The organism is Pokkaliibacter plantistimulans, assembly GCF_003194385.1.
In the GTDB taxonomy this organism is placed as follows: domain Bacteria; phylum Pseudomonadota; class Gammaproteobacteria; order Pseudomonadales; family Balneatricaceae; genus Pokkaliibacter; species Pokkaliibacter plantistimulans.
The window spans coordinates 1-57,671 of sequence record NZ_LAPT01000074.1; the positions used below are offsets into that span (position 1 = coordinate 1).

Here is a 57,671-nt window from a genome sequence, read left to right on the forward strand (position 1 = left end):
TCAGGCCATCCTGCCAGAGGGTTTATTGTTGCTGGAGTAGTCCGGTAGCGATGCGTTTTAACAGGTCGTTGAAAATCTATCTGCGTTGCCGAATACCGCGTCAAAAACAGGCTCACAGCCAAAGGCTGAACGTGCTTTAGCACGGCCCCGAAGGGGCGAGCGGAGCGAGTCAAATGCTCATTTAGTTCACTAAACTCCGCTTTTTCGCCTGTTTTTTCCTTGTCTCGGCGGCCTCGATGACGTTTTTCAACAGCCTGTTAGGTAAGTGATAGGTTAACCGTGATTTAAATCATTTGAATTTAATTAATCAATCGGCAGGTGCAGACTCGATTCACATAAGGCCATGAGATGGCTGACTAACAACCTCGCTTATTTACGCGCCATAGTTCGCACAGGTGATGACGATGACTGATTACAACCGCTTGCCTACTCAGGAAGAACTGGAAGCTCACTGGATGCCTTACACCGGCAACCGTCAGTTCAAGAAAGATCCTCGCATCATCGTTGGCGCCAAAGGTGCCTATTTCACCGACGCCAAAGGTCGTCAGATTTTTGATGGTCTGTCAGGCCTGTGGACCTGTGGCGCGGGCCATTGCCGCCCTGAAATCGCTGAGGCGGTCAGCAAGCAGATGCTGGAGCTGGACTATTCACCGGCGTTCCAGTTCGGTCACCCCAAATCATTCCAGCTGGCCAAGCGCATCCTCGACTTCATGCCTGACAACATGAAGCAGGTGTTCTTCACCGGTTCGGGTTCGGAGTCTGTCGATACCGCGCTGAAAATGGCCCGTGCCTACTGGCGCAAGAAAGGCATGGCCACCAAGACCAAGCTGATTGGCCGCGTGCGTGGTTACCACGGGGTGAACTACGGCGGTATCAGCGTCGGTGGTATCGGTGCCAACCGTGCCCTGTTCGGCCAGGTGCTGGATGCTGATCATCTGACCCACACTGCCATCCCTGAGAATCTGTTCAGCAAGGGTATGCCCGAGCATGGTGCGCATCTGGCCAACCAGCTGGAAGAGCTGGTCAGCCTGCATGACGCTTCCAACATTGCGGCGGTGATTGTCGAGCCGCTGGCCGGTTCTACGGGCGTGCTGCCTCCTCCTGTGGGCTATCTGCAGCGTCTGCGTGAAATCTGTGACAAGCACAACATCCTGCTGATTTTTGATGAAGTCATCACTGCGTTCGGCCGTATGGGTGCCAAAACCGGTTCTGAAGCGTTCGGCGTCAAGCCAGACATGATCACCTTCGCCAAGCAGGTCACCAACGGTGCCGTGCCCATGGGCGGTGTGGTGGTGAAAGGCGATATCTACCAGACCTTTATGGATAACGGTGGCCCCGAATACATGCTGGAACTGCCACACGGTTATACCTATTCCGCTCACCCTGTTGCCTGTGCTGCCGGTCTGGCCGCACTGGATCTGCTGGACAATGACAACCTGATCGCCCGTGCCAAAGAAATGGCGCCCATCTTCGAGAACGCCATTCACAGCCTGAAAGGCAGCAAGTACGTTGCCGACATCCGCAACTACGGTCTGGCCGCCGGTCTGACCATTGAGGCCGCCCCCGGTGAGCCTGCGCTGCGTCCTTATCAGATCGCCATGAAGCTGTGGGACAAGGGCTTCTACGTGCGCTACGGCGGCGACACCATTCAGCTGGGTCTGCCGTTTATCGTTGAGCGCGATGAGATCGATCGTCTGATCAATGCCATGGGCGAAACCATCTCCGAACAGGCCTGATTGATCGGAGCCGGAGGGTGCGACCACCCGGCTCCGTTTAACCCGAATTCGAGTAAAGAAATGCTGACGGCAGTGGAGCGCTGCCGAACGAGGAATACCATGACCAAGATTCACGGACACTACATCAACGGCGCGTTTGTTCAGGACGAAGGCCGCACTCAGGCCGTTTACAATCCCGCGCTGGGCGAAGTGTCATCTCAGCTGGCGCTGGCCTCCAAAGAAACCGTTGAAGAAGCCATCGCTGCAGCCAAGGCGGCTTTCCCGGCCTGGCGCAACACTCCGCCGCTGAAGCGTGCTCAGGTGATGTTCCGCTTCAAGATGCTGCTGGAAGAGCACGCTGATGAAATCTGTGCGCTGATCACGGCCGAGCATGGCAAGGTGCTGGATGACGCCAGAGGCGAATTGCAGCGCGGCATCGAAGTGGTGGAGTACGCCTGTGGTATTCCTGAACTGCTGAAAGGCGAGCACAGCAAGAATGCTGGCCCGGCCATTGATTCCTGGAGCGAGTTCCAGCCGCTGGGTGTGGTGGCGGGTATCACTCCGTTCAACTTCCCGGCAATGGTGCCTATGTGGATGTACCCCATGGCCATTGCCTGCGGTAACACCTTTGTACTGAAGCCCTCAGAGCGTTGCCCCAGCGCGCCACTGTTTATCGCCAAGCTGCTGGAGCAGGCCGGTCTGCCGAAGGGAGTCTTCAACGTTGTTAACGGTGACAAGCTGGCAGTCGATACCCTGCTGACCGACAAGCGTGTTCAGGCTGTCAGCTTTGTGGGCTCAACGCCGATTGCTGAATACATCTACGCAACCGGTACTGCCAACGGCAAACGTGTGCAGGCGCTGGGTGGTGCTAAAAACCACGCCATCATCATGCCGGATGCCGATATCGACAACGCCGTCAACGCACTGATGGGCGCGGCTTATGGCTCCTGTGGCGAGCGCTGCATGGCCATTTCTGTCGCGGTCTGCGTGGGTGACGAGGTGGCTGATGCGGTGGTAGGCAAGCTGAAAACCCATCTGTCCACCATGCGTGTTGGCCCCGGTACTGACGTCAGTAACGCTATGGGCCCGATCATTACCGCCCAGCAGCTGGAAAAAGTGCGTGGCTACGTTGCTTCTGGTGTCGAGCAGGGCGCGACACTGGTAGTGGATGGCCGTGACATCAAGGTGCCAGGCCATGAGACTGGTTTCTTTATCGGCGGCTGCCTGTTCGACAACGTCACCACCGACATGACCATTTATCAGGAAGAGATTTTTGGCCCGGTACTGTGCGTGGTGCGCGTCAAATCCATGCAGGAAGCCATGAACCTGATTGATGAGCATGAATACGGTAACGGCACCTGCCTGTTTACCCGTGATGGTGAAGCAGCCCGTTACTTCACCGACAACATCAATGTCGGCATGGTCGGCGTCAACGTGCCGCTGCCTGTGCCCGTGGCTTACCACAGCTTCGGTGGCTGGAAACGTTCACTGTTCGGTGATCTTTCTGCCTACGGCCCCGATTCTATCCGCTTCTACACCCGTCGTAAGACAGTGACTCAGCGCTGGCCTTCCAGCGGTGTGCGTGAGGGAATGCAGTTCTCCTTCCCAAGCTAAGATTTAAAAAAGGCCTTTCCATTTGGAAAGGCCTTTTGCGTATGCTGGCCGCCATTGCGGCTTTTGCTTTTGATCGACCCGATGAGCAGCCATAGAGCTGAATGCGATTACTACAACATGCCCGCTTGAACTAATCCGTGAGCGGCTGGGATAGCCAACTGAATCCTGGCTCGCAGCTTGCAAATACCCCTGAAAAGCAGGGGAATCAGAGGGAATTTGTCATGAATCAGCAGGTTAAGATCGACTCCATCAGCAGTATCACCATCAACGGCGAGCGTCTCTGGCAGTCGCTGATGGATCTGGCCCAGATCGGCGCCACCGCCAAGGGTGGTGTCAAGCGTCTGGCGCTGACCGAGCTGGATAAGCAGGCCCGTGATCTGTTCGTGCAGTGGTGCACCGAAGCGGGCTGTTCCATCACCGTGGATCAGGTCGGCAATATCTTTGCCCGTCGCCCCGGCAACAATCCTGAACTTCCCCCCATCATGACCGGCAGCCATATCGATACCCAGCCCACCGGCGGTAAGTTCGACGGGTGTTTCGGGGTCATGGCCGGGCTGGAAGTGATTCGCACGCTGAATGACTACAACATCCAGACTGACGCGCCGGTTGAGGTGGTGGTGTGGACCAATGAAGAAGGCTCACGCTATGCCCCCTGTATGATGGGCTCGGGCGTCTACATGGGTAAATTCACTCTGGAAGACACCCTGGCCAAAGTAGATATCGAGGGCCTGAGCGTTGGCGATGAATTGAAGAAAATCGGTTATGCCGGTACGGCTGCGGTCGGTCAGCCACAGGTGGGCGCCTATTTTGAGGCGCACATCGAACAGGGGCCGATTCTTGAGGCCGAAGAGAAAACCATCGGTGTGGTCATCGGTGCGCTGGGGCAGAAGTGGTTTGATCTGACCATCACCGGTGTTGAAGCCCATGCGGGCCCCACGCCGATGAACCTGCGCAAGGACGCTCTGCTGGGCGCGGCGGAAGTGACTCAGGCTGTCAATCGCATCGCCAATCAGTTTGCTCCTCATGGTCGCGGTACTGTGGGCTGCCTGCGGGTTCACCCAGGCTCACGCAACGTGATCCCCGGTGCGGTAGAAATGACCATCGATTTCCGTCATCTCGACGATGCCGATCTGAATGCCATGGTGTCTGCGCTGAAGGGTGTGCTGTCGAAACTGGAAGGGGATGGCCTGACCGTCGAGCTGACGCCCACCGCTGATTTCCCGGTATGTAACTTCAATAAAGACTGTATCGAAGCCGTTCGTATCGGTGCTGAAGCGATCAAGATGCCCTATATGGAAATCGTCAGTGGTGCTGGCCATGACGCTATTTTCCTGGCGGAAGTCGCGCCCGCCGGGATGATCTTCGTACCCTGCGAAAATGGTATCAGCCATAACGAAATCGAGAATGCCAAGATGGAAGATCTGGCGGCCGGTGGCACGGTGTTGTTCCATGCCATGCTGGATCGTGCCAAGGTGGTATGACGCTTTTAAATGTGATTTGAAGTCGTAGTTATTTTTTATCGAAGGGCCTGTCTGGCCCTTCGTTGCATTTCGAGTTTTCCCGCCTGTTCTGCCTGCCTTTTCCCCTTCATGTTGTCCCTTTGATCTCAAGGGGTCGTACTCCGCTACGGCAGATTTGCCGATTTTTCTGAGTCGGGTACCCGGTTTTTGTTCTGGATACGCACTCTGGTTGCCGTGAACCGACGCATTTTCCCTTACAGTAGGAATTAATACTTGAATTTTATAGTTAGATCACTAAATATAGTTTTCTAATTAATTCCGGACGGAAGAAGCTGGCTGGTTAATCTGCCACCGTGCTCTCGCCCGGAATTTTTTGTTCTGGCCCCGCCTGGCTGCCATCAGCAGGCTGTTGAAAAGTGTTGTCTAAGCCGTCGAAGCCATTAGCCGTTGAAGCAAAGGCATGCCTCAAGGCGCAAGAGACGGGTAACAAGCGGCGTGTAGTGCGCTAAGCGAGCAGGGATTCGGTCTGTTAACTCCTTTCCAGAGTGATCAGGCGGCTACTCTGAGCCGGTGTCTGACGCCGTATTGCAAAACGCTGATCGATGTTCATCAGCCTGCCAGGGCAACACCGCGCGGTGGTGAAGTTTTATCCTGCAAGGAAAGGTGATTTATGAGCTTGAGGCTTCCCGCCAACAGCAAAATCAATCCGCCGGTATTCTTTGGTTCGGCGTTCCTGATCTTAGTGTTGGTGGCCTATGCTGCCGCGTTCCCTGAGGCAGCGCAGTCGCTGTTCAAGGGCGTTCAGGCATCCATTATCGATAACGCAGGCTGGTTCTATGTACTGGCTGTGGCGATCTTCCTGATTTTTGTGACCTATCTCGGTCTGTCACGTCATGGTGACATCAAGCTGGGGCCGGACCATTCCGAGCCGGATTACAGCTATACCTCCTGGTTTGCCATGCTGTTTTCCGCAGGCATGGGGATCGGTCTGATGTTCTTCGGTGTGGCTGAACCGGTCATGCATTTTCTCGCGCCACCGGTGGGTGAGGGCGGTACGGTGGAAGCTGCGCAGGAGGCCATGCGCCTGACGTTTTTCCACTGGGGCCTGCACGCCTGGGCGATCTATGCCGTCGTGGCGCTGATTCTGGCGTATTTCAGCTTCCGTCACCGTCTGCCGCTGACCCTGCGCTCGGCGCTGTATCCTATTATTGGTGACCGGATTTATGGCCCTATCGGCCATGCGGTGGATATTTTTGCCATTCTGGGAACCGTGCTGGGTGTGGCCACATCGCTGGGCTACGGCGTACTGCAGGTGAACTCCGGCCTGCACCATGTCTTTGGTCTGCCGGAAAGTACGCCGGTGCAGATCGTCCTGATTGTCTGCATTACCGCACTGGCGACGCTGTCGGTGGTGTCCGGGCTGGATACCGGTATCCGCCGTCTGTCCGAGCTGAATCTCGGGCTGGCGGTACTGCTGTTGCTCTTTATTCTGATCCTCGGCCCGACGGCGCTGTTGCTGAAAACCTTTGTGCAGAACACCGGCAGCTATCTGTCGGATATCGTCGATAAGACCTTCAACCTTTACGCCTACAAACCCAACGACTGGATTGGTGGCTGGACCCTGTTCTACTGGGGCTGGTGGATTGCCTGGTCACCCTTTGTCGGGATGTTTATAGCCCGGATTTCCCGTGGTCGTACCATTCGTCAGTTTGTCCTGGGCGTACTGTTTGTACCGGCAGGTTTCACCCTGATGTGGATGACGGTGTTCGGCAATACGGCTATCCATATGATCCTTGATCAGGGGCTTAACAGCCTCGGTGAAACCGTCAACAACAACACCGCACTGGCTCTGTTTGCCTTCCTTGAGCAGTTTCCGTTTTCCGGCTTCCTGTCGGTGCTGGCGACCATCATGGTGGTGGTGTTCTTCGTGACCTCGTCTGATTCAGGCTCGATGGTGGTGGATATGCTGGCATCAGGCGGTGATGACAATACGCCGATCTGGCAGCGGGTGTTCTGGGCCAGCACCGAAGGCATTGTGGCGATTGCGCTGTTGCTGGCCGGTGGCCTGAGTGCTTTGCAAACCGCGACCATCGTCAGTGCGCTGCCCTTTGCCGCAATTCTGCTGGTGGCCTGTTATGGCCTGCACAAGGCGCTGATTCTGGACAGCACCAAACGTGCTGCCGTGCAGACCTCGCTGAGTGCGCCTGCACCGCTGGGCGGTATTCCGGCCAGTAAAGCCCTGACCTGGAAGCAGCGTATCAAGACTATTTCCAGCTTCCCCAACCGCGATGAAGTGCGGGGTTTCCTCAAGCAGGACGTTGAACCTGTGCTGCGGGAAATGGCGGAGGAATATCAGGCGCAGGGCTACGAGGTCGAGGTGAAGGTAAAGGATGACCGTATTGCTCTGGCAGTGCAGCACGGTGAAGAAATGGACTTTATCTACGGTGTGCGTGCTCGTCCTTATGTGCCGCCGTCATTCCTGCTGACTGAAACGCGCGAGCAGGAAGAGAAGCGCCGCTACTTCCGTGCCGAGGTGTTCCTCAGCGAAGGCGGGCAGAACTACGATGTGTATGGCTACACCCGTGACCATATCATCAGTGATGTGCTCGACAAGTATGAGAAGCACATGCACTTCCTGCAGCTGGTGCGGTAGTTAAAAGGCGGGCTGGTTCACGTCCCGTAAAAGCACAACAGGCGACCCTTGGGTCGCCTGTTGTGCTGATAGCCGGTGGCCGGTGGCAGCAATTGGCACTGCCACCCTGCTGATTACAGCCGCTCTTTGGCCGTCACGTAACGCCACTGCTCGCTCGGCAGCTTGCCCATGGACGTACCGCCAAGGCGGATGCGTTTGATACTGAGCACCTGCAAGCCCACGCTTTCACACATAAAACGCAGCTGACCGGGTTCGGGCGCCTTGATGGCAAAACGCAGACGGTTCTCGCTCTGCCAGCTGATCTTGGCTCTGGGCAGGGCTTTACCACGCATATTCATACCGTGATTCAGCTTACGCAGCACAAAGGCATTGACGTCATCTTCGCCGGGATCGATGCGGGAGCGGTCGTCACTGACTTCTATCACATATTCCTGCTCGATCTTGCCCGCATCTTCAGTGGCCTTGCGCACGGTGCGCCAGTCCTGACTGAACAGCGCCAGACCACTGGCGCCTTCCTGCAAGGGCAGCAGATATGTCTGTTTGGTGAAGTGTTTGCGCAGGGCGAAGACGCCTGAATTGTCTTCTGCCCACTGGTTTTCCAGAATCAGCAGCGACATGGCAAGACCGCCAGTGGGCGAGCTGCTCAGCTCGGCGGGCAGGTTCATGATCAGGGTGGCAGGCTCGATGGGTGTCAGGTTGGCATCGGGGTGCAGCTCAACCTGCTGATCTTCAATCTTGAAGTAGGGCTCATCGATGACCTTGCCGTTCACCAGTACCCAGCCACCTTCAATATACTGTTCGGCCTCGCGCCGGGAGCAGGGCACCAGCGCCATGACCACTTTGGACAGGCGGGTAGGGGCGTTGTTTTCAGTATCGGCAGACATGGCAGGGCTCACGCAGTAGTCGGAAAGTCAGCCATTGTACTCCGAGTTGCGGCAGGTACCGATCAAAAAAGGCAGGAGGGCTCGCCCGGGCGCAGCGAACGTGTTCACGATCTGAGTGTTACAGGTTTTTTCACTCGACTGTCGTGACCTGGCTGGTATCATGCGCGGTCTGAAATTTGACCATCTGGTTGGTCAGGTTTTTGCCTGTCCGCCTGAGCCCACTCTGGAGTTGTGAAAAACGATGCTGGAAAAGCTGTTTCAACTGAAAGCCCACAATACGCGGGTCAGTACCGAAATTCTCGCCGGGATCACCACCTTCCTGACCATGGCCTACATCCTGTTCGTCAACCCCAGCATTCTGGGCGCGACCGGCATGGACAAGGGCGCGGTCTTCGTTGCCACCTGTCTGGCCGCCGCCTTTGGCTCGGCAGTGATGGGCCTGATCGCCAACTATCCTATCGCGCTGGCGCCAGGGATGGGTCTCAATGCCTTCTTTACCTACACCGTCGTACTGCACATGGGCTACACCTGGCAGGTCGCACTGGGCGCGGTATTCCTGTCAGCCACCATGTTCTTTGTGTTGTCTCTGTTCCGTGTGCGTGAGTGGATCATCAACAGCATACCGCTGGCACTGCGCTCTGCCATTGCTGCCGGTATTGGCCTGTTCCTGGCGCTGATTGCCCTGCAGAACGCCAAACTGGTGGTTGATAACCCCGCCACGCTGGTAGGCATGGGTGACCTGACTCAGCCTGAACCCATTCTGGCGGCACTGGGCTTTATCCTGATCGTGGCGCTGGAAGCACGTAAAGTGACCGGTGCGGTGATGATCGGCATTCTGGTGGTGACCTTTGCCGCCATCGCCATGGGCGTATCGCAGTTTGGTGGCGTGGTATCCATGCCTCCCAGTCTGGCGCCAACCTTCCTCCAGCTGGATATCGCCGGTGCCATGAATATTGGCTTGTTCAGTGTGGTATTCGCCTTTCTGTTTGTGGATCTGTTCGACAACTCAGGCACTCTGATTGGTGTGGCCAAACGTGCCGGTCTGATGGGTAAGGACGGTCATCTGCCCAAGATGGGCCGTGCTCTGATCGCTGACAGTACTGCGGCCATGAGCGGTTCGCTGCTGGGTACTTCTACCACCACCAGCTATATCGAGTCGGCGGCTGGGGTCAGTGCCGGTGGTCGTACCGGTCTGACCGCCGTGGTTGTAGCACTGCTGTTCCTGCTGGCACTGTTTTTCGCGCCTCTGGCTGGCAGCGTGCCTGCCTTTGCCACCGCACCGGCGCTGCTGTATGTGGCGGTCCTGATGACGTCAGGTCTGGCCGAAATCGAGTGGGATGACATCACCGTGGCCGCCCCGGTAGTGGTGACGGCGCTGGCCATGCCGTTTACATATTCCATCGCCAACGGTATTGCCTTCGGCTTTATCGCCTGGACCGCGATGAAAGCGTTGTCTGGCCGCTGGCGTGAACTGAACCCGGCGCTGGTGATCCTGTCTGTGCTGTTTGTGATCAAACTGGGCTGGTTTAACGCCTGATCCGCGCGTTTGTTTTATCCCGATAACAAAGGGCTCAGCGATGAGCCCTTTGTTGTTTTTGTTTCTGACGAACCCCTTCACTGATCCTGCATAAATTTCTTCCGGGCAACGTTGCTTAGCGTCATTTGAATGGCCAGGGCAGGTGCACCAGACTTTGCAGCAACCCGGCCGGAAAGTCGCGATTGAGCAGGCTGGCCATCGTCAGAATAAAGCCAATGCCAGCGGCAGACAGCAGCAGATTGGTGGTGATTTTCAGCCCTGCACGGCAGTGGAAGAAGGCTAGGAAGAACAGTGTCTGCGCAATGATGAAGCCGAGCAGCATGGTCAGCCCCAGCAGTCCGGCAAACCATGCCAGTGTCTGCCACAGGCCATGGGGCAGGAGCTGATCGCCGGTCACCGCTTCGCCATCGGCAAACAGGGCGTCACTGCTACTGGCCTGACGCATGCGCAGCAGCAGATAGCTGCAGGCGATGACCGTAACCACTGACATCAGCGCAGGCAGTACCTTGTCAGTGATGCGCTCGATCATCATGGCATCAATGAACGATACCAGTGCATACAGCAACAGCAGCAGGGTAAACAGCATAGGTGCCCGTTTGCTGCCGACCGGCACCTGACCTTCGGAACGGATCATCCGTGCCTGACGCAGGCCCAGCACCACGGAGATAACGGTGATGGCCAGAATCACCAGCACAATGGGCGAAAAGATATAGCCCATTCCTTCAGTGAAACCATGTTTGAAGCGCAGGCTGGCAATCTGAAAGGCCTGGTTCAGATAGATTTCAATCTGATCAGACAGCACGAAACCAATCAGAAAAGCCGGGCGGGACCATTCAAAACGGCGCAGCAGGATGCCGAGCAGACCAAAGCCAAACAGGGTGATCAGGTCGTCGAGATCCTGAGCAGACTGAAAAGCGGCAAAGGCGATCAGCATAAACAGGAAGGGCGCCAGAATAGCGAAGGGGATGGTGGTCAGCCGCGCGATCCAGCCCGACAAGGCGATGCACAGACCGGCGCCGAGGACGTTGGCCAGCGCCAGTGACCATACCATGGTGTAGGTCACATCCAGCTCATTGGTGATCATCCGCGGGCCGGCTTCATAACCAAGCATGGCCATGCCACCGATAAAGATGGCCATGGACCCCGAGCCGGGAATGCCGAACATCAAGGTCGGGATCAGGCCACCACCTTCCTTGGCGTTGTTGGAGCTTTCCGGACCGATCACACCGCGGATGTCGCCTGAGCCAAAGTTGTCCTTGTCTTTGCTGGTCTGCACCGTATGGCCGTAGGCGATCCAGTCCACTACCGAGCCACCGAGGCCGGGAATAACACCGATGATCACACCGATGGTTGAGCAGCGTAACGACAGCCAGCGATGATGCCACCAGTCGCGAATCCCCTGATGCCATCCGGCGCCGAGCCTGGCCTCTTCGGAAATAGCCGAACCCTGACGCAGCAGGGTGATAATTTCCGGTATGGCAAAAATACCGAGGCCGACAATGACCAGCTTGAATCCATCGTACAGGTAGGGCAGTTCATAGGAGCTCATGCGCGCCGAGCCACCGGCACCTGCCGCACCCACGGTGCCAACCAGAATACCCAGTGCCGCGGAGACCACACCTTTCATGGGGACACGTCCCGCCAGTATGGCGACCATCGATAACCCCAGCAGCGTCACCATCAGCATTTCTGGCAGACCGAAGGCCAGTACGATGGGTCTGGCCAGCAGGATAAAGCCGGTCAGAACGACGGCACCGAACAGCCCACCGAACAACGATGAAATAAAGGCGGCAGACAGTGCTCGGGCCGCTTCACCTTTGCGCGCGAGGGGGAAACCATCCAGTACCGTTGCCTGCGAGGCCGAGGAGCCGGGAATCCCCATCAGCACGCTGGAAAATGTATCGGAAGTGGGAATGACAGCCACCAGACCCACCATCAGTGCCAGACCGGATATGGGGTCCATGCCGTAGATGAAGGGCAGCACCAGACTGAGCCCGGCGATCCCCCCCAGACCGGGGAATATCCCGACCGAGAGGCCGAGCAGCACACCTGCGATCAGGTGCAGCAGCTGTACCGGCTGAAATATAAGAGACAAAGCGGTCTCCAGCGAGACCAGCGCGTGCATGGCCTGTTCCATATATGAGCCTTTTCTGATGAAGATGGAGGCGTACCCTCCACCTCAGATACGGAGATAACCCGGCATCAGGCCTGCACGCTGCAGGCCGGTGGCGGGGCTATTAAAGAGAGATGTCGTAGTCGCTCTTCAGCCAGTCGCGCACATAGCTGCGGGCGTCATCCGGGACGTTGACCGCCTGCGCAAAGGCGCGCTGGGAAGAGGTACCAGTCATCTGTTCATAGATACCCAGCTGGGATTCGGCCTTGCTGAGGAAGGCCGGGTCCCTGACGATTCTGTTCAGGGCGTTGGTGTAGGTTTCGATGGTGTCAGGGTTGGCATCAGGCGTGCATCCCCCCTGCCTTTGACGCCGAAGACGGGCTCCACATTAAGGCCGAGCAGCTTCCAGGCCAGCAGCGGAATCAGATCAAGGGAGGTCGCGCCGGGGCAGCCGTAGATGAAATTGACGTCCTTGAGGGAGTTGGGATCCTGCTGAAATATTTCCCCCAGTTCTTTGGGCAGATACGCGACGCCGCCAGTGGCAGAAGCCAGCAGCACCGTCCATTCCTTGTACTCGTAGCGAACCCGGGGATCGCCCAGCAGATAGGGCAGCTGGGTGGAGGCGGAGGAGCCAAACAGGGTCAGCCCGTCATCGCGTTGTTTCTGGAACCAGTTGGCCCCCTTGGTCGATGCTGCACCGGGCATGTACTTGACCACCACATCAGGATGGCCAGGCAGGGCCTCACTGAGCAGAGGGGCATAGAATTGTGCCCACATGGCCACGCCACCCGTTTCAGCAAAGGGTATGACGAAGTTGACGGTCTTGCCTGAAAGGTCCAGTTCTTTGGCGCTGAGCGCACCGATATTCATGGCCAGAGCCAGCGAGGCCAGCATCAGTCCGCGTTTGGCGATACGTTGTACAGTCATCATCCACTTTCCTCTTTTTTATAATTGTCTTATTGGTGTATGTGTATTCTGAATATCTTCAGCAGTGAGATGGAATTCATCTCCTGCTCGGGCGATTCTAAAGTGGATGGTCAGTCATAACCTTGCAGGAAGCTTTCAGACCGGAAAATATATGCGCGTTTTAATTGTAGAAGATCAGTCAAGTCTTGCTGAAGGGCTGCAACTCTGTCTGTCTGATGAGGGCTATAAAGCCGAGGTGCTGGATAATGCGCCCATGGCTATTGCCTTTCTTCAGCGGGAGGTCATTGATTTGTTAATTCTTGATATCAATCTCAAGTATTCGTCAGGATTTGATGTGCTCAACGACCTGCGTTGCCGTGATAGTGAGACGCCGGTACTGATTCTGAGTGCAAGAAATACAACCGAAGACCGGGTCCACGGGCTTGATCTCGGTGCTGATGACTACCTTGCCAAACCCTTTGATATGACAGAGCTGATGGCCCGGGTCAGGGCGTTATTGCGGCGGCGATTAAAACCTGCCGTGAATAAGGAAAATATGGGTGATTTAAGTTTTGATCGAAAAGCAAAGGAATTGGTCAATGACAGAAAAGGAGAAAGTATTTTACTGCCAAAGAAGGAAATGCGTATTTTTGAATTATTCAGTGCCCGAATAGGCACTCTTATTACCAAGGCCGAGCTTACTGATTATGCCTATGGCAAAAATAGCGAAACGGATGAGGCCGTGGTTGAGGTCTATATTTCCCGTTTGCGCAAACGCCTTGAGGGCAGTGGAGTAGAAATTAAAACTGTGCGCGGGCTGGGTTACCTTATGCGTGTCAGTGATATATGAAATCCCTGCGTTCCCGCCTGATGATTTCCATTTTATTGCCGGTCTTTCTTGCTGCAGCGATCCTGCTGTGGATTCGTTATCAGCTGGAAATGGAAAGTGCCAGTGAGCAATTTGATAAAACACTGATTGCACTAACGATGGCGGTGTCACGTGATCTCACCAACAGCGAAGACGGTGAGGCGCTGTCACTGGCAACCTCGACACTGCTGCGCGAGGCGCTGGGGGGCAATGTGTTCTACCACCTGACGGCGGTGGGAGGATATTACCGTGCGGGCTATGCCTATCCGCCTGCCGTGCCGAAGGAGCTGGTGGGGCAGAATGATCGCCTGCTCCTGTTTAACGGTACACACCATGGCGCTGAGGTCAGGGTGGCGCGCCTGAGTGAACGGCGAACCATTGCAGCGCCCGATGATGACAGCCATACCATCACAGGAGATGTGGTGACGACCGTGTGGCAGCCCATCGCCCGCAGGGACTCCTATGTCTGGGGGGCGATGAAACAATCGCTGGTGGCGATGGCGCTGCTGATTCTGACCATGAGTCTGGCCCTGGGTATTGCTGTCAAGATTGCCCTGCGTCCGCTTACCCGTCTGCAAAAAGCCATAGCCAGCCGTTCAGCAGAAGACCTGAGCCCCTTCGAGCACAATGTGCCGCACGAGGTCGATGAGCTGGTGACGCGGCTGAATACCTTGTTTGGTCAGTTGTCAGAGTCGATGGAAAGCCGGGACCGATTTATTTCCAACGCGGCCCATCAGCTGAAAAACCCGATTGCCGGGGTGCTGGCGCTGGCGGAAGCCACAGTGAATAGTCGCAGTGATCATGAGAGGCTGATACGGTCAGAGCGGCTGCTTACGGCGGGTAAGGAGCTGGCTCATCTGAGTAACCAGCTGTTGTCACTGGAGCGGGCCAGAGGATTCGATCAGCGCCTGACCTTTGCGCCGCTGGAGCTGAATGAGCTGGCAGAGCAGGTCTGCCAGAAGATGGCGGAGCGGGTGCTGACGGCAGGCGTCGATTTTGAGTTTGCTCCGGGGGCTGATCTTCTGCCGGTTCTGGGAGATGGATTGCTGCTGGGGGAGTCGCTGGTCAATCTGATCAATAACGCGCTAATCCACGGCGGCGAGTCGAACCGGCTGATTCGTGTCGCCACCCGGCGGGCGTATCACTGTGCCGAGATTACCGTCACAGACGGTGGTAGCGGCTTCGCCGGGGCGTATCTACAAGCAGAGGCCGCCCGGACTGAGCAGCGCTTTGTGGTATTCGATGCCGAGAAAGGGAGCGGTCTCGGCCTGTCCATCGTGCGGGAAATCATGCGTCGGCACGGTGGCGAGATGCACCTCGATCCTGTCCCTGAGGGAGCGCAGGTCAGGTTGCTACTGCCGCTTATTGATGCTCAGACGCTGATGGCTACAGAGGCCTGAACTGTCAGATGAAGAGGAAAACGAGCGTCTACTCCTCCCATTCCTCACCGACCGGGTCATTGGCATCCGCCGCCTGCATTTCACTGATCAGCCATTCCTTGAAGGCTTTCATCCCTGCCGTCAGCGGGCGGTGCTTGCGGTACACCAGATAAAAAGCCTTATGGGTATCGAGCATGATGTCGAACGGCACCAGCAGGTGGCCGGAGCTGATTTCTCTTGAGGTCAGGGTGCTGTCGGCGAGGGCAACGCCCAGACCTTCCTGTGCGGCGGCGGTGGCCAGCTGGCTGCTGGACAGCTGCAAGCTGCCTTTCGGGGTAATAAAGGCGACCCCGGCCTGCTCCAGCCAGTTCTCCCACTCGTATTTGCGCTTGTTGACGTAAATAAGTGTGTGGTGGCGCAAGTCTTCCGGCTTGTTCAGCGGAAAGCGGCCCTTCATCAGGCGTGGGCTGCACACGGGCACCAGCATGACGTTACGCAGGAAGTGCACTTCGATGTCTTCCCACTCGCCGTTGCCGAAATACACCGCCATATCGGTGTTGGAGCGGTTGAAGTCGATCAGACCCATGGAGGCATTGATCTGCAGCTCGATGTCCGGGTATTTCTCCTGAAAGCGTGCCATGCGCGGCATCAGCCAGCGAGTCAGGAAGTTGGGGGCCACGCTGATGGTGACTACGTTGGTTTCCAGATTGGCCGTCAGGCGTTGTGTTGCGACCTCGATTTCATCCAGTGCATGTTTGATCGAGGTCAGGTATTGCTCGCCAGCAGGCGTCAGCTCTACCTTTCGCTTGTTTCGGCTGAATAGGGAAACTCCCAAATATTCCTCAAGCGTTTTGATCTGGTGGCTGACAGCGGAGGCTGTTACAAAAAGTTCCTCCGCGGCAGCTGCAAAGCTACAGTTGCGGGCGGATGACTCGAAAACACGCAAGGCATTGAGCGGTGGCAGGCGGCGCATGATGTTACCTTGAATGGTGAAATAAACTCAGCATTCTGCTTAGAAAGGTTCGCTTTTTCAATAGTCACTTAGACATTAGTATAGGCTGCGTAGAAAGTGATCAAACACCTTTCCCAACGGAGTGAATATGATGTCTACCTATGAACTGAAACTGGATGCCAAAGGCAACATCGATACTCAGTACTACCTGTCTCAGTCAGGTGTGAAACTGAATAGCAACGGCAACGTTGACACTGAATACTACGTTGAACTGTCCAAGCAGCTGCGTTACGAGTACATGGCTGAGCTGGGTGCTGCACTGAAAGCCAAGATCAAGTCCCTGTTCCGCGTTGAACTGCCCAAGCTGTCCAGCAGCCACTAAGCGCGACGGACGTCACCTGCGGGTGATGTGGCAAGCTCAACGACTGCAACAGTCAACCAACTCCTTTATGTAAGAACAATTTATCTAAAGGATGTGAGCAGGCCAGCCGTATGGCGCACTATTTTTGGGGCCTTCAGTGGCCCCGAGAATTTTCCCTCCTGATCTACCCCTCTTTGTTTTTCTGATCTCATCCGTCGTGCAGCGCTAATGCAGTAGCCGCCTTGCTGGTTTTTCTGTCCTTTTATCTTTGACCGTTCCGGCTGTTATTCGTCTTGCTGATATCAACCTGACGTCATGACCTGATTCTGACGCTGTTGAGCGCGCTGTCTGGTATTTAGATTGTGCCTGTGTGACACCGTATAACAGCGGCAAATACTGATGCTGACTGGCTTTTGGCGAGCACGGTTGAGCTGCCTTAAAAGCCTGAAACAATTCGCGTTATATCCTCGTTGCTACTTTACAAAGCGCTCTGGATACTGCCGGCATCAAAAATGTTTCTGTGCTGACCCTACTCTGAGATTTAGCTATCCATGCAAAAGAAAGCCCGCCGCTATGTGTTAAGTCTGGCGTTGTTGTTGCTGATCGCAGCGGCTGGCGTCTGGTTCTTTCGTGACTGGTTCGCGCCGAAGCCACCCGTATTCGTCACGGTGCCGGTAGAAAAGCGTGATATTCAGGAGACCGTTTCTTCCACGGGTGTGCTCAATGCCTACAAGCAGGTTGATGTTGGCGCGCAGGTGTCAGGTCAGTTGCAGTCTCTGAAGGTCTCGCTGGGTGATGCCGTCAAAAAAGGTCAGCTGCTGGCAGTGATCGACCCGTCTGTGAAAGAAAACGATCTCAAGGATGCCGAAGCCGAGCTGGATAATGTGCAGGCACAGAAGCGTTCGAAACAGGCGGTGCTGAAACAGTATGAGCTGGAATACAAGCGGCAGCAGAAAATGAGCCGTAGCGACGCCGCTGCCCAGTCCGATCTGGAGAGCGCCAGGGCCAGTCTGGACAGCACCAAAGCGGATATTGAAGCGCTGGATGCACAGATCACTCAGGCCAAGATTTCGGTCGATACGGCCAAAACAAACCTGAGTTATACCCAGATTCTGGCACCGATGGACGGCGTGGTGGTGGCCGTTGAAGCGGATGAAGGGCAGACGCTGGTCTCTACCCAGTCTGCGCCGACCATTCTGATTCTGGCCAATCTCGACACCATGACGGTCAAGGCGGAAATCTCCGAGGCCGATGTGATCAAGGTCAAGCCGCAGATGCCGGTCTACTTCAGCGTGCTGGGTGATCCGGACACCCGTTACACCGCCAAACTGCGTTCTGTAGACCCGGCGCCGGAATCCATTACAGATGATGATACCTCGGCGACCACCATCAGCTCTTCAGCCACCTATTACAACGGCCAGTTTGATGTGCCCAATCCGGAGCACAAGCTGCGTATCTTCATGACGGCACAGGTGTCTATTGTGCTGGGAGAGGCCAAAGAGGCGCTGGCTATACCACTGTCGGTACTGGGTGACAGCAAGGGACAGGGCAGGTATGAGGTGCGGGTGCTGGACCATGGCCATCCTGAAGACCGGGTGATCAAAACGGGCCTGAAGGACAACATCTATGTTCAGGTGCTGGATGGCCTTGAGCAGGGCGATCAGGTGGTGGTGGGTGACTCCCTGACGGCGGCCAAAGCAACCGCCTCTGAGGACAGTCACGGTGGGTTCGGTGGCCCCCCCCCGGGTGGCGGCGGCCCACGGGGATAAGCCATGAGCAGAGCATTACTTGAAGTCACCGATCTGGAGCGCAGTTTTCAGTCGGGCGAAGAACAGGTGCGCATTCTCAAACAGCTGAATCTGAAGATTTATGCGGGTGAGATGGTCGCCATCATGGGCGCCTCGGGGTCGGGCAAGTCAACCCTGATGAACATTCTCGGTTGTCTTGATCGTCCGACCTCGGGCAGTTACAGGGTCGACGGCAAGGAAACCGGCAGCCTCAGCAGTGATGAGCTGGCGGCACTGCGCCGGGATTATTTCGGCTTTATCTTCCAGCGCTATCACCTGCTGTCCCATCTGGATGCCACCGGTAATGTGGAGATGCCTGCGGTGTATTCCGGCAATGACCGGCAGCAGCGTATTGCCCGCGCCGAGTCGCTGCTGGAACGGCTGGGGCTGGCGGATCGTACCCATCACCGTCCCAGCCAGTTATCGGGCGGGCAGCAGCAGCGTGTCAGTATTGCCCGTGCCCTGATGAACGGCGGCGAGGTGATTCTGGCCGATGAGCCCACCGGCGCGCTGGACAGTAAAAGCGGCCATGAGGTGATGGCTATCCTGCGTGAGCTGCATGCTCAGGGGCATACCATCATTCTGGTGACCCACGATGCCGATGTCGCTCGTCAGGCTCAGCGCATCATCCGTATTCAGGACGGTGAAATTCTGGCGGATGAGCCTAACCCCGAGGCGCCTGAGCCGGTGGCTGCGGCGCCTCGTGCAGTGCGTCAGCAGTCTAATTTCAGCCGCTGGAAAACGCAGCTCGGGCTGTTCATGGAAGCCTTCAAGATGGCCCTGATTGCCATGGCCACCAACCGGCTACGTACCATCCTGACCATGCTGGGGATCATTATCGGCATCATGGCGGTGGTCAGCGTGGTGGCGGTGGGGCAGGGGGCCAAACAGAAGGTCATCAACGACATCAACTCCATCGGTACCAACACTATTGATATCTATCCTGGCATCGGCTGGGGGGATATCCGCTCCAGTAAGGTGGAAACCCTGGTTCCGGCCGACCTTGCTGCCCTGCAGGCACAGGTGTATGTCGACAGCCTGACGCCGAACATCTCCGACAACCAGCAGCTGCGCTACCACGACATCGTGGTCAGTGCTGCCATCAAGGGCGTGGGGGAGGCCTATTTCCGTGTGAAAGACATGACCATGGCAAGTGGCCGGGCGCTGACGGAGTTCGACATCAAGAATCTGGCGCAGGTCGCGGTGATCGATCAGAACACCAGCAAGAAACTCTTTCCTCATGGTGGCAACCCGGTAGGGCAGACCATTCTCGCTGGCAGTGTGCCGGTCACCATTGTTGGGGTCGCGGCGGAGAAGGATTCGGCCTTCACCGATGAAAATCTCAATGTGTGGATGCCCTATACCTCGGTGATGAACCGGATATCCGGTCAGCAGTACTTCAGCTCCATCACCGTGCGCGTGACGGATGGCATGTCCAATGCCATTGCTCAGGCTGGCATCGAGCGGCTGCTGACCACTCGCCACGGCACCAAGGATGTCTTTACCCGTAGTTCTGACAGTATTCTCAAGACCGTGGAGAAAACCACCTCAACCATGACGCTGCTGATCTCGGCCATTGCTGTGATTTCGCTGATCGTCGGCGGTATTGGCGTGATGAATATCATGCTGGTCTCGGTGACCGAACGAACCCGTGAGATCGGTATCCGTATGGCGGTCGGTGCACGGCAGATCGACATCATGCAGCAGTTCCTGATCGAAGCGGTGCTGGTCTGCCTGATTGGGGGCAGCTGCGGCATTCTGCTGTCATTCGGCGTCGGGGCGGTGTTCTCCTATTTTGTCAGCGCCATGTCCATGCAGTTCTCGGCGCTATCCATAATTTCGGCCTTTGTCTGCTCGACCCTGATTGGTGTGCTGTTCGGCTTTCTGCCCGCACGCAATGCAGCGCGACTGGACCCTATCGAGGCACTTGCTCGTGAATAACCCCATCAACAACGCATCATCTGTCACATACCCCCTGCGTCTGCTCGGCATCGCCCTGCTGGCGTTGGGATTAAGTGGCTGCGCCGGGCTGGTTCGTACTGACTATCAACGGCCGCAGGTGGAACTACCCACCCAGTGGACTGTTCAGCCAGACAGCGGAGACAAGGTACTGGCTGCCGGTCAGTGGTGGCAGGTGTTCAATGATCCGCTGCTGAATGAGCTGATCGAAAAGGCACTGCAGACCAACAATGATCTGGCGGCGGCGACGATCAAGGTCCGTAAGGCACGACTGCAGGCCGGGCTGGAGGCGACCAACCTGACACCGGACGTGACGGTCAGCGCCAGCAGCAGCAAAGAGCGGGATCTGAACTCAGGTACTGACGCACGCAGCAGCAGTACGTCCACCAGCCTGAGCTATGAGCTGGACCTGTGGGGCAAGCTGGCAGCCAGCCGCGACTCCGCCGAGTGGGAGGCCAGCGCCACGGAGCAGGACCGGGCAGATACCGCACTGACGCTGATCGGCACCACGGCGGATCTGTACTGGCAGATTGCCTATCTCAATCAGGCTATCCGCTCCAGCGAGCAGAGTATTGCCTACACCCAGCGCAGTCTGGAGGTAGTGCGGGTGAAATACAGCGCCGGTGCCGTGACGAACCTCGACCTGCTGCAGGCAGAGCAGAATGTGGAAAGTCAGAAGGCGGATCTGGCCGACTTACAGCAGCAGCTGACGGAGGCCCAGAACGCGCTGGCGATTCTGTTCAATCAGGCTCCTGAACATGTGATGGCCACTCCGCAGCAGCTCAGCAGTCTGCCCATGCCGACCCTGCAGGCCAGTGTACCTGCAGCTGTGCTGGCGAATCGCCCCGATCTGCGTGCGGCAGAAATGCGCTTGCGGGAGTCGCTGGCGGATGCGGACAGCACCCGCGCCAGCTACTACCCGAGCTTCAGCCTGACGGCTGCGCTCGGTACCAGCAGTACGCAGTTGTTGAATCTGTTGCAGAATCCGGTCGCGACACTGGGAGCGGGGCTCAGTTTGCCCTTTGTTGAGTGGAATCAGGCCAGGCTGAACACCCAGATTGCCGATGCGACCTATCAGCAGGCCGTAGTGGCGTTCCGGCAGTCGCTGTATAGCGCCATGCAGGATGTGGAAAATGCCCTGTCAGCACGGAAGCACTATCAGCAGCAGGAGGCCGCACTGCAGCGCTCCTATGATCTGGCCAGACAGGCAGAGCAGGTGGCCGAAACCCGCTACCGGGCAGGTGCCACCGGCGTACAGGACTGGCTGGACCAGCAGGAGACGCGACGCACGGCCGAACTGGCGCTGGTCAAGAATCGCTACAACCAGCTGAGCAACATGATGACGTTGTATCAGGCACTGGGCGGCGCACCACAGGATCTGACCAGCAACGGCCAGTGAGTCTGATCTGAAAGTCAGTCTGGAAATACGGCCAGCACATTGCTGGCCGTCAGACTGCTGACAAAGTCCTCGCCCTCGGGCGGGGACTTTTTATAATGGGGCCATGCTAAAAGACAGAGCCCCCACCCAGTCCGAACTGGAGTTTGTCTGTATCGACGAACTCGTCCCCGCCGATCACCTGTTGCGCAAGATCGACAAGACCATCGATTTCAGCTTCATCCATGAGCTGGTCAAAGACCTTTACTGCAGGGACAACGGCCGACCCGCGCTCGATCCGACCCGGCTGTTCAAGCTGCTGCTCCTCGGTTATCTCTACGGTGTGCGCAGTGAACGCCAGCTGATTCGCGATGTGCAGGTCAACGTCGCCTACCGCTGGTTCCTGGGTCTGAACCTCACCGACAAGGTGCCCGATGCATCAACGCTGAGTCAGAACCGACGCCGCCGTTTCAACGAGTCCGAGGTGTACCAGCAGATCTTTGATGAGATCGTGCTGCAGGCGATGCGTAAGAAGCTGGTATCTGGCAAGACGCTGTACACTGACTCCACCCATTTGAAGGTCAATGTCAACAAGAACAAGTGGATCAAGGCGCGGGCGGCCAGCTCAAGTCGAGATTATCTGGAGGCATTGGATCAGGCGGTCGAGGAGGATCGCCTAGCTCACGGAAAAAAGCCCTTGTCGCCGCGCTCGAGCGAGCCCGAGATACGGGAGATTAAGCAGAGCGCCACGGATCCCGATAGCGGTTACATGGTGCGTGACGGCAAGCCCAAAGGCTTCTTCTACCTGGATCACCGTACCGTGGATGGGCGCTGCAACATCATTACCGATGTTCACCTGACGCCCGGCAATGTCCACGACAGCGTACCTTACCTGGGACGCCTGGATCGACAGGCGGAGCGGTTCGGCTTCGAGATCCGATCGGTGGGGCTGGATGCTGGTTACTTCACGGCGGGCATCTGCAAGGGGCTGGAGGATCGCCAGATCTACGGCGTCATCGGCTACCGGCGGCCGACCCACCGCAAGGGCTACTACTACAAGCGGGAATACCACTACGACGCCGGGCAGGATCGTTATACCTGCCCTGAGGGAGCCACCCTGATCTACAAGACCACCGATCGCAACGGCTACCGCCACTACCGCTCAGACCCTGATCGCTGTTTGAACTGCCCACAGCGAGCGCGTTGTACCGGCAACGTGAAAGGGGAAAAGACGCTGACACGTCATGTCTGGGAGTACAGTAAGGAGCGGATCGGCCAGCACCGCTTGAGCCCAGGAGGGCGACTCATCTATCAGCGCCGCAAGGAAACGGTAGAGCGAAGCTTTGCCGATGCCAAAGAGCTGCACGGTTACCGCTATGCCCGGTTCCGTGGGCTGGATAGAATGAAAGGCCAGTGCCTGTTGGCGGCGGCTGCGCAAAACATCAAAAAGATCGCACTCCTCACGGCCTGAGCCGCGGATCCCCTTAATGCCGTTCTCAAGCGCCGTTCTATCCCGGTAGAGCGCTGCTCACCTCCCGTATTCCCCGCCCCGCGCTTTGCAGAACTCAGCGGCGAAAGCGTTGAAGTACACGGCAGAAAAACAAAACCCCGATCAAAATGACCGGGGTTTGTCAGTATTCTGACGGCCAGCGCTCTGCTGGCCGTGTGGTTTTCAGGGTTTGCCGCCGTAGACAAATTCCACTGCCCGATTGATGGCTTCAGGCATCGCACTCATATGGTTCTCGCCGGGAAAAATATGCAGGCCGAGCTGCAGTTTGCCGTCGCTCTCCGCTGCCTCTGTCTGCTGCAAGTCACTGAATAGCTGTTTGACGTTATCCACCTGCGCGCGCTTTTGCAGCATCTGCACACGTTCCGCTTTCATGCTGGCCGGGGCTGTCTGCTCTTCACTGCCAACGGTCAGCATCAGTGTTACAGGCTGGGCCAGAGCGGCAAGCCTGTCTGCAAAGCCGTTGCGCTCGGACAATACATAACGCTCGTTCCACCAGATCGACGGACTGGCTGCGACGTAACGCTGGAAAGACTCAGGGTGGGTAAACAGCGTGTGCAGCGTGAAAAGTCCGCCGTAGGAATGGCCAAACAGGGTTTGCTGATGGCGGTTGATGGCGAAGTGCTGCTCAATCTGCGGTTTCAGCTCCTGCTCGATAAAGGCCAGAAAGCGATCAGCACCGCCTTGCCGGGAGCCAGACTGATCACCGGTTTTGTCCATATTGGCTGCCGGTGGCGTGTAATCTTCGGCACGGGCTACCAGTTGCGCCTTGTCTCCTTCCGCCGCGGTAATGCCTACCACCAGCGCTCCGCGGGCCTGACCGCGCTGTTGCAAGCGCTCTGCCATCACTTTCCACAACGGGAAGGTGGTGTTGCCATCCAGCGAATACACCACAGGAAAGCCTCCTTCCGGCACTAGCGAGTCCGGCACCGCCACCAGAATTCGGTAACTGCGGCCTGTCTGTCGGGAATCAATAATGAACTGCCGGGTGTTATCCAGCGTTACTTCAGGCCAGCTGTTGGCTGTTGGAGTATTGGCTGTGGCGGTTGACGGGCTATCAGCCCCGGCGAAGGTAGGATTGATCATAAGCGTAAGGATCACTGAGAGAGTGGTGCGAGTGAGGAAGCGCGACATGGTCGTCCTGCGGGCAGCGGTATGAGTTATCAAGACTCACTACTATATGCATTTGAGAATTGTTATCAAAATAAACCCCGGTAATTGTCTGTTCTGATTGCATCTCAGCGGGCTGTCGGCACCGCAGCTGGCTTTTTATCTGTTTTCGACCACGGTTTTTGTCCAACTGTAAAGATTCCTTGACGAAATCTTAGGGATGGCATTTTATTACAGCCTGTTTCGTTTAGGTTTCGGATTGTAAGTGCTGTGACCTGCCACGAGGAGCGAAGAGCATGGGGCATCCCATGCTGTGCCAGACAGTATCGAGGTCTTAGGGACAAGTATGAGTTACAGGGAAAGAAGCCGCTCACGGTTTGCTGGCTGGTGGGCACTGTTATGTATCGTGATGCTGTCCGTGCAGGTTCAGGCGGCGAACCGTGATCAGGTTCAGATTGAGCCTGTAGAAAGCTGGGTCAACGCCATTCCTTTCCAGACTCCCGCCAGTGTCCCCCACGAACAGCTGCAGGATGGGGAGTATACGTTGCTGCAGGATCTGCAGACCCGCGCCACTGCAGGTATCACCACTACCTATTACCACTATGCCACGCTGATCGATAACCCCAGTGGCCTGCAGCAGAACTCCAGTATCACTCTCGGCTTTTACCCCCGTTCCCAGTCTCTGACCCTGCACTATGTGCGCATTATTCGTGATGGCCAGCAGCTGGACCGCACACCGCAGCAGCCTGTGGCCTTGCTGAATCAGGATGAGGAGCTGGCCGATACGGTCTACGGTGGCAAGCTCACCACTAACATCCTGCTGGATGATTTACGCGTGGGGGACGTCATCGAGTACGCCTTTACCCGCACCAGTGACAACCAGCCCTACCCCGAGCAGGGCTGGATGCGCATTCGAACGCAATATACCGTGCCGGTTCAGCAGAAACAGTATCGCCTGTTGTGGTTGCGCCCGGAGGTGCTGCAATGGGATGTCACGGGGCCGGCAGTTCAGGTTACGACGGCAACGGTGCCGGGCGGTAAGGAATATAGCCTGCAGCTGCAGCATCCTGAGCCGGTCAGATCGGAGAAGGGCACGCCTGACTGGTATTCCCGTTTTGGCGCGGTCACCTTTGTTCCTCAATACAGCTGGCAACAGGTGGTACAGCAAGTATTGCCCTCTTTTGCTGCGGCCATGCAGGAGGACAGCGCACTACAACCGCTGGCAGCCACTATTCGGCAGCAACACCGCTCGGTGGCGGAGCTGTGTGCGGCGGCATTGAGCTATGTGCAGAGTCAGCTGCGTTATGTTGAGCTGGATATGGACGCGAAGGATTTACCCCCTTCAGCCGTCAAGACCATCCTTCAGCGTGGTTATGCCGACAGTGTTGATAAGGCTGTCGTACTGACAGCATTACTGCGGCAGCTGGGCATTGACGCGGCACCGGCTCTGGTCAGTGGCTGGAAAATGCAGCTTCTGCCCGAGCTGATGCCGAGTGTCTGGTGGCTGGATCATGCTCTGGTGCAGGTGCAGCTGGCCGGGAAGCAGTACTGGCTGGATCCGTCGCTGAGTTATCAGCAAGGGGCACTGGACGACATTTTTCAGCCTGACTACGGCTATGCGCTGGTGCTGTCAGAAGCCACTACCGCGCCCAGCGCCATGCAGGTGGGTAGCAATCACCATTCCCGATATACAGAGCATTTCGATCTGAGTAAGGGCCCTAAGGCGGCGGCTGACTATACCAGTGAGACGCTGCTACAGGGCTTCGATGCCGAGCAGATGCGCGGGATGCTGGCGCGGCAGAGTGTGGCGGACAAGCGCACTGACTATCTCAATTTCTATCAGGACTACTACCCGGGTATTGAGGTGGTCCAGCCTGCCAGTTTTACCAATGTTGAGGGTAAGAATCAGTTTCGCATTAAGGAGCACTACGTCATTCCAGAAATCTGGCAGAAGACAGACAAGGGCCACGAAGTGTTTTTCTATGCTTTCAACCTGGAGCCCATGGTCAAGAAAATTAAGGATACGGCACGCACCTCACCGCTGGCCTTGCCCTTTCCCCTGAACATAGACGAGACCATTGAGGTCAAACTGGACGGTGGCTGGTCACTGGATGATGGCTACTTCGAGGAAGACAATCCGTTTTTCTATTTCAGTCGCAAATCGAGCTTTTCGAAGCGGCAGCAAACCCTGACGCTGCAGTTCACCTACCGAGCCAAGGTGAGCTGGCTCGCCGCGCAGGATGTCTCGGCCTATGTCAAGGCGCGCGCACGGATGGCAGAGAAAGCAGAATATGGCCTATGGATTGAAGACAACGATGCCGCTGAGTCTGCCCCAGCTTCGACAGCGAATGATAAAAAAAATGCTGATACCCCTGAGTCTTTGGGGATGCAGCTCTTCGGGTGCCTGATTCTGCTGCATGCCATGGCACTGCTGTACGGGCTGGTGCAAAGCTATTTTGAGGGCAGGGAAGCACCCGCCCGACAGGCACAGTTTTACCCTGTGGCGGTATGGAAACTGGTGCTGCTGACGGGCCTGACCTGGACGTTCTACCTCTGGTACTGGCACTACCAGAACTGGCGCTATGTGCGGGAACAGTTGAAAGTGAAAGTCCTGCCCGGAGCACGAGCGCTGTTCAGCCCCCTGTTTTTCTTTTCCCTGGGGCTGCAGGTGCGCAAGGTACTGGCTGCATCACCTGAGGCCGGGTCATCGTTGTCTGTCACTGCGGTGGTACTGGGGGTCGTGGTTTATCTGTTATTGACGCTGGCGCAGTGTATGTCGCCGGAGTCTTTCTATCTGGTGATCCTGTTCAATTTCTGTAGCGGCTTGGCGCATGCGTCTGTGGCACGCGCTATCAAGCGCCTGAACAGTGCAGCATCGACTGCCCGCAACTCTGTCTGGCGCTTGCGCCACTCATTGATCCTGCTGACCTACCTGTTGCTGATGGCATTTCTGCTGGCCAATCAGCTTGGCTGGTTACCCGACCCGCTGTTGATCCCGATTTTCAGACACTGAAGCTAGCTGCTGGTCAGTCAACGGCCAGCGCGCAGCCGATCATGAACACGTTCGTATCAAGTACACAGGTGTGCAGTACCTGTAGAGGGAAGATGTATCAAGATGATGAAAGTGACATTACCTGTTTTCCGTCTGGCCTTACTGACCGCAGCGGTGATGGTGGCCACAGGTGCTCAGGCAGCCAAAACCGTAGGAGTTAACTCGACGACAGCCAGCTGGATCATGCCCGAAGCGGTATCGACGTCAGCCCGGATTCCTCAGGAAGAGGTGCGCAATGGTGAGTACTACCTGCTGTCAGACCAGCAGGTCAGAGTCGATGCAAAAGGTGATGTGGCTCGCTACAGCCACTTTGCCGTCAAGGTTGTCAATCAGCAGGGGCTGGCGGACGCATCAAAAATCAATGTCGCCTTCGATCCTAGCTATGAGTCACTGACCTTCCATCAGGTGAAAATCATTCGCGACGGCAAGGTGATCAACAAGCTCAAGGGCAGCGATATTCCTGTTATCAGCAGCGAGCCAGACATCAGAGACTCGATCTACGAAGGTCAGCTAACCACTAATCTGCTGCTCGATGATGTACGGGTCGGCGATATCGTTGAATACAGTCTGACGCGTAATGGGCAGAACCCGGTTTACGCCGGGCGCTTTGGCTATTTCCTGGATACGCAGTGGTCCATTCCGCTACATGGACAACATTTCCGTCTGCTTTGGGAGAAGAATACCCCACTGAATCTGCGCCAGTTCAATCGCAATGTGCAGGTATCGACCATCCCTTACGCTGGCGGAGTGAAGTATGTCATCGACAACCCGTCGCCTCCCACGCTGTACACCAACAGCGAAGCACCAGACTGGTTTAATCCTTACGGTTACGTGCAGTTCTCCGAATTCGGTAACTGGCAGGGGGTGGTGAGCTGGGCCATTCCACTCTATCGGGATGCCATTCGTACCGATGCCGCCATTCAGAGCATTGCGCAGCAGATTCGCTCCGCCTATCCCTCCAGTCAGGATCAGCAGATCGTCGCTGCTCTGGAGTATGTGCAGAGCAAGATTCGCTATGTGGGCATCGAGATCGGTGAAAACTCCCATCGCCCCAGCCCTGCTAGCGAGACCCTGGCCAGGCGTTACGGGGACTGTAAGGATAAGGTCATCCTGATGATCAGTATTCTCAGGGCTCTGGGGGTGGAGGCGCAGCCCGCGCTGGTCAGTACCGACAAGGAAGATGCCATTGCCAGCTATCTGCCCACCATCAACGCCTTCAACCACGTTATTGTCCACCTGAACCGTCAGGGTAAGTCGGTGTGGCTGGATCCGACCCGGGACTCGCAACACGGGCAGTTACAGGATATTTATCAGCCAGATTATGGCTATGCACTGGTGATTGATGCCAATACCACTGCGCTGACAGCCATGACTCAGGCCACCACCCAGCACGCAACGGTGATCAACGATACCTTTGATGTAAGCAAGGGGGCGCAGGGTGAAGGGCGTTTCACAACCGACAGGACAATGAACGGACTGGATGCCGAGCTGGTGCGTGACCGGCTGGCCAAAGGCGCGCAGGATTTGCGTGGGCGCTACCTCACCGCATTTCAGTGGTATTACCCCAAACTGGATGCCTTACAGCCGATGGCGTTCAACGATAACACCGCGAGTGGCCAGCTGAGAGCGAAAGGGGATTATCGCGTTCCTGAAATCTGGACTGAGAACGATAACGACCTGCAGTATCAGACCGCGTTCTATCCCACCGAGATTTACCGATATCTGGATAAGCCGGATCAGCTGAAGCGTATCGCACCTTTTACCCTCAGTTTCCCGGTCAATATTCAGCAGAATATTGCGGTGACGCTGGAGGATAAAAAGTGGAAGTTCAAGAAAGAGAATTTTGTCGAGGATAACGACTATTTCCATTATGAACGTCAGGTCAGATATGACTCCGGCAAGGATTTGCTGACCCTGAATTATCAATTCCAGATCAAGAAAAAATACGTACCTGCAGATGATATTGATAGCTATATGAAGGCACGCAAGCGCGTGATCGATCACGGAGAAATGTGGGTAGTAGAACCCTATCCCATGGTTTTGCGTACATTACGCTCAGGTAAAAATACCAGCAGCTAAACACCAGCAGCGAAACAGGAATGGCACCATGTTCTATTGGAATATCAATAAACTGAAATTGCAGCTGATTAATGAAGGCCTGAGTCAGCGTGCCCTTTTTGTCTATATCTTTATCTTTGTCATGTTGAGTGAGTTAGTGACCTTGCTGCTGCCCTTTGGCAAACAGCATGAGCCTGACACTCTTAATATTCTGGCAGCCGTTGCCGACTTTGTTATATGCATGCTCGGTCTGTTTGGCTGCTACAGGGCTAACGGTGGCAAAGCAGGTCAGCAGTTTGCAGAGCGCTTCTTCAGTATAGGAATAGTGCTGATGGCTCGCTTTGTTGTATTGCTTATTCCCGCCTATGTCGTGGTTTTTGCTCTTGCCGTGGTGGGGCAGGCTACTGCGGTAGAAGGTATAGCCGCCATGATGACGATCGCAGTCCAAGTAGTCTCTCTGTTGTGGTTTGCTGCCTATTTCTGGCGTTCAGCGGTACATATCGGCGATGTAGCCAAAGCGCGATCTGATGTTTCGCAAATCGGCGATGTGACCGTATCCGCCTAATAAGAACGTTAATGTTCTAACTCGCCCTGCCATAAAACGCAGGGCGATTTTTTAAGTGCCTGTTTGCTACCTGTCAGTTATCACCAGGGATAATACCTTGTCTGAATAGGATTCAGAGGATGGGCGGCAGGTTCTCAAACCGTTTTTGAAACAATAAAGGATGACATTTCATATGCTGGACGCATTGCAGTTTTCCCTCAATAAAATTGCCCTGCTGGGCTTTATTATCTATATGGGCACTGCAGCACTGCTGTTTTCCCTGTATCAGTTTATCTATACCCGCCTGACACCCCACAAAGAGTTTCGTCTGATTCGGGAGAACAACGTAGCCGCCGCTGTGGGGCTGGGAGGCGCTCTGGTGGGTTACGCCATTCCGGCTGGCAATATCATCAGTTACTCGGCCAATCTGCTCGACTTTGTCGTCTGGGCCCTGATCGCTGCGGTAGTTCAGCTGCTGGCTTTCTTCATCACTCATCAGGTGATCAGGGATTTACCCGGACGGATTCAGCGTGGCGAGATGACCGCTGCCATTTACACTGCGGCAGTAGCTATCAGCGTCGGCTTGCTCAATGCCGCCTGCATGACGCCTTCCAACGGCTGATGATCAGGAGGAGCAGGAACGATGAAACGCAGTCAATCCGTGCAGTTATCGCTGCTGGCTACCGTCTCTGCCGCGCTGGCGGGCTGTGGAGAGGACTATCAGCAAATCAGCCTCGACAAAACCTTTCATGATGCCAAGGAGTGCGTGGCTGCACGCTTTCCCAAAGACATGTGCAGTCACGCTCATACCACGGCTTACCAGCGCCATGGCCAGATCAAACCGCGCTATGTGGAGCAGAGCGCCTGCGAGGCTGCCTTTGTTGCTGGCGCCTGCGAGCAGAACAGTGATCAGTATTACTCCCCGCGCTTCTATGGCTTTCGCCTGCTGGCACTGGATGAAGTCACTGACAGGGAGTATCGCGGCATGGTCAACGTAGCCAGCGCCGAGTTGCCATTAACGGAAATTATCGAAGGTGTGGTGATTGGCCATATGGACAATCAGCAGTATGTGCCACGGTATCAGGTTGCGCCGGTCTACCCCGTGCTGGATCGTCAGGGGCAACAGCAGGAACGCACCCTGAGTGATCGCAATGCGTCCGGCGACACCTTCGCCACGGCCGCCATGCCACCGGATGTTCAGGACTGGGTCAGTTACGCCGAACAACAGACAGAGCGTGGTGGATTCGGTGGGGGAGGTGGCAGTGCCGCCAGATCCTATCATTCGTCCGATTATCGTTCCTCCACCCGGCGCAGCGGATTTCGCTGGAGCTTCGGAGGATAGGAATGCGACGAGTTCTTATTACCGAGCGCCCGGACTGGCGAACGACGGCAGAAGCGCTGGGCTTCTGTTTTCACACCATTGAGGGTGAGCCTTACTGGGATGAGCGTGCTTACTATGCGTTCACCCTGCAGCAGATTGAGGATGAGCTGGAGCAGCCGACCAATGAGCTGCACGCCATGTGCATGGATATGCTGGTACGGGTCATCAACAGTGAGCAGCTGCTGTCGCGGCTGGGTATCCCCGACACGTTTTATGACCTGATTGTTGACTCCTGGTGTGCTGGGCACCGGCACCTCTATGGTCGCATGGACCTGAGCTACAGCGGTCTTGAGCCCGCCAAGCTGCTGGAGCTGAATTACGATACCCCCACCAGCATTTATGAGAGTGCCGCCTTTCAGTGGGGCTGGCTGGAGGAGTGTATGGCACTGGGCTGGCTGCCTGCATGGGCTGATCAGTTCAACAACATTGAAGATCGACTGCGCGATCTGTTCGCCAGCTTGCAGATTCAGGCACCGTTCTACTTCGCATCGCTGCAGGGTATGGAAGAAGACAAGGCGACCACCGATTATCTGGCGGGTATTGCCGCGCAGGTGGGCATCGACAGTCGCTATATTGCACTGGAGGACATCGGGCTGCGTGGTGGTCGTTTTGTCGATCTGCAACAACGGCCTGTCACCCAGCTGTTCAAGCTGCATCCCTGGGAGTTCATCTTCGAGGAGCCTTTCGGCCATGCCATCGCCGCCAGTGGCACACGTTTTTATGAACCGGCCTGGAAGGCCATCCTGTCCAATAAAGGCATACTGCCGCTGCTGTGGGAGCAGTATCCTCGTCACCCCAATCTGCTTGAGTGCTATCTGGACAGTGAACCTGCCCGGGCGGTGCCAAAGGGCTGGGTACGCAAGCCGTTCTTCTCCCGTGAGGGAGCGAACGTCAGCCTGTGTACCGAAAAGGGGACTGCACTGGCACAACCGGGCCCCTATGGGTACGGGCCTCATGTGCTGCAGAAACTGGCGCCACTGCCCTGTTTTGACGGCAATTACACCCTGATAGGTTCATGGGTGATTGGCGACAAGGCAGCAGGTATCGGCATTCGTGAAGACGACAGCCTGATCACCAAAGACAGCAGCCGTTTTGTGCCTCATATCATTCTGGACTGAAGCCATATTTCTCCTGCCAGCCCTATGATGGCTGGCTCACTGTCAGGACGTGTTTACGATTTGCCGACCATCGGCCAGATCGTAAACACGTGTTGTAGCGTTTAACCCACCCTGAACTGCTCATCCAGCGTGCTGTATCCCAGGCCTGCCTGTTTGCTGACCTGAATCTGGGTGCTGATGCGCTCCTTCAGTGCCTCCACGTGGGAAATGACGCCGATCATCTTGCCGCTGGCCTGCAGGCCATCCAGCGCGTTGAGGGCGGTCTCCAGCGTATCGCTGTCGAGGGTGCCAAAGCCTTCATCGAGGAACAACGAGTCGATGCGGGTCTTGTGGCTGACCAGCTCCGATAACGCCAGCGCCAGTGCCAGACTGACCAGAAAGCTTTCACCGCCGGACAGGGTCTGGGTATCACGGACGACATCAGCCTGCCAGGTGTCAACCACGGCCAGCTCCAGTTGTTCACCTTCCTTGCGTTGCAGCTGATAGCGGCCATCCAGCCGCTGCAGCTGACGGTTGGCCAGATAGATCAGGTGATCAAGCGTCAGGCCCTGGGCAAAGCGGCGGAATTTGTGACCATCCCGCGAGCCGATCAGATCATTCAGCTGTTCCCAGCTGCGCAGTTCGGATTTGTGTCGCTCCAGTGTGGCCAGCAGATGCTGCTGTTGCTGCCGCTGCTGTTCATCCCGTTGCAGCTCACTGTTGATGGCGCCCAGCTCTTCAGACAGTGAGGCTGCCGCCTGTTTCAGGCTGTCCAGCTGCTCCTGCAGCTGCGCGCTGTCCTGCTCGGTCAAAGGTTGTTGCTGTAAGGTGTCCAGCTGCTGTCTGGCCTGCTGTAACAGCGCCTGCTGGCGGGTTAGCTGGCTGTCCAGTGCCTGCAGCTGCTGCTCAATCCGGGTATAGCTGGCGTCATCCAGTAGAGCACTCTGCAACGCCTGCTGATCAGCAAAGGGGCTGGCCTCCAGAGCCTGTTGCCAGTGCTGTTCCGCATCGATCAGACGGTTATTGAGGTCAGCCAGCTGTTCACTCAGCTGTTGCAGGCGGCTGTTCAGCCCCTGCTGCTGTAACAGCAGAGACTGCAACTGCTGCTGCTGGCTGTTCAGGTGCTGTTCTGCCTGTGCCAGGTTGTCCGTGCTGTGCTGGCGGGTTGGCTCGATGGGCTGATTGCCAAAGAGCTGCTGGCGCTGGCCGGTCAGCGTGGCCAGTTGTTGCTGCAGCTCGCTCAGCTGGGTGCTGAGTTCGGCGGCTGCCTGCTGTGCATAGTGCAGATGGCTCTGCTGTTCACTGTGCTGTTGCTGCTGAGTTGCGAGTTGCTCGGCCAGTGATTGCAGGGCGGCTTGCTGCTGCTGATAGGTTTGTACAGCCTGCTGCTGGGCCTCCAGCCAGCTGTCCATGTCTGCCACTGCGGGCAGGGTCAGCTTACAGGCAGCCAGTTCCTGTTGCAGTTGCCCGGTCAGCTCAGCATGGCTGTGAGCCTGCCTGCCCAGTTGCGCCTCGATGTCCTGCTGCTGCTCCTGCAGGGAGGCCAGTTGCTGCTGGTGCTGGAGGTGCTGGGCGAGCAGTTGCTGCAGATGTTGCTGTTGCTGCGCCAGTTGCTGTTGACCGGTGTGCAGCTGTTCCTTGTCATGGCGGCTGGCGGTGAGTGCCTGTTCCAGCTGCTGGCCCTGCTGTTGGAAGCCCTGCAGCCATTGCTGCAGGCTGGTCTGATCACCCAGCGCCAGCGGGCTGTTGAGTGCGGTGATCGCCTGACGCCAGCGCTGCTGCAGCTCCTGCACTTCACGCTCCACCACACTGATGCGTTCCTGACGCTGTTGCAGTTCAGTGCTGAGTCTGGCCAGTGTGTTATTCAGTTCGATGCCCTGATTGCGGATGGCTTCCAGCCGTTCGGACTGCTGTTTGAACTCCTGCTCCAGCGCTGAGGTAGCGGGCAGCTCATAGTTGCTGACCAGTGGATGCTCCAGTGCGCCACACAGAGGGCAGGCATGGCCGGGCTGCAACTGCTGACGGTGCTGTTCCAGACTGGCGATAACCTGACTCTGCCTGACCAGCTGTTCCAGCCGTTTGACGTCGCGGTTGCAGTGTGTGTATTCCTCGCGCGCCTGAGTACGGGCCTGATCGGTCTGTTCGCTTTGCTGCTGCAAACGTTGCAGCGTCAGGCGGAGCTGTTGCTCCTCTTCCTGCAGCTGCACAAAGGTCTGGGTCAGGTCCTGCAGGCGCTCGGCTTGTGGGCGCTGGTTTTGCCAGTGCTGGTAATGGCTCTGCAGCGCCTGTTCCTGCTGCTCTGCCGGTTGGCTTGCCTGACGCTGCTGAAGCTGTTGCACCTGCTGATCGAGCTGGCTAACCGTCTGCTGCTGGCTGTCGATCTGCGGTGTCAGCTGGCTCAGTGCCTGCTGCAGCTGAGCCTGTTTCTCCTGCACGCTTTGCTGTTTCTGTTGCAGTGCCGCCTGTTCCTGTTGAACTGCGCGCCATTGCTTCAGCTCGGTTCCCCAGCGTTGCAGCGATTTGTCGATCATGTCCAGCTGTGGGTGTTGCTGCAGATAGTGCTGAGCCTGTTCCTTGCCTGCCTGCAACTGGGACAGTGCCGTAGCGATGGTTGTCAGCTGCGCTTCGGCTTCCTGCTGCCTGGCCGTCGCCTGCGCTAACGCGGTCTTTCTGGCGTCCTGTTCTGCGGTTAGGCGATGGATGTCCCGATCCAGCGGGACAACCTGTTCAAGGGTGGTCAGTAGCTGTTGATGGTGAAGTTTGCGCTCCTGCAGCTGTTGAGCGGCGGCGTCGACGCCTGCCTGCTGCTGGCTCAGCTGCGTCTGCAGCACCTGCTGTCGCTGCTGCAGGCTGTCATATTGCTGCTGTTGCTGCAGCGCCTGACCGCGCTGGCTTTCCAGCTGTTGCCACAATGGCTGCAGTTTTTGCGCGGGCGCACGCAGTGCCAGCTGCTCGCGCTGGGGTTGCGCCGCCGCAAGCGCCTGCTGTGCTTCTGCCTCACTCTGGCTCAGCTGCTGCAGCTGAGCGTGAGCCTGTTGCAGCTGATCACGCCAGGCCAGCTGCTGGCCCAGTGTGGCCAGTTGTTCGCTCTGATGTTGCTGCTGTTGTTGCAGTTCGGTGCGGCGCTGCTGGCGCTGGCTGATATCCGCCTCGGACAGCAGCCTGACGCCTTTGAGTTCAGCTTCCATTTCCTTGACCTGCTGCTGATGCTGGCGGGTCATATCGAAGGTCTGCTGGGAAATACGACCGTAAATCTCGGTGCCGGTCAGCTCTTCCAGCAATGAGGCACGGCTATTGGCATCAGCATTGAGGAAGGCCGCAAAGCCACCCTGTGCCAGCAGCATGGAGCGGGTGAAGTTGGCAAAGTCGAGGCCGGTCAGCTCGGCAATCTTGCTGAGTTTTTCCGTCACCCGGCTGGTGATGATCTCACCCTCTAACGTCGCCAGTTCAACGCTGACCGGCTGCAGATTGCCATCGCTTTTTTCCCGTGCCCGCTTCTGCGCCCAGAACGCCCGGTAACCCTTGCCCTTGACCTCGAATTCCACTTCGCTCAGGCAGTCACCGGTGTGGCGGCTCATGATCTCATTGCCGTTGGCGCTGATGGTCAGGCGCGGAGTGCGGTGATACAGCGCCAGACACAGGGCGTCGAGCAGTGTGCTTTTGCCTGCGCCGGTAGGGCCGGTAATGGCGAACAGGCCCTGATCGGTAAAGGGCTGCTGGCGGAAGTCGATCTTCCATTCCCCTTTGAGGGAGTTCAGGTTTTTCAGGCGGATGCTGAGGATTTTCATTGGGCATCCTCCTCGTTAGTGGCAGCTGAGGGCGTTGTGGAAAGGGAAGCAAGATCGCTGTCTGAAGCAAGAGCGGCAGGGGCGGTGGCGTTGTTATCGCCGTTTTCCAGCGCGTCCAGCACTTCAGCGAAACGGTGTTTGAGTTGCGTTACGCTGTCACCGGTCAGCTCCTCGCGCGCCAGACGTTCGCCAAAAACGTCATGGGGATTCAGCTCCTCCAGCGTGGTGGGGCTTTCCTCTTCCAGCAGCAGGGCCGTCTGGCGAATTTTGCCCCGGCGCACCTTGAGGACTTCCACCGGTAACGCCTCCAGCAGGTCGGCAATACGCTGCTGCAGGTCAGAACGATAACCCTCATCCAGAATTTCAATATCGAGCCAGGCAGGCAACGGCAGGCGGGTATCGATCAGTTTGGCCAGACGTGGCACCAGTTCGTCCAGCTGACAGCTCATGCTGTACAGCGCACGGCTGCAGGGGATGTCCAGTGGGGTGATCTGCTGCAGTTGTGCGGCGCTGAACTCCACCAGCAGGACCTCTTTTTTCAGCCCTTCATTGAAGCTCAATGGCAGAGGGGAGCCGCTGTAGCGCCAGTGCGCCTTACCTGCTACCTGCTGCGGCCGGTGCAGATGGCCCAGCGCCAGATAGTCGAAGGCGGGGAAGTCACTGGCAGGGAAAGCATCCAGCGTACCGATATAGATTTCCCGCTCGGAATCACTGGTCTGGCCGCCCAGTGTGGTCAGGTGGCCGCTGCCGATAATGGGCAGTGCGCGGCCTTTACGCTGTGCTTCGGCCAGCGTGAACAGCTGCTGATAGATCTCTTTCAGCGCCTGCCGGGTGGCCTGCTGTTTGGCGGCGGCGCTGTCACCAGCCTGACTGCTGACCAGATCGCGCGGGCGCAGGAAGGGCAGGGCACAGAACAGGGCGGCCTCTTCACCCTGACGGTTTTTCAGGGTCAGCAGATGCTCTGACAGGTCAGGCTGACGCCCGGCGATCACCTCGGTGTTGAGGCAGGCCAGCACGCCGCGCGATTCTTCCAGCGTCGATACCGCATCATGATTACCCCCCAGAACCACCAGCTGGCATCCGGCCCGCTGGGCTTCGACAACAAAGTTCAGGTATTGCTGGCGGGCATAGCTGGGCGGTGTGCCGGTATCAAAAATGTCTCCGGCAATGATCAGAGCATCCACCTGATGGGCGGTGATTTGCGTCAGCAGCCAGTCGAGAAAAGCCTGATGTTCCTGAAAACGGCTCTTGCCCATGAAATGCTGACCGAGGTGCCAGTCAGAAGTGTGAAGTAGTCGCATGGTGATCCTTGCCGACGGCAGAGTGGCGGAGCTGGCCTGTTATGGCGGTACAGACTCGAACGAGTGATACGGCAGACAGTGCTCAGGCAGCCCCAGACAGGCCCTCATTATTTGAACTTTGGCGAGGTTGGCAAGGGCTAAACGGCGGTGACGCTGGCGGTTGTCAGGGTAGGGAATGCTGTCAATGACGGGATTCGCATCGACTCTGGCGGTTTGTTGATTATTTTTCAGTCAGTGTTGTTGAGGTAAAAGCTGGTTTTCCTGACCGGTGGGAGTAAAATTCCGGCGGATTTTGCGACAGCAACGGAAAAGTGCCCGGTATTACCCGGTGCGACCGGCTGTCGGATTGTTTTCTGGCTCTCTGCAACGCCGCCTTTTCCCTCGTTATCACACCCTTGTCAGCCTGTCAGAATGCTTCCCGCTTTTTAGAGCAGGAAGGCGGGTTGGCGTTGTGATTTGCAGCAGTGTTGAGGTGGGGTGGTGGAGCCCATTCTGAAAGGTAATAGACGTAAATGCCGCGAATTCTTGTGGTAAAAACGGGCGAGGCTTTTGCGCATGTTGCGCAGCGCCATGGAGATTTTGACGCGCTCTTTATCAAGGCCATGGATTTAACCCCGGAGAGGGTAGATATCTGCCCCGCCTATGCGGTGGAACAGCTGCCCGACGCCAGTGAGTACGCAGGTATTGTCGTCACCGGCTCCCATGCCATGGTGTCTGACCGTGAGGACTGGAGCGAACGTCTTGGTCAGTGGCTGGTGGATGTGGTCCATCGGGAAAAGCCGCTGTTTGCCGTGTGCTATGGTCATCAGTTGCTGGCCCATGCACTGGGTGGCGAAGTGGGCTATCACCCTCAAGGCCCGGAAATGGGCACAGTGGACGTCAGCCTGAGCCAGAACGGTCAGCGTGACCCGCTGTTTGGCCTGTTGCCCAGTCGCTTCCGTGCTCAGTCGACCCATTACCAGACCGTGCTGCGTCTGCCTGCCGAAGCGCAGGTACTGGCGAGCAATGCGTTTGAACCGCATCACGCCTATCGTGTTGGCCCCTGTGCCTGGGCGACGCAGTTCCATCCTGAGTTTACCGCTGAGGTGATGAGCGACTATGCCAGCGCCCAGCGAGCGGCACTGGAGCAGAAAGGTCTTGATGTGGATGCCATTCTGAGCGGCATCGATGCCACTACCGACGCCGCCAACCTGCTGCGTGGTTTTGTGCGCTATACGCTGGACTAACAATTTTTCTCTACTGTGAGCAGCAATCAGTATGTACCTCTACATAAGGTCTTGTACTTCGCTGCTCACATATTTTTATTTCCTGCTTGTACAAGGTCTGTAGCTAAGTGATTGTTACACATAGCAAACGATCTGACTCTTCACTCTCCTTTCCTCTTCTCTTTCTCTTCTCGGAACTTGTTCACAGTAAGGTCGAACTGAAAGGATGCGGGTGTATTAAGTGCAATGTTGCGATTTGTGTCTAAATGTTGTTGTGTAAATTGCAATCTTACCCTACAATCCGCGCTTCTTGTAAAAAGTAATTTCAAATTATTTCATCTGGCGGATGCCATTAAATAGATGCCGTGAACTTTTAGTGGTTAGAACGGAATAAAATGATTAAGAACACAATTAAACTTATAGTGGTTTCACTTCTTGGTAGTATTGTTGTTGGTTGTGGTGCAGTAAATACTAAACCATTGGCCGATGCAGACTTATTATCAATAAAGGGTAAAACATTACTTATTGCTAAGTACGAAAAACTTCCTGATTTTACTGCAACAACAGCATTAAATGCTCAGTTTGGAATTATCGGAGCAATGACAGCTATATCAAATGGAAATGAGATGATAGCTAAAAATGATATAAAAGATCCTGCGTTAGCTATTGCATCATCTGTTGGGAATCAATTTGAAAAATCATATGACATGAGTGTTCATGAGGCATCGGATTTCGTTCAAGCAGGCGTTAAGCCTGAACAGCTGGCCATGCAGTATAAAAATTACGATTATGTACTGGATATAAGCACTTTTTACTGGAGATCAGCATATTACAGGCTGGATCCTAACAATTACCAGGTAATGTATTCTGCAAATGCAAGGTTGATTGATACGAATACAGCGAAAGTTATTTTTGAAGACAGATGTGCACATCAGCCGGAGTATGAAGACACTGATAATGCGCCTTCATATGCGGAGTTAGAGGATGGCTCAGGGTTGCGTAGGTCGTTTGATCTGTCTATCAAGTATTGTATTGATCAAATAGAAAAGAATGCCAGATTAATACCTATGGATGAAGGAAAGGTTGCCACAGCTCAGTAATCATCAGGTTGTCTATATATGAGTCGCTAATATAAAGATATTGTATAAATTTACATTAATCCTGAAATAAAATTTTTGTGGTATCTGTTTTTCAATAGACAGATACCTACTCTTTCAAACTACTAACCTCAAAATTGCCATCTCTGCCATACTCCCAGCATTTTCCGTGTCAGTTCCCCCTTCTCTGCATTGTTGATCTGACCGGATGTTCAGGGAGTGAGTTCAGCCATGATCGAGTCCATCGATGTTCAGCTGGTAGTGCCGCTGTTCCAGCAGATGAGCGTCTATCTGCTGATCGCCTATCTGTTTTCCAAAACGCCGCTGTTCAGGCCATTAGCCAATCTGTCCAGCTGGCCGATCCACAAGCTGATGGTGTACGGCATCTTCTCCAGTTTCTGCATCATGGGTACCTACTTTGGCCAGCAGACGCTGGATGCCATTGCCAATACCCGTGCCATTGGTGCCATTCTTGGCGGGTTGCTGGGTGGGCCGCTGGTCGGGCTGGCAGTCGGTTTTACCGGTGGTATGCATCGCTATTCGCTGGGTGGTTTTACCGATGTCGCCTGCGCGATCTCGACGACCTGGGAAGGGTTGCTGGCAGGGCTGGTACATGCTTTCTGGCAACGTCGCGGTCAGACCGAACGCATCTTCAAACCGCTGCAGGCGCTGTTGCTGGGCATTGTCGCCGAAGGCTGTCAGATGCTGATCCTTCTTCTGGTGGCCAGGCCCTATGATCAGTCGCTGCGGCTGGTAGAAGCCATTGCTCTGCCGATGATGGTGGCTAATGCTCTTGGCGCCGCGCTGTTTATGAGCTTTATCCGCGATGCCAAGTTTCAGGCCGATGAGCTGGCCTCTCAGGTATCCCGCCGTGCACTGCGCATTGCCCGTCGCTGTGTCGGGCTGCTGGATGAGGGGCTGAATCAGCGCTCGGCGCAGGCCATTGCCGAGGTGGTCAAGGATGAAACGGGTGTGGCGGCTGTCGCTATCACTGACCGTCAGCAGATTCTCGGCTTTACCGGTATGGGCGCTGATCATCATCAGGTTGGGCGGCCGATCTCCTCAGTAATCACGCTGGATGCCATTCGTGATAACCGGGTGGTGTTTGCCGATGGCCTGACCACCCCCTATCAGTGCTCCATTGAAGGAAGCTGCGAGCTGGGCTCGTCGCTGGTGGTGCCGCTGCGTGGCGAACAGGAGGTGGTGGGCACCATCAAGTTGTACGAGCCCAAGCGCAAGCTGTTCCGTAATCTCAACCGCAGTCTTGGTGAAGGGATCGCCGGGGTGCTCTCTAACCAGATCCTGCACAGCCAGTTGCAGGCCAGCCGTGCGTTGCTGGCGGAGGCCGAGCTGCGGGCGCTGGAGGCCAAGGTGAACCCGCATTTTCTGTTCAACAGCCTCAATACCGTTGCGGCGGTATTGCGCCGGGCACCGCAGGAGGCGCGTCAGCTGGTGCTGCATCTGGCCGAGTTTCTGCGCGGCAATCTGGGGCGCAATACAGTGACGGTGTCGCTGGTACAGGAGTTTGAGCATATTCATCACTATCTGGCGATTGAGAAGGCACGCTTTGGCGACCGCCTGCGCTTTGTCGAAGATCTGGATGAGGCGCTGGAGGAAGAACAGGTGCCTGCGCTGGCCATTCAGACGCTGGTGGAAAATGCCCTGAAGCACGGTATCAGCCGGGCTGAACAGGGGGGGGAAGTCAGGCTTACGGCGCGGCGACAGGAGGATCATATTCAGGTGATCGTCGAAGACAGCGCGGCCCAGTTGCCACAGCAGCATGATGGCCTTGGCTTGCGACTGGTGCGGGAGCGGTTTGCCGCACTCGGTGTCAGCTGTACACTGCAGCTCCACCACCAGCCGGGGATCGCAACCCGTGCAGAACTGATCTGGCCCAGAGGAGTGCTGTCATGATTCGTGCCCTGATCGTTGATGATGAGCCGCTGGCCCGGGAAGAACTGGCAGCCCTGCTGGGTGAGGCAGGCAGTGTCGAGGTGGTGGGCGAGGCGGGCAACGGCAAAGATGCCCTGTTACAGGCCAAGGCAACGCAGCCTGACGTGATCTTTCTGGATGTGGATATGCCCGGGCTGAACGGGCTGGATGTCAGCAGTCTGCTGGCCGACCCGCGGCCACTGCTGGTGTTTGTTACGGCGCATCAGGAATATGCCCTGACTGCCTTTGAGCAGGAGGCGCTCGATTATCTGCTCAAGCCCGTCAACCCTGAGCGACTGGCGCGGACGCTGAAGCGTATTCAGGCGCAGGGTGTGGGAGAGATGGAACCGCTGGAGCGGCTGGCCTGCTATCAGGGCAGCCGGGTACGGCTGGTGCTGCCCGCCGACATCGACTGTGCCTATGTCGATCTGACCGGCACTCAGGTGCAGGTTGGCGGCGAAGAGCTGCACTGCCAGTTACCGCTGAAAACGCTGGAGTCGCGGTTGCCGCTGATTCGGGTGCATCGGCAGTATCTGATCAACATCGATGCCATCAGGGCGATTACCCAGAATGAAGGCGGTGCCGAAATTGAAACCCGCCACGGCGCCAGAGTGCCGGTGTCGCGGCGCTACTTCAAACTACTAAAGGATAAATTCCTGTTACCCTTCTGACCGCTCAGGGGCGGATTACGACCACTCAGCCAGAAACAGACTGCCGCACTTCGTTGCACTCATTAAGCTCGCCTGCAAACCACCACAACAAACACAACAAGGGGGTAAGCATGCAGTGGTTTCTCCTCGGTGTCGCCTTGCTACTGGGCGGCTATTTCATCTACGGCAGAATCATCGAACGTATCTTCGGTATCCGGCCTGAACGTAACACGCCGGCGCTGGTCAATAACGACGGCGTTGACTACGTGCCCATGTCCACCGGCAAGGTGTATCTGGTGCAGCTGCTCAATATTGCCGGTCTCGGCCCGATTTTTGGCCCCATTCTCGGCGCACTCTATGGTCCGACGGCGCTGCTGTGGATCGTCTTCGGTTCGATCTTCGCTGGTGCAGTACATGACTACTTCTCCGGCATGATGTCTGTCCGTGCCAACGGGGCATCGGTGCCGACGGTGGTCGGACGTGAGCTGGGAACAGTAGCCAAACACTTCATGAATGCCTTTGCGGTCATCCTGTTGCTGCTGGTCGGTGTGGTCTTCACTCTGGGCCCGGCCAAGTTGCTGGGGAACTTGTCAGGCACCTCCGTACCGGTGTGGGTGGCGATTATTTTCGGCTACTACATGCTGGCGACCATTGTGCCTATAGACAAGATCATCGGCCGCTTTTACCCCCTGTTTGGCGCCTTGCTGGTATTCATGTCCGTTGGTCTGCTGATCGGTCTGGCGGTCAGTGATCATCCTTTCTATGCCTTCGGTATGACCTTCGCGAACCTGCACCCGGATCACCTGCCGCTGTGGCCGCTGCTGTTCATCACCATTGCCTGTGGCGCACTGTCCGGCTTCCATGCAACACAGTCACCGCTGATGGCTCGTTGTGTGGAGAATGAAAAGAACGGCCGCTTTGTGTTCTACGGTGCGATGATCGGTGAAGGGGTGATTGCCCTGATCTGGGCAACGCTGGGCATGTCTTTCTATCAGAGCCCTGAAGCGCTGAATGCCACACTGGCTGCTGGCGGACCGGCGGCGGTAGTGGACGAAGTGTCTCGCTCGCTGCTGGGCACGGTGGGTGGTGTACTGGCCATTCTGGGTGTCGTGGTCCTGCCGATTACCTCGGGGGATACCTCTTTCCGTGCAGCACGTCTGATTCTGTCTGACTTCCTCAAGTTTGATCAGAAACCTATCGCCAAGCGCCTGCTGGTGGCCATTCCGCTGTTTGCTGTGGGCTTTATCATCAGCCGCATGGACTTCGATGTGATCTGGCGCTACTTCGGCTGGGCCAACCAGATGACCGCAGTGATGATGCTGTGGGCCGCTGCTGCCTGGCTGAAACGCCATGGCAAATTCCACTGGGTGTGCACCCTGCCTGCGGTATTCATGACCGGCGTGGTCAATGCCTACCTGCTGTCAGCCCAGATCGGCTTTGGTTTGCCCATGAGTATCGCCGGCCCGGTGGGTATCGCCTCATCGCTGGTGGTGCTGGCCTGGCTGCTGCTACGTGGTCGCAATGACAAGGATGAAGTGGATATGCCTGCTCTGGCGTCGTCGCAGAATTAAGCGGCATCCGGACACAGACTCCACGTTTCAAGAAAGCCGCGCAGTGCTGCACTGCGCGGCTTTTTGTTTTTCGCTATGCTGCTGAGCCTGACAAGCTCTGTTACCGGGCAACGTGCTGAGGAGAAGCGGCAATGCTTAGGAAAGTGAACATAACCCTGACCCTGCTCATGACCCTGTGGGCGGCAGGTGCTTCAGCCAGCTGCAGCAATGCCGAGACCACGGTGGAAATGAATGCCTGTGCAGCACAGGACTACAGCACGGCTGACGGAGAGCTGAACAAGGTTTACCAGCAGGTGCTGAAGCACTACGCCGATGATCCGGTCTTTATCGACAAACTGAAAAAAGCTCAGCGTTTGTGGCTGGCCTATCGGGATGCGCATCTGGCGTCGATCTATCCTGAGGCCAATGCCAGCGAGGTTTACGGTTCGTCCAATCCCATGTGTCAGTCGCAGATTCTGGCCAGAATGACCCGGCAGCGTACGGCTGAATTGCAGGCATTTCTCGAACGACCTGAAGGCGATGTTTGCGGCTATATACAGCCCTAAACCTCAATTTCGCGGAAGATTGAGGAGATTTCACCCGCTGCAGAGGGCAATGTGATATAAAGGCCGCCGATTTTTCACCGGCGGCCTTTGCTTTTATGGCTGCCCTGCCTGACCACGAGAGCAGTACTGAGGGAGTTAATGTCTAACAGTCACGACCTGAAAGGTTTGTTCAAGTTTCTCAATCGCGATGAGTGGCCACACTGTTTTGCCATGGTGTTTGACGACCATCTGGGTCAGACCCTCAAAGCGGGTGATATGAAGTTTGAAGACCTGGCCGGCATGATCGGCAACGAATGGGCGAATACCCTGTGGGGTTGTGCATTTGAGGATTTTCTCACTCAGGAGTTCGACGTTGCTGGCGTCAATATGATTGACGACTACATGAAACGGCGTGGCTGGAAGGAGAGCGCCCGTACCAAGGCCTATATCAGGGCGTTGCGCACCTCGACCATGAGCTTGTATCGGGTGGAGCAGGTGGTGCCCGGGCAGTCGCTGAGTCTGCGTGATGTGATCCGCGGCGGTGATGACGTGGTCGTGAGTGACCCCGGCATGGCCCGCAGCGTCAAGGTGGGTGACCATCTGGCGGCCCGGGTAGTGGAAGAACTGAACAGACTGATTCTGGCTGGCGGCGCGCTGCTGTTCAGCGATGAAGCGGTGGCCACCCTGCTCGACAGCCTGCGGGAGGCCTATGGCAAGGCGGCTGATGAGCCGTTGCCACAGCCTACCGAACAGGAGCTGCGCTCGGTGGCCGCACTCTTTACCCTGTCCTGGCTGACACATGAGCTGGGGGATCGCTTACCTCAAGGCAAGGCATCGGATAGCGAGGCGGTTGAAGGCAGTGAGGCGAACGAGGCCGTCGCCGTTGACGCGAATGGCACTGAGCCATCAACGGCGCACACCACCACCGTATCTGTGATGGAGGAGACAACGTGCAGCAGCGACACTGAGCTGACTCCCCATGAGGTGCGTTTCCCGCTGGCCGCCAAAGTGCTGCAAAAAGATCTGACGCCACATCTGGATGAGGCTGACTGGCTGCAAAAGCACAGTGCCAAGGTGTGGCACTGGCACCATGAGGGACAGATTCTGGGGGCAGCCGAATTGAAAGGGCGTCACCTGACCCTGAGCGTGGAATCAGCCGCACGGGCAAAATGGGGCGCCGAAGTCTTCAGCTGGAAGCTGTCGGAACTGCTGCGTGAGCCTGAAATTGAAGCGGTCATGGTGCAGTAACCGAGTCGCAGACTCAGACTGTGTTCATGCTCTTAAAACACAACGCCGGGTGATTTTCCCGGCGTTGTCATTTCTCTCAGGCGGTAACCGCTATTCCTGCAGGCCGCCTCCCAGCACCCGATAGAGGGTGACGCGGTTGTCCAGCTCGGTCAGACGGGTGGAAATATAAGTCTGCTGCACACTGTACAGCGTGCGTTGTGCTTCCAGCGCATCCAGATAGCTGTCGACGCCGTTCTTGTAGCGGTCGAACGACAGGTTATAGCTGTCCTGTGCTGCATCCATCAGATCCTTTTCGGCACTCAGCTGGTCAGCAATGGTGCCACGTCGTGCCAGCGCATCCGCTACTTCCTTGAAGGCTGTCTGTACCGCGTATTTGTAGGTGGCGACATACTTGTCCTTCTGCGCTTCGTCGTAGGCAAGGGCTGCCTTGTTGGCGCCACCATCAAAGATCGGTAATGACAGGCTGGGCGCCAGGCTCCAGATGGTGGTGGCGCCACCGCTGAACAGATCCGCCAGCGCAGCACTGGCCAGCCCGCCAGTGGTGGTCAGTGACAGGCTGGGGAAGAAGGCTGCACGGGCGGCGCCGATATTGGCGTTGGCGGCCTTGAGGTCATGTTCAGCCGACAGCACATCCGGCCGTTGCAGCAGCACGTCCGAGCTGACCCCGGCAGGCACGTCTGCCAGCCAGTTTTCATCCTCCGGCAGACCTTCAGGCAGCAGCGAAGGGTCCAGCGTCTGGCCAACCAGCAGTTCGAGGGCATTACGGTCCTGGGCGACCAGTGTGGTGTAGCTGGCGATATCGGCACGGGCACTGTGATAAGTGGTTTCGGCATTGCGCACATCTACACGGGAATCGACGCCGAGTTTCAGACGCTGACGGGTAATGTCCACGTCGCGCTGGGCATTCTCCGCCGTATCCTGCGCCAGTTTCAGCAGTGACTGGTCAGACGCCAGGGTCAGCCAGGCGCTGGCCGTCTCGCCGATCAGGGTGATGCGGGTGGCTTTGGCCGTTTCTGCCGATGACAGATAACTCTCCAGCTCCGCTGTCGTCAGGCTGCGGGTTTTGCCGAACAGGTCAACCTCGTAGGAACTCAGGCCGGCGGTGGCTTCATAGCTTTCAGAGACACCGCTGCTGCCCAGACTACGGGAGCGACTGCCGGAAACACCGGCATCGATCTCGGGCAACTGAGCGGCACGCTGTTCACGATAGGTAGCACGGGCAGCCGCCACGTCGGCGAGGGCTGCACGCAGGTCCTGATTATTCTCCAGCGCCAGGGCAATCACCTTCTGCAGGCGCTCATTCTTAATAAAGGCTTTCCACGGCAGGGCGGCGGCTGTTTGCGTCGGGTCAGACGCCTGCTGACCGTAAGCCGCGCCTTGTGGCCAGCTCTGCGGTACGCTGCTGGCCGGGCGCTGATAGTCAGGGGCCAGGCTGCTACAGCCTGCCAGTGCCGCCAGCAGGGGCAGCACGGCAAACGTTTTGGAGCCGGACAGACGGGGGAACATCACTTTTCTCATCTCAGGCTCCGGTCACTTCAGCTGAATGGGGTGGCAGCGAGGGTGCATCCTGCCCGGCGTCATCTTCTTCCACACGCTTGCGCTTGGGGAACAGACGGCGAATCAGCACGAAGAACAGCGGCACCAGGATAACGGCCAGCAGGGTGGCCGTAATGGTGCCACCGACAATGCCGGTACCTATGGATATCCGGCTGTTGGCGCCAGCACCGGTGGAGACCGCCAGCGGCAGGGTGCCGAAGATAAACGCCAGTGACGTCATCAGAATCGGACGCAGACGCAGCTTGGCGCCTTCCACGGCCGCTGCAAACTGGCTGGCACCACGCTGATAGGCGGCTTCGGCAAACTCAACGATCAGAATGGCGTTTTTCGACGACAGACCAATGGTGGTCAGCAGCGCTACCTGGAAGTAGATGTCATTCTCCAGCCCGCGCAGGGTGGCCGCCAGAGCAGCACCTACCACGCCCAGAGGAATTACCATGATCACTGAGAAGGGCACCGACCAGCTTTCATACAGTGCTGCCAGACAGAGGAAGACCACCAGAATGGAGACAGCGTAGAGCAGGGTGGACTGGCCACTGGACTGGCGCTCCTGATAGGACAGGCCGCTCCAGGTATAGGTGGTGCCTTCCGGCAGGGCGTCCGCCAGTTTCTGCATTTCATTCATGGCTTCGCCCGAGCTGACGCCGGTGGCACCTGCGCCCTGAATTTCATAGGACGACAGACCGTTGAAACGGCTCAGGGTTTGCGGGCCGCTGGTCCACTCCACCGAGCTGACGGCACTGAAGGGGGTCATGCTGGTGTCGTCGCTGGTGCGGACAAACCAGTGCTTCAGGTCATCCGGTGAGGAGCGGTACCGGGCATCGCCCTGCACATAGACTTTTTTCACCCGGCCATTGTCGACGAAATCGTTGACGTAGCTGCCAGCCCAGGCGGTGCTGAGGGTGCTGGTCACATCGGACAGGGACAGGCCGAGTGAGGTGGCTTTGGCCGAGTCGATATTGATCTTCAGTTGCGGTGTGTCACTCAGCGAGCCAAGGCGGATGCCGCTCAGCTTGTCATCCTTGCGTGCTGCTGCCAGCAGCTGGTTCTTGAGCTTTTCAAACTCTGCGCGCGAGGTACCGGGCGCTGCCTGCAGTTCAAAGGTAAAGCCATTGCTCTGGCCCAAACCACGGATCGCCGGGGGCGACATGGCAAAGATGCTGGCATCACGCACGCTGGACAGGTTTTTCATTGCCCGCTGGGAAATAGCAGCGGCGGTGTTGGCTTCGCCCGGGCGGGAATCCCAGTCCTTGTAGGCGACGAAGGCCATGGCCGCGTTTTGTCCGGCGCCACTGAAGTTGAAGCCGGAGATGGTGAACAGGGCGTTGACGTTGTCTTTCTCGTCAGTGAGGAAGTAGTTTTTGACGTCATCCGCCACCGCCATGGTGCGCTTGATCGAGGCGCCGGTCGGCAGGTTGATCTGAATCATCCCTTCACCCTGATCTTCTTCCGGCAGGAAGCCGGTCGGCAGACGCAGCATGAGTACGGCCAGTGCACCGATGATCAGTCCATAAACGATCATCCAGCGAACCGGCTGACGCACGGTGCGGCTGACTCGGCCTTCATAGCGGTTGGTCATGCGGTCAAAGTTGCGGTTGAACCAGCCGAAAAAGCCTTTGCGAGCAGCATGATCACTGGGTTTTAGGATAGAGGCGCAGAGTGTCGGGCTGAGGGTCAGGGCGACAATCACGGACAGGGCCATGGAGGAAACGATAGTGATGGAGAACTGGCGGTAGATCACGCCGGTCGAGCCACCAAAGAATGCCATCGGCAGGAATACCGCAGACAGCACCACGGCGATGCCGATCAGCGCACTACTGATCTCCCCCATGGACTTGATGGTGGCGGCGCGGGGTGACAGCTTCTCTTCGTGCATGACACGTTCGACGTTCTCGACCACCACGATGGCGTCGTCCACCAGCAGACCGATGGAGAGCACCATGCCAAACATGGTCAGGGTGTTGATCGAGTAGCCAAACACGGACAGCACGCCGAAGGTACCCAGCAACACCACCGGCACGGCAATGGCGGGGATCAGCGTTGCACGCCAGCTCTGCAGGAACACAAACATCACCACCACCACCAGCGCGATGGCCTCGAACAGGGTTTTCACCACTTCTTCGATGGAGATGCGGATGAACTGGGTACTGTCCTTGGGATAGGCCACTTCATAACCCTGCGGCATATTTTTCTGCAGCGCGCTGATGGTGCTCTTGACGCGCTCTGCAGTGGACATGGCATTGGCGCCGGGGGCCAGCATCACCGCAATACCGGACGCCGGGTGACCATTCAGACGGGGAACGTAGTTGTAGCTTTCCGCACCCAGCTCGACGGTGGCAATGTCGCCCAGTTTGACGTCTGCACCGCTACTGTCGTGCTTGATGATGATGTTGCGGAACTGTTCCGGGGTGGTGAGCATCGACTGGGCCGTGACGGTGGCGTTCAGTTCCTGCACGTCGGTCGTGGGCATACCGCCGATATTACCGGCAGCCACCTGAGCATTCTGGGACTCCAGTGCAGAGGTGATATCCGAAGGCATCAGATCGTAGGCAGCCAGTTTGGTGGGGTCCAGCCAGATACGCATGGCATATTGTGAACCGAACACCTGTACGCTGCCGACCCCTTCCAGACGGGCGATGGAGTCGGAGATGTTGCTGGAAATGTAGTCGGAGATATCGTAGTGGGTCGCCTTGTCGGTCTTGTCATAGACTGCGGCAATCAGCAGGAAGTCAGACTGTGATTTGGCAACGGTCACGCCCTGTGACTGCACTGACTCGGGCAGCCGCGAGGTGATCTGCGACACCTTGTTCTGTACCTGAACCTGAGCAGTATCGGCATTGGTGCCCTGTTCAAAGGTCACGTCGATGGAGGCTTTGCCTGAAGACGAGGAACTGGAGGTGAAGTAGAGCAGACCATCGATACCGGTCAGCTCCTGTTCAATCACCTGAGTGACACTGTTTTCGACGGTTTCCGCCGAGGCGCCGGTGTAGGTGGTGGAGATCTTGACGGTCGGTGGCGCTACGTCAGGATACTGGGCGACCGGCAGGGTGAACAGCGCTGCCAGTCCCGAAAGCATGATGATAATGGAGATCACCCAGGCAAAGACCGGGCGATGAATAAAGAAGCGAGCTAGCATCGGTTACATCGCTCCTTTGTCCTGATCGGTCGCGCCCTGATTGGCGACCTTGCTGGCATCGGCGGCCTTGTCAGTCACTGAGCCGTCTGCGGCCAGTTCCACTTCCACACTTTTCACTTTCTGACCGGCAGCAACCTTGCCTGTTCCTTCGACAATCAGCTTGTCTCCAGCGGACAGACCCTGAGTAATCAGCCATTTATCACCGATGGAGCGATCAGTGGTGACCTGCCGCTGTTCCACCGTGCCGTCGTCCTTAATCACCAGTGCGGTGGCATTGCCACGGGCATCGCGGGCCACACCGCGCTGTGGTACCAGCATGGCCTGGGTATCCACGGCTTCGTCCAGCACGGCACGGACAAACATGCCGGGCATCAGCAGATCGTCATCATTGGGGAACTGAGCGCGCAGTGTTACTGAGCCTGTGGACTCATCAACAGCCACTTCACGCACGGTCAGGGTACCTTTGTCAGCATAGGTCGAGCCGTCTTCCAGCTGCAGGCTGACTTCGGTGTTGCCACTGCTGACACCTGAGCGCTTAAGGGTCTGACGCAATTTCAGCACTTCCTTGCTGGACTGGGTCAGGTCAACATAAATCGGGTTGAGCGAACGAATGGTGGCGAGGGCGGTGTCCTGATCAGCGGTGACCAGTGCGCCTTCGGTGACCGACGAAATACCGATGCGGCCGGCAATGGGGGCCTTCACCTGCGTGTGATCAAGGTCGATCTTGGCGCTTTCTACCGCGGCCTTGTATTTCTCCACACTGGCGACGGCTTCCAGATAGGCCGCATGGGCATCGTCAGCATCCTGTCTGGAAACGCCTTCGGACTTGGCCAGCGCCGCATAGCGCTGATCTTTCAGTTTGGCCGAGCGTACCGTCGCTTCCGAGTTCAGCAGGTCGGCCCTGGCCTCGTTGTAAGCGGCTTTGTAGCTGGAGTCGTCAATCTGATACAGCAGCTGGCCTTTTTTGACCTCTGAGCCTTCCTCAAACAGACGTTTTTCCACGATGCCGCTGACCTGCGGGCGAACTTCCGCCGTGGTGGAGGCCACAGTACGACCTTGTAATTCCGTTTTCAGGGGGACTTCACTGGTAGTGAGGGTGATATAGCCGACTTCCGGGGTGCGCTGCTGGTGTTGCTGCTGTGCCACTTCCTCTTTCTGGCAGCCAACCAGAGCGAGGGGCACAAGGATCAGCCCAGCCATCGTAGATAAGTATTTCATGAGTTACCGATGCCACAGGATAAAATTGAGAATGATCATTCTCAAAACTATACAATGCGTCTGTTACTGCCCCTAGCAGCAAGGTTTAAAGAATGGTTACAACAGATAACAAGAGCCAGACCAAAACAGAAAGGGACCAGCAACGCCGCGAGCATATTCTTGATGCGGCGCAGCACCATGTGGTGGAGCTGGGCTTCCACCGCACCAGCATGGCAATGATTGCCGAGTCATCCGGGCTGAGTGTCGGGCAGATTTATCGCTACTTTGAAAATAAGGAAGCGATCATCGCGGCGCTGGTGGAACGCATGACCAATCAGCGTCTGCAATGGATGGAGCTGGAAAAAGGCTGGCTGAAGCCGGTGGAGTGGAATGAAAGCAGCATGGCGCCAGCCCGTATCGCCGATGCTGACCGGGCGCTGCTGCTGGAAATTCAGGCCGAGGCGGCGCGTAATCCGGCCATTGCCGAGATTTCCTATCAGGCCCATCTGACCCTGCAGGCCAAGGCGGTCAGCCTTCTGCGCAAGGCTTTTCCCGAGGCTGATGATGACTACCTTAAACTGATTGTCGAGCTGCGCGCCACCCTGATTCAGGGCATGATGCTGCGCCGCTATGACGCGCGGGATATGGATCAGGGCAAGATGACCCGATTTTGTATGGAGCTGTTACTCAGTCTGCTGAACGACCCGCTGGATACGCCCAGCCTCACTGAGCCACAGAACATATTTCCGGCCTCACGAGTCAGCAGACTGTAAGCGTGTTGTCATGGCAGCTCATCGCTGTTGGTCAGCGCCTGAATCATGCTGCCCGGCTGGATGACACTTTCCCATTCGTGCAGGAAGCGGTTGCGCTTCATCTGGTCCAGATAGACCAGCAACCCGAGCCCCAGGCTGATGGGATGATAGCTGGACTCATAATTGAGCCGGATACCATTGGCTGAGCGAGGGCCATCGCCGAGCAGACTGATCAGGCCGCTGTGATTGGCAATGTCGTCCTGACCTTCGACGGACAGCAGAAAATCGATGAACTGCTGCGCCAGTTTGGGTGAGCTGGCCTTTTTCGAGATCAGGGCGATAGGGCTCATGGCCAGGGTGTAGTCGGACGGAATGATTACGCCCAGTCGTGGGTCCTGCAGCGCCCGGCTGAGGGAGTAGGAACCCAACACGTTGTAGCCGAGGATCAGTTTGCCGGAGGCGACCGCATCGAGTATCAGGCTTGTACAGCAGAACGTCTGCACATCCGCACGGCCAAGGCTTTCCAGCAGACGGCCGTTGATACTGGAGTGCACGGCATCCTGCGTAAACAGCATGTAGCCGACACCGGACAGGCGAATATCATAGGTGCCGACTTTCTGCTGGTAGAACGCGGGTTGTTCGCGCAGCTGGGTCGCCAGTTCTTCATGGGTACGCGGCAGCGTCTGATCCTTGAAGGCGGCTTTGTTGTAGACCATCACCAGCGGCTCAAAAGCAAAACCAAAGCCTTCATGTCGCCACTTGGCCCAGTCGGGCAGATCATCGGTATTGGCCGAATCGTAGGGGCGGGCATAGCCGTCATTGATCAGTTTGGCCTGCAGGTCCATGGCCGAGCTGATAATGATGTCGGTGGTGGTCGCCCGATGCAGATATTCACTGCGAAAATCCATGTACAGCTGAGGTGACAGCACTTCTTCGTAGCGAACCTGTATCGAAGGATGCTGTTCCTGAAAGGCGCGAATTAACGGGAAAATCGCCGATTTGTCGGTAGAGCCCTTGATAAACAGCCAGTTGCCTTCGTCCTGCTTGCCGGTGTCATGGGGTTTGTCATCACCGGCATTGGCGGTGAAAGGGTCTGAGGCGCCATAAGGTGCGCTGCCCAGAGTGGGCGCCTTGTCATCCGGTGAGTCCGCCACAGCACTCTGGCTGCCGAGCCAGCATAGTGTCACGGCAACGGTCGCCAGCAGGCAGCGCTGCAGGCGCGGTAAAACGGCACGATATTGCCCTGTCATGATCATTCCTGCTCCGCGGCCGGGAAGGACAGTGTCACTTTGAGTCCGCCACTTTCTCCATTGCTCAGCGTCATGTCCGCCTGATGCGCATCGGCAACGGCCCGGACGATGGCCAGCCCCAGACCTGACCCTGCACGATCTTCCGCCAGACGCTCGAAACGCTGCTGCACCTGCTGATGCTGCGCGGTGGGGATGCCCGGCCCGTGATCTTCGACACTGATCTGCAGCTGGCCATTCTGAGCGTGCACAGCGAGTGTAATCTGGTTGTCCGCCGGGCCATATTTAACGGCATTATCCAGCAGGTTACGCAGCGCCTCCTTGAGACTGATGGTGTCGCCCTGAATCCAGGCTGCCTGCACATTGGTGTCATAGCCAAAGTCCACTGCGGTATGGGCATGGTCGCGCACAGCTTCGGTCAGAACCTGGCGCCCCAGTTCGGTCAGGTTGACTCTGGCCAGCGTTTGCGTGTCGCCGCGGTGAATCACCAGAGCGTGCGCCAGCAGCTGGTTGGTCAGGCGAATCAGCCGCTTACTCAGCTCGCGGGCCTTGCTCAGGCGACGCTTGAGTGCGGCGTTGTCCTGTTCATGCTCCGCCATATCAAGCTGTACCTGTAGGGTACTAAGCGGCGTGCGGATCTGATGGGCGGCATCGGCGATAAAGTTCTGCATCAGATTGAGGTTGCCCTGCAGCCGTCGCATGAAGGTGTTCAGTGAGTTGACCAGTGGCGCAATTTCCTTCGGCGCAGGGACTTCCAGCGGGCTGAGCTGGGCCGGAGCGCGGTTGCGTAAATCCTGACTGATCAGGCCCAGTGGCCGCAGCGCCCGACCTATGCCGAACCAGACAAACAGCAAGCCCAGCGACATGATCAGCAACAACAGCCCCAGCGCATTGAGAAACACTTCCCAGGTCAGGGCGGTACGGGCGATGCGGGTCTGGCCAATCTGTACCGTGACCCAGCCGTGTATGCCCTGTTCGGTCAGCAGTTTGCTTTGCAGCAGAAAGCGCACGGTTTCACCGCTGTAGCGGGCATTGAAGAACACCGGTTCATTGCCGGGCTTCCAGTGCTCAGGCAGGGGCAGATCCGGATAGCCGGTCAGCGGGAAACCGTCTGGCCCCAGTACCTGATAGAACGCCCGGTCTTCGGGTGCCAGGCTCAGCATCGACATGGTGGAGTAGGGCATGTCCACTTCGATACCTTCATTGGTGACGAAAACACGTTCCAGAATGGACAGGCTGGCGCCGGTCAGCAGCCGGTCGAAGGAGTAGTCAGCGGCACGCTCGGCATAGCGCCAGATGCCAACGCCCAGCAGCAGCAGGGCGATGATAAAAATTGCCCCCATGCGAATCAGCAGGCGGCGTTTGAGGGAGTAGCGTCTGGCCATGGTGCGCGGAAACAGGCGTCAGTCGTCAACATGGGCGAGATAGCCCATGCCACGAATGGTCTTGATCACCAGCGACGAGCCATCGAGGCGCTTGCGCAGACGAGTCAGGGTCTGCTCGATGGCGTTGGGCGTGTGGGCTTCATCAAAGGTGTAGAGGCGGTCTGCGATGTCTTCCTTGGTCAGCACATGATCGAGGGCGCCAAGAAACACTTCCAGCAGCTGCACTTCGCGATGGCGCAGATCAATCGGCTCGTCATTGATGAATACCTGACGTGAGGCCGGATCAAACAGCAGATTGCCACAGCGCACTTCATTGCTGGCGTTGCCGCGATCCCGGCGCAGCAGAGCACGGGTGCGGGCTGCCAGCTCGCGGAAATCAAAGGGTTTGACCAGATAGTCGTCGGCCCCCAGATCCAGTGCGCTGACCCGATCGTCAATTTCAGCACGGGCGGTCAGGACCAGAACCGGCACCTGATTACCCTGACGGCGTAATGCCTTCAGCAGCTGATAGCCATCTTTGCCGGGCAGGTTGATATCCAGAATAAGTAGTTCAAAGCTTTGATAGGCCAGCACTTTTTCTGCCTGTTCGGCGGAGCTGACCCAGTCCAGCGGATGGCCGTGGTGGCGGAAATACTCAGCCACGGCATCGGCAAGTTCGACATTGTCTTCGATGAGTAATATGCGCATCTCGGTTCTGCGATGGTAGTTCTTGTCTTTGGCCGCGGGGCGAATGAGGGTCGTGCCCTCATCTTCCCGTTGCTGGCCATTCCGTGGCAGTGACTCAAGCCTAGCAGAAATTGTAACCGTAGCAGAACTGCGACGCTGTGGGGTGAAGACGGGGAATAAGGAAAAGTGCAGGCCTTCGGCAATGTGCGCTGGCGTGAATGAGCATCATGGTCTAGACATTAGACCTTAGAATAAGAGCCCATAGCTGATACGTGTGTGTCAGGATCGTGTCAGGTTGCAAGCGTATGTTTATTCGACATGTTGACCCCCATCCCGGTCACATTGTGTTTTCAAAAATTCCCCAGCAGGTGGAGATAACAACAATGAAACGCCTTTTTGCACTGCCCGTACTGGCTTTGTCTTCTGTTCTCGTCAGCGCACCCATGATGGCCAATGCCGCTGATATGCCCAAAGCGCCTGAGTGTATCGCTCCTGCCAACCCCGGTGGTGGCTGGGACTTTACCTGTCGTAGCGTGGGTAAACTGCTGTCTGCTCTGAGCTATGTTGATGGCAACGTGCAGACCGTGAACATGCCTGGTGCTGGCGGCGGCGTAGCTTTCGCTCACGTCGTATCCAAACGCAACACCGACAACGGTGTCTTCGTTGCTGCTTCCACTGCCACCACTACCCGCCTGGCACAGGGCCAGTTCCCTGGCGTTAACGCCGACATGGTGAAGTGGGTAGGTACTCTGGGTGCAGACTACGGTGTTATCGCCGTGTCCAAAGACTCTCCTTACAAAACTCTGGGCGATCTTTTGGGCGCGCTGAAAAGCGATCCTAACTCAGTCAAGTTCGGTGGCGGTAGCGCCAACGGCGGCTGGGATCACCTGAAAGTGCTGATGACTGCCAAAGCCGGTGGTGTAGACAAGCTGCGTGACATCAAATATCTGGCCTTCAACGGCGGTGGTGAAGCCATTACTCAGGTCATTGGTGGCCACATTGGCGCCTTCACCGGTGACGTTTCTGAAGTGCTGGGCTTCCTGCAGTCAGGCGACCTGCGCGTGCTGGCCGTACTGTCTGATGATCGTCTGCCTGCTCCTTACGATCAGATTCCTACTGCCAAAGAACAGGGTGTTGATACCACTGCTCCCAACTGGCGTGGTTTCTACATCCCCGGTGGCGCTTCTGACGATACCTACAACTGGTGGGTAAGCTCACTGGACAAACTGTACGACTCACCTGCCTGGAAAGACGTGATGACCGAGAACGGCCTGCTGCCTTTCCACAAGTCAGGCGCTGAGTTCAACGAGTTTGTTCACAAGCAGATCCAGGATATTGCTGAAATCTCCAAAGAAGTTGGCCTGCTCAAGTAATTGAGTGAGTGAAATGGGGGAGTGCCTGCCACTCCCCCATTGATAGTTTCCGTTCGGCTCCCGGCACGTCTCGTCGACATGGGGCATCTTCCTTCTCGCAAACTTGTCCATGGAGACGGCCAGAGCCGTGTGGTCCGTGGCTCAGTCGCATCTGCGATTGGGCTTAACGGTGAAGTGATGGGCGTAATAGGTGGAGGTAGCACATGCTACTGAACAATGATCGTATCTTCGGCATGTTGATGCTGGTTCTGGCCGTAGCTTACGGCTGGGGTGCCACTCAATTACCCGAACCTTTTGGTGGCAACGAAGTCGTTGGCCCCAGTACTTTTCCTTCGATTCTGGCCTGGATTCTGGGCCTGTGCGCCATCTACCTGATCGTTAAGCCTGACCCCTCGCAGGAATGGCCCAGTGCCAAGATTTTCGGGGAGCTGCTGGTCGTTGTAGTGGTATTGCTGGGTTATGCCTGGTCTCTGGATTATCTGGGCTTCATCCTGGCCAGCTTTGCCTGTGTCGCTATCCTGAGCTGGCGTATGGGCGCCACCCTGGCTTCTGCCGCGCTGGTCGGTCTGGGGACGTCTGTGGGTGTGTTTCTGATTTTTGATATCGGTCTTGAATTGCCGCTGCCCATGGGCCTGTTGGGAGGTTTGGCATAATGGAAACGTTAAATTTTCTGATGCACGGTTTTGGTGTTGCACTAACACCGTCCAACCTGATGTTTGCTGCCATCGGC

The 57,671-nt window shown here is 56.9% G+C and carries 42 protein-coding genes (1 of these 42 running past the window's edge); 29 read left to right on the forward strand and 13 right to left on the reverse strand.

Annotated elements, in window-relative coordinates:
• Positions 1–404 precede the first annotated feature (404 nt).
• The 4 genes from aptA (at position 405) to WH50_RS14895 (ending at position 7,442) form a co-directional block, all read left to right on the forward strand.
• Positions 405–1,736, forward strand: a complete 1,332-nt coding sequence (gene aptA, locus WH50_RS14880; RefSeq protein ID WP_243410123.1) for an omega-aminotransferase AptA — start codon at positions 405–407, stop codon at positions 1,734–1,736.
• Between the two features lie 99 nt (positions 1,737–1,835).
• On the forward strand, positions 1,836–3,329 hold the full coding sequence (locus WH50_RS14885; protein ID WP_104155297.1) for a CoA-acylating methylmalonate-semialdehyde dehydrogenase: 1,494 nt from the start codon (positions 1,836–1,838) through the stop codon (positions 3,327–3,329).
• Between the two features lie 221 nt (positions 3,330–3,550).
• Positions 3,551–4,810, forward strand: a complete 1,260-nt coding sequence (locus WH50_RS14890; protein WP_110188023.1) for a Zn-dependent hydrolase — start codon at positions 3,551–3,553, stop codon at positions 4,808–4,810.
• Positions 4,811–5,459: 649 nt separating this feature from the next.
• Positions 5,460–7,442 (forward strand): BCCT family transporter, encoded by a 1,983-nt coding sequence (locus WH50_RS14895; protein WP_110188024.1) that lies wholly within the window; start codon positions 5,460–5,462, stop codon positions 7,440–7,442.
• A gap of 113 nt (positions 7,443–7,555) precedes the next feature.
• Here the strand turns inward: WH50_RS14895 and WH50_RS14900 are convergent, their stop codons facing one another.
• Positions 7,556–8,326 carry an RNA pseudouridine synthase gene (locus tag WH50_RS14900; RefSeq protein WP_104155294.1) on the reverse strand — a complete coding sequence of 257 codons (771 nt, stop codon included), beginning with the start codon at positions 8,324–8,326 and terminating at the stop codon, positions 7,556–7,558.
• Positions 8,327–8,567: 241 nt separating this feature from the next.
• Here WH50_RS14900 and WH50_RS14905 point away from each other — a divergent pair, with 241 nt between their 5' ends.
• Positions 8,568–9,863 carry an NCS2 family permease gene (locus WH50_RS14905; protein ID WP_104155293.1) on the forward strand — a complete coding sequence of 432 codons (1,296 nt, stop codon included), beginning with the start codon at positions 8,568–8,570 and terminating at the stop codon, positions 9,861–9,863.
• 121 nt (positions 9,864–9,984) lie between these two features.
• Here the strand turns inward: WH50_RS14905 and WH50_RS14910 are convergent, their stop codons facing one another.
• On the reverse strand, positions 9,985–11,988 hold the full coding sequence (locus tag WH50_RS14910; RefSeq protein ID WP_207780323.1) for a tripartite tricarboxylate transporter permease: 2,004 nt from the start codon (positions 11,986–11,988) through the stop codon (positions 9,985–9,987).
• Positions 11,989–12,276: 288 nt separating this feature from the next.
• Positions 12,277–12,906: a type 2 periplasmic-binding domain-containing protein gene (locus WH50_RS14915; protein WP_207780325.1), complete on the reverse strand. Its 630-nt coding sequence runs from the start codon at positions 12,904–12,906 to the stop codon at positions 12,277–12,279.
• A gap of 148 nt (positions 12,907–13,054) precedes the next feature.
• On the opposite strand from WH50_RS14915, the gene WH50_RS14920 reads away from it, so the two are divergent.
• Both WH50_RS14920 and WH50_RS14925 read left to right on the forward strand, forming a co-directional pair.
• Positions 13,055–13,732, forward strand: a complete 678-nt coding sequence (locus WH50_RS14920) for a response regulator transcription factor (RefSeq protein ID WP_165838440.1) — start codon at positions 13,055–13,057, stop codon at positions 13,730–13,732.
• Entirely contained in the window at positions 13,729–15,150 is a 1,422-nt protein-coding gene (locus tag WH50_RS14925) for a sensor histidine kinase (RefSeq protein ID WP_110188027.1), read from the forward strand. The genes WH50_RS14920 and WH50_RS14925 overlap by 4 nt, the downstream gene beginning before the upstream one ends.
• A gap of 28 nt (positions 15,151–15,178) precedes the next feature.
• Here WH50_RS14925 and gcvA read toward each other — a convergent pair whose 3' ends face one another.
• Positions 15,179–16,102, reverse strand: coding sequence for a transcriptional regulator GcvA (gene gcvA, locus WH50_RS14930; RefSeq protein WP_110188028.1), 924 nt, complete (start codon positions 16,100–16,102; stop codon positions 15,179–15,181).
• 127 nt (positions 16,103–16,229) lie between these two features.
• Here gcvA and WH50_RS14935 point away from each other — a divergent pair, with 127 nt between their 5' ends.
• The 5 genes from WH50_RS14935 to WH50_RS14955 all read left to right on the forward strand — a co-directional run bounded on the left by WH50_RS14935 (position 16,230) and on the right by WH50_RS14955 (position 23,034).
• Positions 16,230–16,463, forward strand: coding sequence for an RSP_7527 family protein (locus WH50_RS14935; protein WP_110188029.1), 234 nt, complete (start codon positions 16,230–16,232; stop codon positions 16,461–16,463).
• Between the two features lie 530 nt (positions 16,464–16,993).
• A complete protein-coding gene (gene macA, locus WH50_RS14940) occupies positions 16,994–18,211 on the forward strand; it encodes a macrolide transporter subunit MacA (protein WP_110188030.1) in 1,218 nt (405 codons plus the stop codon).
• A gap of 3 nt (positions 18,212–18,214) precedes the next feature.
• Positions 18,215–20,170, forward strand: coding sequence for a MacB family efflux pump subunit (locus tag WH50_RS14945; protein ID WP_110188031.1), 1,956 nt, complete (start codon positions 18,215–18,217; stop codon positions 20,168–20,170).
• Positions 20,163–21,587, forward strand: a complete 1,425-nt coding sequence (locus WH50_RS14950) for an efflux transporter outer membrane subunit (protein ID WP_207780326.1) — start codon at positions 20,163–20,165, stop codon at positions 21,585–21,587. Before WH50_RS14945 ends, WH50_RS14950 begins: the two co-directional genes overlap by 8 nt.
• A 103-nt stretch (positions 21,588–21,690) precedes the next feature.
• Positions 21,691–23,034: an IS1182 family transposase gene (locus tag WH50_RS14955; RefSeq protein WP_110188033.1), complete on the forward strand. Its 1,344-nt coding sequence runs from the start codon at positions 21,691–21,693 to the stop codon at positions 23,032–23,034.
• Positions 23,035–23,235: 201 nt separating this feature from the next.
• On the opposite strand, the gene WH50_RS14960 is transcribed toward WH50_RS14955, so the two are convergent.
• Entirely contained in the window at positions 23,236–24,156 is a 921-nt protein-coding gene (locus WH50_RS14960) for an alpha/beta hydrolase (RefSeq protein WP_165838441.1), read from the reverse strand.
• A 370-nt stretch (positions 24,157–24,526) separates the two neighbouring features.
• Here WH50_RS14960 and WH50_RS14965 point away from each other — a divergent pair, with 370 nt between their 5' ends.
• From WH50_RS14965 to WH50_RS14990, 6 genes are all read left to right on the forward strand, one after another.
• Positions 24,527–27,193 carry a DUF3857 domain-containing transglutaminase family protein gene (locus WH50_RS14965; RefSeq protein ID WP_110188035.1) on the forward strand — a complete coding sequence of 889 codons (2,667 nt, stop codon included), beginning with the start codon at positions 24,527–24,529 and terminating at the stop codon, positions 27,191–27,193.
• Positions 27,194–27,295: 102 nt separating this feature from the next.
• Entirely contained in the window at positions 27,296–29,311 is a 2,016-nt protein-coding gene (locus WH50_RS14970) for a DUF3857 domain-containing transglutaminase family protein (RefSeq protein WP_110188036.1), read from the forward strand.
• 28 nt (positions 29,312–29,339) lie between these two features.
• A complete protein-coding gene (locus WH50_RS14975; protein ID WP_110188037.1) occupies positions 29,340–29,855 on the forward strand; it encodes a hypothetical protein in 516 nt (171 codons plus the stop codon).
• 172 nt (positions 29,856–30,027) lie between these two features.
• Positions 30,028–30,456, forward strand: coding sequence for a DUF350 domain-containing protein (locus WH50_RS14980; RefSeq protein WP_110188038.1), 429 nt, complete (start codon positions 30,028–30,030; stop codon positions 30,454–30,456).
• A 21-nt stretch (positions 30,457–30,477) separates the two neighbouring features.
• Positions 30,478–31,176 (forward strand): DUF1190 domain-containing protein, encoded by a 699-nt coding sequence (locus tag WH50_RS14985; protein WP_110188039.1) that lies wholly within the window; start codon positions 30,478–30,480, stop codon positions 31,174–31,176.
• A gap of 2 nt (positions 31,177–31,178) precedes the next feature.
• A complete protein-coding gene (locus WH50_RS14990; protein ID WP_110188040.1) occupies positions 31,179–32,333 on the forward strand; it encodes a glutathionylspermidine synthase family protein in 1,155 nt (384 codons plus the stop codon).
• Positions 32,334–32,434: 101 nt separating this feature from the next.
• On the opposite strand, the gene WH50_RS14995 is transcribed toward WH50_RS14990, so the two are convergent.
• Positions 32,435–36,100, reverse strand: coding sequence for an AAA family ATPase (locus WH50_RS14995; protein WP_110188041.1), 3,666 nt, complete (start codon positions 36,098–36,100; stop codon positions 32,435–32,437).
• The gene (sbcD, locus tag WH50_RS15000; protein ID WP_110188042.1) at positions 36,097–37,401 is read right to left on the reverse strand and encodes an exonuclease subunit SbcD; all 1,305 of its coding nucleotides are present in this window, start codon (positions 37,399–37,401) and stop codon (positions 36,097–36,099) included. Before sbcD ends, WH50_RS14995 begins: the two co-directional genes overlap by 4 nt.
• A gap of 512 nt (positions 37,402–37,913) precedes the next feature.
• On the opposite strand from sbcD, the gene WH50_RS15005 reads away from it, so the two are divergent.
• The 7 genes from WH50_RS15005 to WH50_RS15035 all read left to right on the forward strand — a co-directional run bounded on the left by WH50_RS15005 (position 37,914) and on the right by WH50_RS15035 (position 45,628).
• Positions 37,914–38,627: a glutamine amidotransferase gene (locus WH50_RS15005; RefSeq protein WP_104155278.1), complete on the forward strand. Its 714-nt coding sequence runs from the start codon at positions 37,914–37,916 to the stop codon at positions 38,625–38,627.
• 374 nt (positions 38,628–39,001) lie between these two features.
• Complete coding sequence (locus WH50_RS15010; protein WP_133251336.1) at positions 39,002–39,706, forward strand: hypothetical protein; 705 nt, start codon at positions 39,002–39,004, stop codon at positions 39,704–39,706.
• Between the two features lie 228 nt (positions 39,707–39,934).
• Entirely contained in the window at positions 39,935–41,617 is a 1,683-nt protein-coding gene (locus WH50_RS15015) for a sensor histidine kinase (protein ID WP_110188044.1), read from the forward strand.
• A complete protein-coding gene (locus WH50_RS15020; RefSeq protein WP_110188045.1) occupies positions 41,614–42,306 on the forward strand; it encodes a response regulator in 693 nt (230 codons plus the stop codon). The genes WH50_RS15015 and WH50_RS15020 overlap by 4 nt, the downstream gene beginning before the upstream one ends.
• A 110-nt stretch (positions 42,307–42,416) precedes the next feature.
• The gene (locus WH50_RS15025; protein ID WP_110188046.1) at positions 42,417–43,856 is read left to right on the forward strand and encodes a carbon starvation CstA family protein; all 1,440 of its coding nucleotides are present in this window, start codon (positions 42,417–42,419) and stop codon (positions 43,854–43,856) included.
• A 131-nt stretch (positions 43,857–43,987) separates the two neighbouring features.
• A complete protein-coding gene (locus WH50_RS15030; RefSeq protein ID WP_110188047.1) occupies positions 43,988–44,401 on the forward strand; it encodes a lysozyme inhibitor LprI family protein in 414 nt (137 codons plus the stop codon).
• A 138-nt stretch (positions 44,402–44,539) separates the two neighbouring features.
• Complete coding sequence (locus tag WH50_RS15035; protein ID WP_110188048.1) at positions 44,540–45,628, forward strand: DUF7986 domain-containing protein; 1,089 nt, start codon at positions 44,540–44,542, stop codon at positions 45,626–45,628.
• 90 nt (positions 45,629–45,718) lie between these two features.
• Here WH50_RS15035 and WH50_RS15040 read toward each other — a convergent pair whose 3' ends face one another.
• From WH50_RS15040 to WH50_RS15050, 3 genes are read right to left on the reverse strand one after another with little or no spacing between them, the layout of a single operon-like run.
• Complete coding sequence (locus WH50_RS15040; RefSeq protein WP_207780327.1) at positions 45,719–47,146, reverse strand: efflux transporter outer membrane subunit; 1,428 nt, start codon at positions 47,144–47,146, stop codon at positions 45,719–45,721.
• Position 47,147: 1 nt separating this feature from the next.
• Positions 47,148–50,321 carry an efflux RND transporter permease subunit gene (locus WH50_RS15045; RefSeq protein WP_110188050.1) on the reverse strand — a complete coding sequence of 1,058 codons (3,174 nt, stop codon included), beginning with the start codon at positions 50,319–50,321 and terminating at the stop codon, positions 47,148–47,150.
• Between the two features lie 3 nt (positions 50,322–50,324).
• A complete protein-coding gene (locus WH50_RS15050) occupies positions 50,325–51,539 on the reverse strand; it encodes an efflux RND transporter periplasmic adaptor subunit (RefSeq protein ID WP_110188051.1) in 1,215 nt (404 codons plus the stop codon).
• A 92-nt stretch (positions 51,540–51,631) separates the two neighbouring features.
• Between WH50_RS15050 and WH50_RS15055 the strand changes: the two genes are divergently transcribed.
• Positions 51,632–52,291 carry a TetR/AcrR family transcriptional regulator gene (locus tag WH50_RS15055; protein ID WP_110188052.1) on the forward strand — a complete coding sequence of 220 codons (660 nt, stop codon included), beginning with the start codon at positions 51,632–51,634 and terminating at the stop codon, positions 52,289–52,291.
• 8 nt (positions 52,292–52,299) lie between these two features.
• Here the strand turns inward: WH50_RS15055 and WH50_RS15060 are convergent, their stop codons facing one another.
• The 3 genes from WH50_RS15060 to WH50_RS15070 are packed head-to-tail and all read right to left on the reverse strand — an operon-like array spanning position 52,300 to position 55,589.
• Positions 52,300–53,520 (reverse strand): ABC transporter substrate-binding protein, encoded by a 1,221-nt coding sequence (locus tag WH50_RS15060; RefSeq protein ID WP_165838442.1) that lies wholly within the window; start codon positions 53,518–53,520, stop codon positions 52,300–52,302.
• A 2-nt stretch (positions 53,521–53,522) separates the two neighbouring features.
• Entirely contained in the window at positions 53,523–54,902 is a 1,380-nt protein-coding gene (locus tag WH50_RS15065) for a sensor histidine kinase (protein ID WP_110188054.1), read from the reverse strand.
• Between the two features lie 18 nt (positions 54,903–54,920).
• A complete protein-coding gene (locus tag WH50_RS15070) occupies positions 54,921–55,589 on the reverse strand; it encodes a response regulator transcription factor (protein WP_104155262.1) in 669 nt (222 codons plus the stop codon).
• A gap of 362 nt (positions 55,590–55,951) precedes the next feature.
• On the opposite strand from WH50_RS15070, the gene WH50_RS15075 reads away from it, so the two are divergent.
• The 3 genes from WH50_RS15075 to WH50_RS15085 all read left to right on the forward strand — a co-directional run.
• The gene (locus WH50_RS15075) at positions 55,952–56,941 is read left to right on the forward strand and encodes a Bug family tripartite tricarboxylate transporter substrate binding protein (RefSeq protein ID WP_110188055.1); all 990 of its coding nucleotides are present in this window, start codon (positions 55,952–55,954) and stop codon (positions 56,939–56,941) included.
• 203 nt (positions 56,942–57,144) lie between these two features.
• Complete coding sequence (locus tag WH50_RS15080; protein WP_110188056.1) at positions 57,145–57,594, forward strand: tripartite tricarboxylate transporter TctB family protein; 450 nt, start codon at positions 57,145–57,147, stop codon at positions 57,592–57,594.
• On the forward strand, positions 57,594–57,671 hold the beginning of the coding sequence (locus WH50_RS15085) for a tripartite tricarboxylate transporter permease (protein ID WP_104155259.1). The gene runs 1,449 nt beyond the window's last position; only the first 78 of its 1,527 coding nucleotides appear in the window; its start codon is at positions 57,594–57,596; the stop codon falls past the right edge of the window. The genes WH50_RS15080 and WH50_RS15085 overlap by 1 nt, the downstream gene beginning before the upstream one ends.

Bases quoted from the DNA above. Each gene is read 5' to 3' on its own strand.
- aptA (WP_243410123.1), top strand. From the start codon at position 405: ATGACTGATTACAACCGCTTGCCTACTCAGGAAGAACTGGAAGCTCAC.
- WH50_RS14885 (WP_104155297.1), top strand. From the start codon at position 1,836: ATGACCAAGATTCACGGACACTACATCAACGGCGCGTTTGTTCAGGAC.
- WH50_RS14890 (WP_110188023.1), top strand. From the start codon at position 3,551: ATGAATCAGCAGGTTAAGATCGACTCCATCAGCAGTATCACCATCAAC.
- WH50_RS14895 (WP_110188024.1), top strand. From the start codon at position 5,460: ATGAGCTTGAGGCTTCCCGCCAACAGCAAAATCAATCCGCCGGTATTC.
- WH50_RS14900 (WP_104155294.1), bottom strand. From the start codon at position 8,326: ATGTCTGCCGATACTGAAAACAACGCCCCTACCCGCCTGTCCAAAGTG.
- WH50_RS14905 (WP_104155293.1), top strand. From the start codon at position 8,568: ATGCTGGAAAAGCTGTTTCAACTGAAAGCCCACAATACGCGGGTCAGT.
- WH50_RS14910 (WP_207780323.1), bottom strand. From the start codon at position 11,988: ATGCACGCGCTGGTCTCGCTGGAGACCGCTTTGTCTCTTATATTTCAG.
- WH50_RS14915 (WP_207780325.1), bottom strand. From the start codon at position 12,906: ATGATGACTGTACAACGTATCGCCAAACGCGGACTGATGCTGGCCTCG.
- WH50_RS14920 (WP_165838440.1), top strand. From the start codon at position 13,055: ATGCGCGTTTTAATTGTAGAAGATCAGTCAAGTCTTGCTGAAGGGCTG.
- WH50_RS14925 (WP_110188027.1), top strand. From the start codon at position 13,729: ATGAAATCCCTGCGTTCCCGCCTGATGATTTCCATTTTATTGCCGGTC.
- gcvA (WP_110188028.1), bottom strand. From the start codon at position 16,102: ATGCGCCGCCTGCCACCGCTCAATGCCTTGCGTGTTTTCGAGTCATCC.
- WH50_RS14935 (WP_110188029.1), top strand. From the start codon at position 16,230: ATGATGTCTACCTATGAACTGAAACTGGATGCCAAAGGCAACATCGAT.
- macA (WP_110188030.1), top strand. From the start codon at position 16,994: ATGCAAAAGAAAGCCCGCCGCTATGTGTTAAGTCTGGCGTTGTTGTTG.
- WH50_RS14945 (WP_110188031.1), top strand. From the start codon at position 18,215: ATGAGCAGAGCATTACTTGAAGTCACCGATCTGGAGCGCAGTTTTCAG.
- WH50_RS14955 (WP_110188033.1), top strand. From the start codon at position 21,691: ATGCTAAAAGACAGAGCCCCCACCCAGTCCGAACTGGAGTTTGTCTGT.
- WH50_RS14960 (WP_165838441.1), bottom strand. From the start codon at position 24,156: ATGATCAATCCTACCTTCGCCGGGGCTGATAGCCCGTCAACCGCCACA.
- WH50_RS14965 (WP_110188035.1), top strand. From the start codon at position 24,527: ATGAGTTACAGGGAAAGAAGCCGCTCACGGTTTGCTGGCTGGTGGGCA.
- WH50_RS14970 (WP_110188036.1), top strand. From the start codon at position 27,296: ATGATGAAAGTGACATTACCTGTTTTCCGTCTGGCCTTACTGACCGCA.
- WH50_RS14975 (WP_110188037.1), top strand. From the start codon at position 29,340: ATGTTCTATTGGAATATCAATAAACTGAAATTGCAGCTGATTAATGAA.
- WH50_RS14980 (WP_110188038.1), top strand. From the start codon at position 30,028: ATGCTGGACGCATTGCAGTTTTCCCTCAATAAAATTGCCCTGCTGGGC.
- WH50_RS14985 (WP_110188039.1), top strand. From the start codon at position 30,478: ATGAAACGCAGTCAATCCGTGCAGTTATCGCTGCTGGCTACCGTCTCT.
- WH50_RS14990 (WP_110188040.1), top strand. From the start codon at position 31,179: ATGCGACGAGTTCTTATTACCGAGCGCCCGGACTGGCGAACGACGGCA.
- WH50_RS14995 (WP_110188041.1), bottom strand. From the start codon at position 36,100: ATGAAAATCCTCAGCATCCGCCTGAAAAACCTGAACTCCCTCAAAGGG.
- sbcD (WP_110188042.1), bottom strand. From the start codon at position 37,401: ATGCGACTACTTCACACTTCTGACTGGCACCTCGGTCAGCATTTCATG.
- WH50_RS15005 (WP_104155278.1), top strand. From the start codon at position 37,914: ATGCCGCGAATTCTTGTGGTAAAAACGGGCGAGGCTTTTGCGCATGTT.
- WH50_RS15010 (WP_133251336.1), top strand. From the start codon at position 39,002: ATGATTAAGAACACAATTAAACTTATAGTGGTTTCACTTCTTGGTAGT.
- WH50_RS15015 (WP_110188044.1), top strand. From the start codon at position 39,935: ATGATCGAGTCCATCGATGTTCAGCTGGTAGTGCCGCTGTTCCAGCAG.
- WH50_RS15020 (WP_110188045.1), top strand. From the start codon at position 41,614: ATGATTCGTGCCCTGATCGTTGATGATGAGCCGCTGGCCCGGGAAGAA.
- WH50_RS15025 (WP_110188046.1), top strand. From the start codon at position 42,417: ATGCAGTGGTTTCTCCTCGGTGTCGCCTTGCTACTGGGCGGCTATTTC.
- WH50_RS15030 (WP_110188047.1), top strand. From the start codon at position 43,988: ATGCTTAGGAAAGTGAACATAACCCTGACCCTGCTCATGACCCTGTGG.
- WH50_RS15035 (WP_110188048.1), top strand. From the start codon at position 44,540: ATGTCTAACAGTCACGACCTGAAAGGTTTGTTCAAGTTTCTCAATCGC.
- WH50_RS15040 (WP_207780327.1), bottom strand. From the start codon at position 47,146: ATGAGAAAAGTGATGTTCCCCCGTCTGTCCGGCTCCAAAACGTTTGCC.
- WH50_RS15045 (WP_110188050.1), bottom strand. From the start codon at position 50,321: ATGCTAGCTCGCTTCTTTATTCATCGCCCGGTCTTTGCCTGGGTGATC.
- WH50_RS15050 (WP_110188051.1), bottom strand. From the start codon at position 51,539: ATGAAATACTTATCTACGATGGCTGGGCTGATCCTTGTGCCCCTCGCT.
- WH50_RS15055 (WP_110188052.1), top strand. From the start codon at position 51,632: ATGGTTACAACAGATAACAAGAGCCAGACCAAAACAGAAAGGGACCAG.
- WH50_RS15060 (WP_165838442.1), bottom strand. From the start codon at position 53,520: ATGACAGGGCAATATCGTGCCGTTTTACCGCGCCTGCAGCGCTGCCTG.
- WH50_RS15065 (WP_110188054.1), bottom strand. From the start codon at position 54,902: ATGGCCAGACGCTACTCCCTCAAACGCCGCCTGCTGATTCGCATGGGG.
- WH50_RS15070 (WP_104155262.1), bottom strand. From the start codon at position 55,589: ATGCGCATATTACTCATCGAAGACAATGTCGAACTTGCCGATGCCGTG.
- WH50_RS15075 (WP_110188055.1), top strand. From the start codon at position 55,952: ATGAAACGCCTTTTTGCACTGCCCGTACTGGCTTTGTCTTCTGTTCTC.
- WH50_RS15080 (WP_110188056.1), top strand. From the start codon at position 57,145: ATGCTACTGAACAATGATCGTATCTTCGGCATGTTGATGCTGGTTCTG.